This window comes from Streptomyces sp. HPF1205 (genome assembly GCF_020400825.1).
Lineage (GTDB): Bacteria > Actinomycetota > Actinomycetes > Streptomycetales > Streptomycetaceae > Actinacidiphila.
Window position 1 is genome coordinate 112,990 of record NZ_JAINVH010000014.1, and the last position, 53,437, is coordinate 166,426.

Annotated in this window: 67 protein-coding genes (2 of these 67 running past the window's edge); 23 read left to right on the plus strand and 44 right to left on the minus strand. The window is 70.3% G+C overall.

Annotation, left to right across the window (positions count from 1 at the left end; translation table 11 throughout):
- From rpsD to rpsJ, 29 genes are all read right to left on the minus strand, one after another.
- Window positions 1–94: the 5' portion of a 30S ribosomal protein S4 gene (gene rpsD / locus K7G61_RS17950; RefSeq protein ID WP_225847880.1), read on the minus strand. 533 nt of this gene lie to the left of the window's left edge; only the first 94 of its 627 coding nucleotides appear in the window; its start codon is at window positions 92–94; the stop codon falls past the left edge of the window.
- Window positions 95–122: 28 nt separating this feature from the next.
- Window positions 123–527, minus strand: a complete 405-nt coding sequence (gene rpsK / locus K7G61_RS17955; protein ID WP_093786119.1) for a 30S ribosomal protein S11 — start codon at window positions 525–527, stop codon at window positions 123–125.
- A gap of 70 nt (window positions 528–597) precedes the next feature.
- Complete coding sequence (rpsM, locus tag K7G61_RS17960) at window positions 598–978, minus strand: 30S ribosomal protein S13 (protein WP_225847881.1); 381 nt, start codon at window positions 976–978, stop codon at window positions 598–600.
- A 188-nt stretch (window positions 979–1,166) separates the two neighbouring features.
- Window positions 1,167–1,280 (minus strand): 50S ribosomal protein L36, encoded by a 114-nt coding sequence (rpmJ, locus tag K7G61_RS17965; RefSeq protein WP_003956441.1) that lies wholly within the window; start codon window positions 1,278–1,280, stop codon window positions 1,167–1,169.
- A gap of 37 nt (window positions 1,281–1,317) precedes the next feature.
- Window positions 1,318–1,539 carry a translation initiation factor IF-1 gene (gene infA / locus K7G61_RS17970; RefSeq protein WP_003956442.1) on the minus strand — a complete coding sequence of 74 codons (222 nt, stop codon included), beginning with the start codon at window positions 1,537–1,539 and terminating at the stop codon, window positions 1,318–1,320.
- Window positions 1,540–1,687: 148 nt separating this feature from the next.
- Window positions 1,688–2,524, minus strand: a complete 837-nt coding sequence (map, locus tag K7G61_RS17975; RefSeq protein WP_225847882.1) for a type I methionyl aminopeptidase — start codon at window positions 2,522–2,524, stop codon at window positions 1,688–1,690.
- Window positions 2,525–2,725: 201 nt separating this feature from the next.
- On the minus strand, window positions 2,726–3,382 hold the full coding sequence (locus tag K7G61_RS17980; RefSeq protein ID WP_225847883.1) for an adenylate kinase: 657 nt from the start codon (window positions 3,380–3,382) through the stop codon (window positions 2,726–2,728).
- Window positions 3,382–4,698 (minus strand): preprotein translocase subunit SecY, encoded by a 1,317-nt coding sequence (secY, locus tag K7G61_RS17985; RefSeq protein WP_225847884.1) that lies wholly within the window; start codon window positions 4,696–4,698, stop codon window positions 3,382–3,384. Before secY ends, K7G61_RS17980 begins: the two co-directional genes overlap by 1 nt.
- Window positions 4,699–4,900: 202 nt before the next feature.
- The gene (gene rplO, locus K7G61_RS17990; RefSeq protein ID WP_263984520.1) at window positions 4,901–5,353 is read right to left on the minus strand and encodes a 50S ribosomal protein L15; all 453 of its coding nucleotides are present in this window, start codon (window positions 5,351–5,353) and stop codon (window positions 4,901–4,903) included.
- A 2-nt stretch (window positions 5,354–5,355) separates the two neighbouring features.
- Window positions 5,356–5,538: a 50S ribosomal protein L30 gene (gene rpmD, locus K7G61_RS17995; protein WP_018558884.1), complete on the minus strand. Its 183-nt coding sequence runs from the start codon at window positions 5,536–5,538 to the stop codon at window positions 5,356–5,358.
- Complete coding sequence (gene rpsE, locus K7G61_RS18000) at window positions 5,538–6,143, minus strand: 30S ribosomal protein S5 (protein ID WP_225847885.1); 606 nt, start codon at window positions 6,141–6,143, stop codon at window positions 5,538–5,540. The genes rpmD and rpsE overlap by 1 nt, the downstream gene beginning before the upstream one ends.
- Before the next feature lie 37 nt (window positions 6,144–6,180).
- The gene (gene rplR, locus K7G61_RS18005; RefSeq protein ID WP_225847886.1) at window positions 6,181–6,564 is read right to left on the minus strand and encodes a 50S ribosomal protein L18; all 384 of its coding nucleotides are present in this window, start codon (window positions 6,562–6,564) and stop codon (window positions 6,181–6,183) included.
- 2 nt (window positions 6,565–6,566) lie between these two features.
- Window positions 6,567–7,106 (minus strand): 50S ribosomal protein L6, encoded by a 540-nt coding sequence (rplF, locus tag K7G61_RS18010; RefSeq protein WP_225847887.1) that lies wholly within the window; start codon window positions 7,104–7,106, stop codon window positions 6,567–6,569.
- 21 nt (window positions 7,107–7,127) lie between these two features.
- Window positions 7,128–7,526, minus strand: a complete 399-nt coding sequence (rpsH, locus tag K7G61_RS18015) for a 30S ribosomal protein S8 (protein WP_225847888.1) — start codon at window positions 7,524–7,526, stop codon at window positions 7,128–7,130.
- A 112-nt stretch (window positions 7,527–7,638) separates the two neighbouring features.
- A complete protein-coding gene (locus tag K7G61_RS18020) occupies window positions 7,639–7,824 on the minus strand; it encodes a type Z 30S ribosomal protein S14 (RefSeq protein WP_225847889.1) in 186 nt (61 codons plus the stop codon).
- Window positions 7,824–8,384, minus strand: a complete 561-nt coding sequence (gene rplE, locus K7G61_RS18025) for a 50S ribosomal protein L5 (protein ID WP_225847890.1) — start codon at window positions 8,382–8,384, stop codon at window positions 7,824–7,826. Before rplE ends, K7G61_RS18020 begins: the two co-directional genes overlap by 1 nt.
- Complete coding sequence (gene rplX / locus K7G61_RS18030) at window positions 8,384–8,707, minus strand: 50S ribosomal protein L24 (RefSeq protein ID WP_225847891.1); 324 nt, start codon at window positions 8,705–8,707, stop codon at window positions 8,384–8,386. The genes rplE and rplX overlap by 1 nt, the downstream gene beginning before the upstream one ends.
- 3 nt (window positions 8,708–8,710) lie before the next feature.
- A complete protein-coding gene (gene rplN / locus K7G61_RS18035; protein WP_037912379.1) occupies window positions 8,711–9,079 on the minus strand; it encodes a 50S ribosomal protein L14 in 369 nt (122 codons plus the stop codon).
- 176 nt (window positions 9,080–9,255) lie between these two features.
- Window positions 9,256–9,546, minus strand: coding sequence for a 30S ribosomal protein S17 (gene rpsQ / locus K7G61_RS18040; protein WP_225847892.1), 291 nt, complete (start codon window positions 9,544–9,546; stop codon window positions 9,256–9,258).
- Window positions 9,546–9,779 carry a 50S ribosomal protein L29 gene (rpmC, locus tag K7G61_RS18045; protein ID WP_225847893.1) on the minus strand — a complete coding sequence of 78 codons (234 nt, stop codon included), beginning with the start codon at window positions 9,777–9,779 and terminating at the stop codon, window positions 9,546–9,548. The genes rpsQ and rpmC overlap by 1 nt, the downstream gene beginning before the upstream one ends.
- Window positions 9,779–10,198 (minus strand): 50S ribosomal protein L16, encoded by a 420-nt coding sequence (rplP, locus tag K7G61_RS18050; protein ID WP_225847894.1) that lies wholly within the window; start codon window positions 10,196–10,198, stop codon window positions 9,779–9,781. The genes rpmC and rplP overlap by 1 nt, the downstream gene beginning before the upstream one ends.
- 6 nt (window positions 10,199–10,204) lie before the next feature.
- Window positions 10,205–11,032 (minus strand): 30S ribosomal protein S3, encoded by an 828-nt coding sequence (gene rpsC, locus K7G61_RS18055; RefSeq protein WP_225847895.1) that lies wholly within the window; start codon window positions 11,030–11,032, stop codon window positions 10,205–10,207.
- The gene (gene rplV / locus K7G61_RS18060; RefSeq protein ID WP_225847976.1) at window positions 11,032–11,379 is read right to left on the minus strand and encodes a 50S ribosomal protein L22; all 348 of its coding nucleotides are present in this window, start codon (window positions 11,377–11,379) and stop codon (window positions 11,032–11,034) included. The genes rpsC and rplV overlap by 1 nt, the downstream gene beginning before the upstream one ends.
- Before the next feature lie 47 nt (window positions 11,380–11,426).
- Window positions 11,427–11,708 carry a 30S ribosomal protein S19 gene (gene rpsS, locus K7G61_RS18065; protein ID WP_225847896.1) on the minus strand — a complete coding sequence of 94 codons (282 nt, stop codon included), beginning with the start codon at window positions 11,706–11,708 and terminating at the stop codon, window positions 11,427–11,429.
- A 12-nt stretch (window positions 11,709–11,720) separates the two neighbouring features.
- Window positions 11,721–12,557: a 50S ribosomal protein L2 gene (gene rplB, locus K7G61_RS18070; protein WP_225847897.1), complete on the minus strand. Its 837-nt coding sequence runs from the start codon at window positions 12,555–12,557 to the stop codon at window positions 11,721–11,723.
- 51 nt (window positions 12,558–12,608) lie between these two features.
- Window positions 12,609–12,947, minus strand: coding sequence for a 50S ribosomal protein L23 (gene rplW, locus K7G61_RS18075; RefSeq protein ID WP_225847898.1), 339 nt, complete (start codon window positions 12,945–12,947; stop codon window positions 12,609–12,611).
- Window positions 12,947–13,603, minus strand: coding sequence for a 50S ribosomal protein L4 (gene rplD / locus K7G61_RS18080; protein ID WP_225847899.1), 657 nt, complete (start codon window positions 13,601–13,603; stop codon window positions 12,947–12,949). Before rplD ends, rplW begins: the two co-directional genes overlap by 1 nt.
- Before the next feature lie 4 nt (window positions 13,604–13,607).
- Window positions 13,608–14,252 carry a 50S ribosomal protein L3 gene (gene rplC / locus K7G61_RS18085; protein WP_225847900.1) on the minus strand — a complete coding sequence of 215 codons (645 nt, stop codon included), beginning with the start codon at window positions 14,250–14,252 and terminating at the stop codon, window positions 13,608–13,610.
- 13 nt (window positions 14,253–14,265) lie between these two features.
- Window positions 14,266–14,574, minus strand: coding sequence for a 30S ribosomal protein S10 (gene rpsJ / locus K7G61_RS18090; RefSeq protein ID WP_014144312.1), 309 nt, complete (start codon window positions 14,572–14,574; stop codon window positions 14,266–14,268).
- Window positions 14,575–15,084: 510 nt separating this feature from the next.
- Between rpsJ and K7G61_RS18095 the strand changes: the two genes are divergently transcribed.
- Both K7G61_RS18095 and K7G61_RS18100 read left to right on the plus strand, forming a co-directional pair.
- The gene (locus K7G61_RS18095) at window positions 15,085–15,660 is read left to right on the plus strand and encodes a Uma2 family endonuclease (RefSeq protein ID WP_225847901.1); all 576 of its coding nucleotides are present in this window, start codon (window positions 15,085–15,087) and stop codon (window positions 15,658–15,660) included.
- A 115-nt stretch (window positions 15,661–15,775) separates the two neighbouring features.
- Window positions 15,776–17,569: a PIG-L family deacetylase gene (locus tag K7G61_RS18100; RefSeq protein ID WP_225847902.1), complete on the plus strand. Its 1,794-nt coding sequence runs from the start codon at window positions 15,776–15,778 to the stop codon at window positions 17,567–17,569.
- A gap of 131 nt (window positions 17,570–17,700) precedes the next feature.
- Here K7G61_RS18100 and tuf read toward each other — a convergent pair whose 3' ends face one another.
- The 6 genes from tuf to K7G61_RS18130 all read right to left on the minus strand — a co-directional run bounded on the left by tuf (window position 17,701) and on the right by K7G61_RS18130 (window position 23,469).
- Window positions 17,701–18,894 carry an elongation factor Tu gene (gene tuf / locus K7G61_RS18105; RefSeq protein WP_225847903.1) on the minus strand — a complete coding sequence of 398 codons (1,194 nt, stop codon included), beginning with the start codon at window positions 18,892–18,894 and terminating at the stop codon, window positions 17,701–17,703.
- Window positions 18,895–18,976: 82 nt separating this feature from the next.
- Window positions 18,977–21,103, minus strand: coding sequence for an elongation factor G (gene fusA, locus K7G61_RS18110; RefSeq protein ID WP_225847904.1), 2,127 nt, complete (start codon window positions 21,101–21,103; stop codon window positions 18,977–18,979).
- A gap of 39 nt (window positions 21,104–21,142) precedes the next feature.
- Window positions 21,143–21,613, minus strand: a complete 471-nt coding sequence (gene rpsG / locus K7G61_RS18115; protein WP_225847905.1) for a 30S ribosomal protein S7 — start codon at window positions 21,611–21,613, stop codon at window positions 21,143–21,145.
- 3 nt (window positions 21,614–21,616) lie between these two features.
- Window positions 21,617–21,988: a 30S ribosomal protein S12 gene (rpsL, locus tag K7G61_RS18120; RefSeq protein WP_014144289.1), complete on the minus strand. Its 372-nt coding sequence runs from the start codon at window positions 21,986–21,988 to the stop codon at window positions 21,617–21,619.
- A 350-nt stretch (window positions 21,989–22,338) separates the two neighbouring features.
- Window positions 22,339–22,797: a DUF1707 and DUF4190 domain-containing protein gene (locus K7G61_RS18125; RefSeq protein ID WP_225847906.1), complete on the minus strand. Its 459-nt coding sequence runs from the start codon at window positions 22,795–22,797 to the stop codon at window positions 22,339–22,341.
- Window positions 22,798–23,016: 219 nt separating this feature from the next.
- The gene (locus tag K7G61_RS18130) at window positions 23,017–23,469 is read right to left on the minus strand and encodes a helix-turn-helix transcriptional regulator (RefSeq protein WP_225847907.1); all 453 of its coding nucleotides are present in this window, start codon (window positions 23,467–23,469) and stop codon (window positions 23,017–23,019) included.
- A gap of 222 nt (window positions 23,470–23,691) precedes the next feature.
- On the opposite strand from K7G61_RS18130, the gene K7G61_RS18135 reads away from it, so the two are divergent.
- The 7 genes from K7G61_RS18135 (at window position 23,692) to K7G61_RS18165 (ending at window position 27,585) form a co-directional block, all read left to right on the plus strand.
- Entirely contained in the window at window positions 23,692–24,063 is a 372-nt protein-coding gene (locus K7G61_RS18135) for a hypothetical protein (RefSeq protein ID WP_225847908.1), read from the plus strand.
- Window positions 24,060–25,046: a hypothetical protein gene (locus K7G61_RS36995; protein WP_308190660.1), complete on the plus strand. Its 987-nt coding sequence runs from the start codon at window positions 24,060–24,062 to the stop codon at window positions 25,044–25,046. The genes K7G61_RS18135 and K7G61_RS36995 overlap by 4 nt, the downstream gene beginning before the upstream one ends.
- On the plus strand, window positions 25,043–25,246 hold the full coding sequence (locus K7G61_RS18145; RefSeq protein WP_225847909.1) for a hypothetical protein: 204 nt from the start codon (window positions 25,043–25,045) through the stop codon (window positions 25,244–25,246). Before K7G61_RS36995 ends, K7G61_RS18145 begins: the two co-directional genes overlap by 4 nt.
- Before the next feature lie 275 nt (window positions 25,247–25,521).
- Complete coding sequence (locus K7G61_RS18150; protein WP_225847910.1) at window positions 25,522–25,935, plus strand: hypothetical protein; 414 nt, start codon at window positions 25,522–25,524, stop codon at window positions 25,933–25,935.
- 163 nt (window positions 25,936–26,098) lie between these two features.
- The gene (locus K7G61_RS18155; protein ID WP_225847911.1) at window positions 26,099–26,680 is read left to right on the plus strand and encodes a phage tail protein; all 582 of its coding nucleotides are present in this window, start codon (window positions 26,099–26,101) and stop codon (window positions 26,678–26,680) included.
- Between the two features lie 186 nt (window positions 26,681–26,866).
- Window positions 26,867–27,157, plus strand: coding sequence for a hypothetical protein (locus K7G61_RS18160; protein WP_225847912.1), 291 nt, complete (start codon window positions 26,867–26,869; stop codon window positions 27,155–27,157).
- Window positions 27,158–27,252: 95 nt separating this feature from the next.
- On the plus strand, window positions 27,253–27,585 hold the full coding sequence (locus K7G61_RS18165) for a hypothetical protein (RefSeq protein WP_225847913.1): 333 nt from the start codon (window positions 27,253–27,255) through the stop codon (window positions 27,583–27,585).
- Between the two features lie 63 nt (window positions 27,586–27,648).
- Here K7G61_RS18165 and K7G61_RS18170 read toward each other — a convergent pair whose 3' ends face one another.
- Window positions 27,649–28,791: a hypothetical protein gene (locus K7G61_RS18170; RefSeq protein ID WP_225847914.1), complete on the minus strand. Its 1,143-nt coding sequence runs from the start codon at window positions 28,789–28,791 to the stop codon at window positions 27,649–27,651.
- Between the two features lie 212 nt (window positions 28,792–29,003).
- Here K7G61_RS18170 and K7G61_RS18175 point away from each other — a divergent pair, with 212 nt between their 5' ends.
- The gene (locus K7G61_RS18175) at window positions 29,004–29,177 is read left to right on the plus strand and encodes a hypothetical protein (protein WP_225847915.1); all 174 of its coding nucleotides are present in this window, start codon (window positions 29,004–29,006) and stop codon (window positions 29,175–29,177) included.
- A 58-nt stretch (window positions 29,178–29,235) separates the two neighbouring features.
- Here the strand turns inward: K7G61_RS18175 and K7G61_RS18180 are convergent, their stop codons facing one another.
- Window positions 29,236–29,907 carry a hypothetical protein gene (locus K7G61_RS18180; protein ID WP_225847916.1) on the minus strand — a complete coding sequence of 224 codons (672 nt, stop codon included), beginning with the start codon at window positions 29,905–29,907 and terminating at the stop codon, window positions 29,236–29,238.
- A gap of 36 nt (window positions 29,908–29,943) precedes the next feature.
- On the opposite strand from K7G61_RS18180, the gene K7G61_RS18185 reads away from it, so the two are divergent.
- From K7G61_RS18185 to K7G61_RS18240, 12 genes are all read left to right on the plus strand, one after another.
- Entirely contained in the window at window positions 29,944–30,660 is a 717-nt protein-coding gene (locus K7G61_RS18185) for a hypothetical protein (protein ID WP_225847917.1), read from the plus strand.
- A gap of 20 nt (window positions 30,661–30,680) precedes the next feature.
- Window positions 30,681–31,874, plus strand: a complete 1,194-nt coding sequence (locus K7G61_RS18190; RefSeq protein WP_225847918.1) for a phage tail protein — start codon at window positions 30,681–30,683, stop codon at window positions 31,872–31,874.
- Window positions 31,871–33,151 (plus strand): hypothetical protein, encoded by a 1,281-nt coding sequence (locus tag K7G61_RS18195; protein ID WP_225847919.1) that lies wholly within the window; start codon window positions 31,871–31,873, stop codon window positions 33,149–33,151. The genes K7G61_RS18190 and K7G61_RS18195 overlap by 4 nt, the downstream gene beginning before the upstream one ends.
- Window positions 33,152–33,247: 96 nt before the next feature.
- On the plus strand, window positions 33,248–34,168 hold the full coding sequence (locus K7G61_RS18200) for a phage tail domain-containing protein (RefSeq protein ID WP_225847920.1): 921 nt from the start codon (window positions 33,248–33,250) through the stop codon (window positions 34,166–34,168).
- Window positions 34,169–34,256: 88 nt separating this feature from the next.
- Window positions 34,257–35,444, plus strand: coding sequence for a hypothetical protein (locus tag K7G61_RS18205; RefSeq protein ID WP_225847921.1), 1,188 nt, complete (start codon window positions 34,257–34,259; stop codon window positions 35,442–35,444).
- Window positions 35,445–35,534: 90 nt separating this feature from the next.
- Window positions 35,535–36,626, plus strand: coding sequence for a hypothetical protein (locus K7G61_RS18210; RefSeq protein ID WP_225847922.1), 1,092 nt, complete (start codon window positions 35,535–35,537; stop codon window positions 36,624–36,626).
- Complete coding sequence (locus K7G61_RS18215) at window positions 36,623–37,786, plus strand: hypothetical protein (RefSeq protein WP_225847923.1); 1,164 nt, start codon at window positions 36,623–36,625, stop codon at window positions 37,784–37,786. Before K7G61_RS18210 ends, K7G61_RS18215 begins: the two co-directional genes overlap by 4 nt.
- Window positions 37,786–38,487, plus strand: coding sequence for a hypothetical protein (locus K7G61_RS18220; RefSeq protein ID WP_225847924.1), 702 nt, complete (start codon window positions 37,786–37,788; stop codon window positions 38,485–38,487). The genes K7G61_RS18215 and K7G61_RS18220 overlap by 1 nt, the downstream gene beginning before the upstream one ends.
- A 47-nt stretch (window positions 38,488–38,534) precedes the next feature.
- On the plus strand, window positions 38,535–38,912 hold the full coding sequence (locus K7G61_RS18225; RefSeq protein WP_225847925.1) for an ATP-binding protein: 378 nt from the start codon (window positions 38,535–38,537) through the stop codon (window positions 38,910–38,912).
- 73 nt (window positions 38,913–38,985) lie between these two features.
- The gene (locus K7G61_RS18230) at window positions 38,986–39,873 is read left to right on the plus strand and encodes a peptidoglycan-binding protein (protein ID WP_225847926.1); all 888 of its coding nucleotides are present in this window, start codon (window positions 38,986–38,988) and stop codon (window positions 39,871–39,873) included.
- 37 nt (window positions 39,874–39,910) lie between these two features.
- A complete protein-coding gene (locus K7G61_RS37320) occupies window positions 39,911–40,309 on the plus strand; it encodes a hypothetical protein (RefSeq protein ID WP_374204156.1) in 399 nt (132 codons plus the stop codon).
- The gene (locus K7G61_RS18240; RefSeq protein ID WP_225847927.1) at window positions 40,306–40,569 is read left to right on the plus strand and encodes a hypothetical protein; all 264 of its coding nucleotides are present in this window, start codon (window positions 40,306–40,308) and stop codon (window positions 40,567–40,569) included. Before K7G61_RS37320 ends, K7G61_RS18240 begins: the two co-directional genes overlap by 4 nt.
- Before the next feature lie 95 nt (window positions 40,570–40,664).
- Here the strand turns inward: K7G61_RS18240 and K7G61_RS18245 are convergent, their stop codons facing one another.
- The 7 genes from K7G61_RS18245 to hemC all read right to left on the minus strand — a co-directional run bounded on the left by K7G61_RS18245 (window position 40,665) and on the right by hemC (window position 52,654).
- On the minus strand, window positions 40,665–44,564 hold the full coding sequence (locus K7G61_RS18245; protein ID WP_225847928.1) for a DNA-directed RNA polymerase subunit beta': 3,900 nt from the start codon (window positions 44,562–44,564) through the stop codon (window positions 40,665–40,667).
- Between the two features lie 92 nt (window positions 44,565–44,656).
- Entirely contained in the window at window positions 44,657–48,142 is a 3,486-nt protein-coding gene (rpoB, locus tag K7G61_RS18250; protein WP_225847929.1) for a DNA-directed RNA polymerase subunit beta, read from the minus strand.
- 588 nt (window positions 48,143–48,730) lie between these two features.
- The gene (gene rplL, locus K7G61_RS18255) at window positions 48,731–49,123 is read right to left on the minus strand and encodes a 50S ribosomal protein L7/L12 (protein WP_225847930.1); all 393 of its coding nucleotides are present in this window, start codon (window positions 49,121–49,123) and stop codon (window positions 48,731–48,733) included.
- A gap of 123 nt (window positions 49,124–49,246) precedes the next feature.
- Window positions 49,247–49,780: a 50S ribosomal protein L10 gene (rplJ, locus tag K7G61_RS18260; RefSeq protein WP_225847931.1), complete on the minus strand. Its 534-nt coding sequence runs from the start codon at window positions 49,778–49,780 to the stop codon at window positions 49,247–49,249.
- 529 nt (window positions 49,781–50,309) lie between these two features.
- Window positions 50,310–51,035 (minus strand): 50S ribosomal protein L1, encoded by a 726-nt coding sequence (gene rplA / locus K7G61_RS18265; protein WP_225847932.1) that lies wholly within the window; start codon window positions 51,033–51,035, stop codon window positions 50,310–50,312.
- A gap of 72 nt (window positions 51,036–51,107) precedes the next feature.
- On the minus strand, window positions 51,108–51,542 hold the full coding sequence (gene rplK / locus K7G61_RS18270; RefSeq protein WP_069462611.1) for a 50S ribosomal protein L11: 435 nt from the start codon (window positions 51,540–51,542) through the stop codon (window positions 51,108–51,110).
- A 176-nt stretch (window positions 51,543–51,718) separates the two neighbouring features.
- A complete protein-coding gene (gene hemC / locus K7G61_RS18275) occupies window positions 51,719–52,654 on the minus strand; it encodes a hydroxymethylbilane synthase (RefSeq protein WP_225847933.1) in 936 nt (311 codons plus the stop codon).
- A 215-nt stretch (window positions 52,655–52,869) separates the two neighbouring features.
- On the opposite strand from hemC, the gene K7G61_RS18280 reads away from it, so the two are divergent.
- Window positions 52,870–53,437: the 5' portion of an SGNH/GDSL hydrolase family protein gene (locus K7G61_RS18280; protein WP_374204157.1), read on the plus strand. 233 nt of this gene lie beyond the right edge of the window; 568 of the gene's 801 nt are visible here — the first part of the coding sequence; the start codon lies at window positions 52,870–52,872; the stop codon falls past the right edge of the window.

Genomic DNA, 53,437 nt, shown 5'->3' on the forward strand with positions numbered 1-53,437 from the left:
GGCACTTCGCGCTCTCGCACTTCGCTCCCTTGAGGAAGAGCTTCTGCTTCTCCCGACGGCAACGCTTGCAGTCGGCCCCGGTGTAACGCGCCATTTGTCTCGTATCTCCTGTTTCAGCCTGGTCAGACGCGCCGGCGCTTGGGCGGGCGGCAGCCGTTGTGCGGGGTCGGGGTGACGTCCTGGATCGAGCCGACCTCAAGGCCGGTGGCCTGGAGGGAACGGATCGCGGTCTCCCGGCCGGAGCCGGGGCCCTTCACGAAGACGTCCACCTTGCGCATGCCGTGCTCCTGCGCGCGGCGGGCGGCCGACTCGGCGGCCATCTGCGCGGCGAAGGGGGTGGACTTGCGCGAGCCCTTGAAGCCGACGTGGCCGGCGGAGGCCCAGGAGATCACGTTCCCCTGCGGGTCGGTGATCGAGACGATGGTGTTGTTGAACGTGCTCTTGATGTGGGCGTGCCCGTGCGCGACGTTCTTCTTTTCCTTGCGGCGCACCTTCTTGACGGCGCCCTGACGGCCCTTAGGAGGCATTCTTTCGGTCTCTCCCGGTGGAGGTGGTCGGTCCTACAGCGAAGACCGCTGATCGGGGTCTTGCTTCGGACTACTTCTTGCCCGGCTTCTTCTTGCCGGCGATCGCGCGACGCGGGCCCTTGCGGGTGCGGGCGTTGGTGTGAGTGCGCTGGCCGTGGACCGGCAGGCCGCGGCGGTGGCGCAGACCCTGGTAGCAGCCGATCTCGACCTTGCGGCGGATGTCGGCCTGGATCTCGCGGCGGAGGTCACCCTCCGTCTTGAGGTTCGCGTCGACGTACTCGCGCAACTTGACGAGGTCTTCCTCGGTCAGGTCGCGGACGCGGATGTCGGGGTTCACACCGGTCTCGTTCAGCACCTGCTTCGACAGCGAGCGGCCGATGCCGAAGACGTAGGTGAGGGCGATCTCCACGCGCTTCTCGCGCGGGAGGTCAACGCCTGAAAGGCGTGCCATCTGATGGGCTCCTGGGATATTCGGAGGTCTTCCGCAGTACCGGCTCCCGACCGCCGTATGAGGTACGGACCGGGTCCCCGGCCTCCACCGGGGGTGTCATCGCCCTTCGTACAGGGGATGGGTACTGCGTATGTACGTGTACGCGTCGCGCGAAGTACTGCGGTCGGGTGCGAAGCGGTCGGTGTGCGTCAGCCCTGGCGCTGCTTGTGGCGCAGGTTGTCGCAGATGACCATGACCCGGCCGTGCCGCCGGATCACCTTGCACTTGTCGCAGATCTTCTTGACGCTCGGCTTGACCTTCATGGGACTGAGGTACTCCGGGTCGTTGGATCCACTGGGGTTACTTGTACCGGTAGACGATCCGTCCGCGCGTCAGGTCGTACGGAGACAGCTCCACGACGACCCGGTCATCCGGGAGGATCCGGATGTAGTGCATCCGCATCTTGCCACTGATGTGCGCGAGGACTTTGTGACCGTTCTGGAGTTCCACCTTGAACATCGCGTTCGGCAGAGACTCGATAACGGTGCCCTCGATTTCGATGGCGCCTTGCTTTTTGGCCATGTCCTGCTTTCGGGGGTCGGCTACCGGGGTCGGCTCCGGACATGCCGGAAGACACGCGGGGCCGACGTATGAGTCTACGGCAAGCGCCCCGTAAACACGAATCGGGGCCCGGCCGGGCCCCGACCCGCACCGCGGGGGCGGGCGGCCGTCACGCCAGGGGGTCGGGCGCCGCCGTCACCCCGTACTCGGCGAGCTTGGCCCGGCCGCCGTCGGGGGCGGTCAGGACGAGGGGGCCGTGCTCGGTCAGGGCGACCGAGTGCTCCCAGTGGGAGGACCAGGAGCCGTCGTCGGTCTTGACGGTCCACTCGTCGTCCAGGACGTGGGTGGCGGGCGAGCCGAGGGTGACCATGGGCTCGATGGCCAGGCAGACGCCGGGGATCAGCTTGATGCCGCGGCCGCGCTTCTTGGAGACGTAGTTCAGCAGATGGGGGTCCATGTGCATCTGCGAGCCGATGCCGTGGCCGCCGTAGTCCTCGACGATGCCGTATTTGCCGGAGGCCGGCCGCGGCTGGCGGCGGATGTACGTCTCGATGGCGCGCGAGATGTCCTCAAGACGGTTGCCCTTGCGGAACGCGGCGATGCCGGCCCACATGGACTCCTCGGTCACCCGGCTCAGCTCGAACAGCTCGGGCGCGTGCCCGCTGCCCACGAAGCAGGTGATGGCCGCGTCCCCGTGCCAGCCGTCCACGATGGCGCCCGCGTCGATGGAGATCACGTCGCCGTCCTTCAGGACGGTCTCACGGTCGGGGATGCCGTGCACGACGACGTCGTTGACCGAGGTGCAGATGTTGCCGGGAAAGCCGCCGTAACCGAGGAAGTTGGGCTTGGCGCCGTGGTCGGCGAGCACCTTCGCCGCCACCTCGTCCAGGTCCTTGGTGCTGGCGCCGGGCACCGCCGCGCGCCGGGTCGCCTCGTGGATGGCGGCGACCACCAGCCCGGCCGCGCGCATGCGAGCGATCTGCTCCGGGGTCTTGATCTCCACCATCGCGGCCGACGTCCTCCTCGCCGCGGTTCCGGCCGTTGCGGCCGCCCGCGTGTTCGCTGCTCGCTCGCTGTTCGCTCGCTGCTTGTTCGTGTCTGTTCAACCATACGGCCGTGGTCCCCGTCGGGGCACCACGGCCGTGTGCGGTCCTGCTCGTGTGCTGCAGGTGTGCTGCTGGTGTCCTGCTCGTGCGTTGCTCGTGGGCTACTCGTCGCCGCCGCGCAGGGCTTCCATCGCCCGCCGGGTGACCTCGGCCACCGGGCCGAGCGCGGAGATGGTCATCACCAGGCCCTGCTGCTTGTAGTAGTCGATGATCGGCTCGGTCTCGCGGTGGTAGACCTCCAGCCGGTTGCGCACCTTGTCCTCGGCGTCGTCGGTGCGCTGGTACAGCTCGCCGCCGCACTCGTCGCACACCCCGTCGGTCCTGGGCTTCTTGTACTCGACGTGGAAGGTGTGCGCGCTGTTGTTGCGGCAGGTGCGGCGGCCGGCGATGCGCTTGACCACCTCGTCCTCGGGGACCTCCAGGTCCAGCACGCCGTCCAGCGCGATGCCCTTGCGGGTGAGGTAGGCGTCCAGCGCGCGGGCCTGGTGGTCGTTGCGCGGGAAGCCGTCCAGCAGGAAGCCGGCCGCGGCGTCGGGCTGGTCCAGCCGGTCCTCGGCCATGCCGATCGTGACCTCGTCGGGGACCAGGGCCCCGTCGTCCATGTACGCCTTGGCCTTCTTGCCCAGCTCGGTGCCCTGGCTGATGTTGGCGCGGAACAGGTCTCCCGTGGAGATGTGCGGGATGGACAGGTTCTTGGCGAGGAACGCGGCCTGCGTACCCTTGCCGGCGCCGGGGGGCCCGACCAGGACGATGCGCATCAGCGGAGGAACCCTTCGTAATTACGCTGCTGGAGTTGGCTCTCGATCTGCTTCACGGTCTCCAGACCGACACCCACGATGATCAGGATGCTGGTGCCGCCGAGCGGGAAGTTCTGATTGCTCCCGTTGAAGATCGCGATCGCGACCGTCGGGACGAGGGCGATGAGACCCAGATACAGCGCACCGGGCCACGTGATGCGGTTGAGCACGTAGCTGAGGTACTCGGCGGTGGGGCGACCGGCGCGGATGCCCGGAATGAAGCCTCCGTACTTCTTCATGTTATCCGCGACCTCCTCGGGGTTGAACGAGATGGCCACGTAGAAGAACGCGAAGAAGACGATCAGCAGGAAGTACGCCGCCATGTAGATCGGGTGGTCGCCCTTGGTGAAGTTCCTGCTGATCCACTGGGCCCAGCCCGCGGTGGACCCGGAGAACTGGACGACCAGCGCCGGAATGTACAGCAGCGACGACGCGAAGATGACGGGAATCACACCCGCCTGGTTGACCTTCAGCGGAATGTACGTCGAGGTGCCGCCGTAGGAGCGGCGGCCGATCATGCGCTTGGCGTACTGCACGGGGATGCGCCGCTGGGCCTGTTCGACGAAGACCACCAGGCCCACGATGACGAGGCCGACCGCGATGACCGCGAGGAACTCCACCCAGCCGCCGGCGATGTGGCCGGCGACCTTGATCCCCCACAGCGAGCCGGGGAAGCCGGCCGCGATGGCGACGAACATCAGGATCGACATGCCGTTGCCGATGCCGCGGTCGGTGATCAGCTCACCGAGCCACATGATCACCACGGTGCCCGCGGTCATGGTGGTGACCATGGTGATGGTGGTGAAGATCGACTGGTTCGGCACGATGTCGAACCGGTTGGAGCAGCTGGAGAACAGGCTGCCGGAGCGGGCGGTGGCCACCAGGCCCGTGCCCTGCAGGACCGCCAGGGCCACCGTCAGATACCGGGTGTACTGGGTGATCTTGGTCTGCCCGGCCTGGCCCTCCTTCTTCAGGGCCTCCAGGCGTGGGATGACCACGGTGAGGAGCTGCAGGATGATGCTCGCCGTGATGTACGGCATGATCCCCAGCGCGAAGATGGTCAGCTGGAGCAGCGCGCCGCCGCTGAACAGGTTCACCAGGCCGAAGAGGCTGTTGCTGCCCTTCGTGTCCTTGATGCACTGGTTGACCACCGTGTAGTCGATACCGGGCAGCGGAACATGGGCACCGAGCCGGTAGACCACCACGATGCTCAGCGTGAACAGCAGCTTCTTGCGCAGGTCGGGCGTCCTGAACGCCCGGGCGAACGCGGTGAGCACGGTGCCTCCTGCACCCCCCGCCCGGCGGCGGAAGGACGTCTCTGAGGTATCTGACTGATGACAGTGCCCGCCACTTTACCGGCGAGGCGGGCCCGGTGAGAATGACCAGCCGCGCAGGGAAAATCACAGGAACGATTCACAGGAATGACGACCGGGGACGCCCGATGGTGCCTGGGCGCCCCCGGTCGGGTGACGCGTGAGCTCAGACGAGCTCGTTCACGCTGCCGCCGGCAGCGGTGATCTTCTCCTTGGCGGAGCCGGAGACCGCGTCCACGGTCACCTGCAGCGCCACGGAGACCTCGCCGGTGCCGAGCACCTTGACGAGCTGGTTCTTCCGCACGGCACCCTTGGCGACCAGGTCGGCAACGGTGACCTCGCCGCCCTCGGGGTAGAGGGCCGCGAGCTTGTCCAGGTTGACGACCTGGTACTCGGTACGGAAGGGGTTCTTGAAGCCCTTGAGCTTGGGCAGCCGCATGTGCAGCGGCATCTGCCCACCCTCGAAGCGCTCCGGAACCTGGTAGCGGGCCTTGGTGCCCTTGGTGCCGCGACCGGCCGTCTTGCCCTTGGACGCCTCACCGCGACCCACACGGGTCTTGGCGGTCTTGGCGCCCGGGGCCGGACGGAGGTTGTGGATCTTGATCGGGCTGTCAGCCATGATCAGTCGACCTCCTCGACCGTGACGAGGTGGCGGACGGTGTGGACCATGCCGCGGATCTCCGGGCGGTCCTCCTTGACCACCACGTCGTTCAGCCGCTTCAGGCCGAGCGAACGCAGGGTGTCACGGTGGTTCTGCTTGCTGCCGATGTAGGACTTGACCTGGGTGACCTTCAGACGTGCCATCACACACCCACCCCGGCACGCGCGCGCAGCAGCGGCGCGGGCGCGACGTCCTCGAGCGGCAGGCCGCGGCGGGCCGCGATCTCCTCGGGCCGCTGCAGGCCCTGGAGCGCCGCCACCGTGGCGTGCACGATGTTGATCGCGTTGTCCGAGCCGAGGCTCTTGGACAGCACGTCGTGGATGCCAGCGCACTCCAGCACGGCGCGCACCGGACCACCGGCGATCACACCGGTACCCGGGGAGGCGGGCTTGAGCAGGACGACGCCCGCCGCCTTCTCGCCCTGGATGGGGTGCGGGATGGTGCCCTGGATGCGGGGGACCTTGAAGAAGTGCTTCTTGGCCTCCTCCACACCCTTGGCGATGGCGGCCGGCACCTCCTTGGCCTTGCCGTACCCGACACCGACGGTGCCGTCACCGTCGCCCACCACGACAAGCGCGGTGAAGCTGAAGCGACGACCACCCTTCACAACTTTGGCGACGCGGTTGATCGCGACGACCCGCTCGACGTAGGCGGTCTTCTCGGCCTGCTGGCCGCCGTCCCGCCGGTCCTTGCGGTCCCGTCGCTCGCCGCCACCGGCCCCGCTTCCGCGGCGCTGGGGTCCAGCCATGGGAATTACCTCTCTTCGTTTTCCGCTCGGACCGGGCTCAGAACTTCAGACCGGCTTCGCGGGCGGCGTCCGCCAGAGCGGCGATCCGCCCCGCGTACTGGTTGCCGCCGCGGTCGAACACGACAGCCTCGATGCCCTTGGCCTTGGCACGCTCGGCCACCAACTGGCCGACCTGCTTCGCCTTGGCGCTCTTGTCGCCTTCGGTGCCGCGGATGGACGAGTCGAGGGTCGACGCCGACGCGAGCGTGTGGCCCGCGAGGTCGTCGATGACCTGCGCCACGATGCCGCGGTTGGAGCGCGTCACGACCAGGCGCGGACGCTCCGCCGTACCCGAGACCTTCTTGCGGACCCGGATGTGGCGGCGCTTGAGGGCCGCGCCCTTGTACGCCTTGCCCTTGGCGATCTTCACACCGTATGCCATGGCTACTTACCAGCCTTTCCGACCTTGCGGCGGATGACCTCGCCGGCGTACTTCACGCCCTTGGCCTTGTACGGGTCGGGCTTGCGCAGCTTGCGGATGTTCGCCGCCACCTCGCCGACCTTCTGCTTGTCGATGCCCTCGACCGAGAACTTGGTCGGGGACTCGACCTTGAAGGCGATCCCCTCGGGGGCCTCGACGAGGATCGGGTGGCTGTAGCCCAGGGAGAACTCCAGCGCGGAGCCCTTGGCCTGGACGCGGTAGCCGACACCGCTGATCTCCAGCTGCTTGGCGTAGCCCGCGGTCACGCCGGTGATCATGTTCGCCACCAGCGTGCGGGACAGGCCGTGCAGGGCCTTCGATTCACGCTCGTCGTTGGGGCGGGTGACCAGCAGTACGCCGTCCTCGCCCTTTGCGATCTCGATCGGCGCGGCGACGGTGTGGGTGAGCGAGCCCTTGGGGCCCTTCACCGCGACCGTCCGGCCGTCGATGGTGACGTCCACTCCGGCGGGAACCGAGATGGGCAGCTTGCCGATGCGCGACATTGCTCTACCTCTCTTTCCCGGTTACCAGACGTAGGCGAGGACTTCCCCACCCACGCCCTTCTTCTGCGCCTGCTGGCCGGTGAGCAGACCGTGGGACGTGGAGATGATCGCCACGCCCAGGCCGCCGAGCACCTTCGGCAGGTTGGTGGACTTTGCGTAGACCCGAAGGCCCGGCTTGCTGATCCGCTTGATGCCGGCGATCGAGCGCTCGCGGTTGGGGCCGAACTTCAGCTCCAGGACGAGGTTCTTGCCGACCTCGGCTTCCTCGACCTTCCATCCGGTGATGTAGCCCTCCTGCTGGAGGATCTCCGCGATGTGCGACTTGATCTTGCTGTACGGCATCTGCACGTCGTCGTGGTACGCCGAGTTCGCATTGCGCAGACGGGTCAGCATGTCTGCGATGGGGTCGGTCATGGTCATGTTGGCACTGGGCCTCTCTCGCCGGGGTTTCCTGTCTGCTCCGTCCCTCTCCCCCGGACTTGCCGGGGACGGGTGTGGAGCGGGGACCTACGGCGTAGTGGTTCGGTCCTGCTTACCAGGAGCTCTTGGTCACGCCCGGCAGTTCGCCGCGGTGCGCCATCTCACGGAGGCACACACGGCACAGGCCGAACTTGCGGTAGACGGAGTGCGGCCGGCCGCAGCGCTGGCAGCGGTTGTAGGCGCGCACCGAGAACTTGGGCTTGCGGGCGGCCTTAGCGATCAGAGCCTTCTTCGCCATCACGCCTCCTTGAAGGGGAAGCCGAGGTGACGAAGCAGGGCCCGGCCCTCGTCGTCGTTGGTCGCCGTGGTGACCACGGTGATGTCCATACCCCGGACGCGGTCGATCTTGTCCTGGTCGATCTCGTGGAACATGACCTGCTCGGTGAGACCGAAGGTGTAGTTGCCCCGGCCGTCGAACTGCTTGGGCGACAGTCCGCGGAAGTCGCGGATGCGCGGCAGCGCGAGCGACAGCAGCCGGTCCAGGAATTCCCACATCCGGTCACCGCGCAGGGTGACGTGCGCACCGATCGGCTGACCCTCGCGCAGCTTGAACTGAGCGATGGACTTGCGGGCCTTGGTGACCTGCGGCTTCTGGCCGGTGATCGTGGCGAGGTCGCGGATCGCGCCCTCGATCAGCTTGGAGTCGCGGGCGGCGTCGCCCACACCCATGTTGACCACGATCTTGGTCAGACCGGGGATCTGCATGACGTTCTCGTACTTGAACTCGTCACGCAGCTTGCCCGCGATCTCCTCGCGGTAGCGCGCCTTCAGGCGCGGGGTCGTGGTGGTGGCAGTCATCAGATGTCCTCACCGGTCCGCTTGGCAACGCGGATCTTGTTGCCGTTCTCGTCGAAGCGGTAGCCGACGCGGGTCACGACCTTCTTGCCGTCCTTCTCCACGACCAGCTGAACGTTGCTGACGTGGATGGGGGCCTCGGTGGTGATGATGCCGCCGGTCTTGGAACCGCGGTCGGTCTGACCGGCCTTGGTGTGCTTCTTGACCCGGTTCACACCCTCGACCAGGACACGGTCCTCGCGGGGGTAGGCCACGATGACCTTGCCCTGCTTGCCCTTGTCCTTGCCGGTGATGACCTGGACCAGGTCGCCCTTCTTGATCTTCATCGGTTACAGCACCTCCGGCGCGAGCGAGACGATCTTCATGAACCTCTTCTCGCGCAGCTCACGGCCGACCGGGCCGAAGATGCGGGTGCCGCGCGGGTCGCCATCGTTCTTGAGGATGACGGCCGCGTTCTCGTCGAAGCGGATGTACGAGCCGTCGGCACGACGGCGCTCCTTCACGGTGCGCACGACGACAGCCTTGACGACCTCGCCCTTCTTCACGTTGCCACCGGGGATCGCGTCCTTGACGGTGGCGACGATGACGTCACCGATGCCCGCGTAGCGGCGACCGGAGCCGCCGAGAACGCGGATGCAAAGGATCTCCTTGGCACCCGTGTTGTCGGCGACACGAAGTCGCGACTCCTGCTGGATCACGTCTTTCTCCTGTGTGTCTGCCGGTTCCCGGGCCGACGCGCCGCGCGCGCCGGGCCGAGCCTGGCGGAACTGTCCTGCGGGGGATTCCCCGCAGGAATTGCCGACCGGTACCGGCCGGACCGCTGACTTGCGTCACACGGCCCGGCCGGACCGGACCCGCGAGTCGCCCCGCGGAATTACTTCGCCTTCTCCAGGATCTCCACGACGCGCCAGCGCTTCGTGGCGGACAGCGGCCGGGTCTCCATCAGGAGGACGCGGTCGCCGATGCCGGCGGCGTTCTGCTCGTCGTGCGCCTTGAGCTTGCTGGTACGGCGGATGACCTTGCCGTACAGGGCGTGCTTGACGCGGTCCTCGACGGCGACCACGACGGTCTTGTCCATCTTGTCGCTGACAACCAGACCCTCACGGGTCTTGCGGAAGCCGCGCTGCTCGGTCGCGTTGGTCTCAGTCACACTGCTCTCGCTCATCAGGCGTTCTCCACCGATTCCACGGTCTCGATGCCCAGCTCGCGCTCGCGCATCAGGGTGTAGATCCGGGCGATCTCCTTGCGGACGGTCTTCAGCCGGGCGTTGTTCTCCAGCTGTCCGGTGGCCGCCTGGAAGCGGAGGTTGAAAAGCTCCTCCTTGGCCTCGCGCAGCTTGCCGACGAGCTCCTCGTCACCAAGCTGGCGCAGCTCGGTCGCCTTGGTACCGGCCGCCATCACGACTCACCTGCCTCGCGCCGCACGATGCGGCACTTCATCGGAAGCTTGTGGGCGGCTCGGGTGAGCGCCTCACGCGCGACCTTCTCGTTCGGGAAAGACAGCTCGAACATCACCCGTCCCGGCTTGACGTTCGCGATCCACCACTCCGGCGAACCCTTGCCGGAACCCATGCGGGTCTCGGCCGGCTTCTTGGTCAGCGGGCGGTCCGGGTAGATGTTGATCCAGACCTTGCCGCCACGCTTGATGTGACGGGTGATGGAGATACGAGCGGACTCGATCTGCCGGTTGGTCACGTACGCCGGGGTGATGGCCTGCAGGCCGAACTCGCCGAACGCCAGCTCGGTGCCGCCCTTGGCCATGCCGTCGCGCTTGGGGTGGTGCTGCTTGCGGTGCTTGACCCTGCGGGGGATCAGCATTGTTGCTCAGCCTTCCGTTCCGGGGGTCTCCGCCGCCGGGGCCTCAGCGGCGGGCGCCTCGGCCTTGGCGGCCTGGGCGCCTTCCTGCTGCGGACGCCGGCCGCGGCCACCGCGCTCGCCGCCGCGGCGCTGCGGACGCTCGTTGCCGCCGCCGCGGGCCGGACGGTTGCCGGCGCGGGCGGCCGCGTTGTCGGCGCGCACCTCGGCGATGTTCTTCACGTCGCCCTTGTAGATCCAGACCTTCACACCGATCCGGCCGAAGGTGGTCTTGGCCTCGAAGAAGCCGTAGTCCACGTTGGCGCGCAGGGTGTGCAGCGGAACCCGACCCTCGCGGTAGAACTCCGAGCGGGACATCTCGGCGCCGCCGAGGCGGCCACCGCACTGGATCTTGATGCCCTTGGCGCCGGCCTTCAGGGTGCCCTGCATGCTCTTGCGCATGGCACGCCGGAAGGAGACACGCGAGGAGAGCTGCTCGGCGACCGCCTGGGCCACCAGCTGCGCGTCCATCTCCGGGTTCTTGACCTCGAGGATGTTGAGCTGGACCTGCTTGCCGGTCAGCTTCTCCAGGTCGCCGCGGATACGGTCGGCCTCCGCGCCGCGGCGGCCGATGACGATGCCCGGCCGGGCGGTGTGGATGTCGACGCGGACGCGGTCGCGGGTGCGCTCGATCTCCACCTTGGAGATGCCGGCCCGCTCCATGCCCTGCGTCATCATCCGGCGGATGGCGACGTCTTCCTTGACGTAGTCCTTGTACAGCTTGTCGGCGTACCAGCGGGACTTGAAGTCCGTGGTCACACCGAGCCGGAACCCGTACGGGTTAACCTTCTGGCCCATTACCGGGTCCCTTCCTTGCTGGCGACGACCACGGTGATGTGGCTGGTCCGCTTGCGGATCCGGTAGGCGCGGCCCTGGGCGCGCGGACGGAACCGCTTCAGGGTCGGGCCCTCGTCCACGTACGCCTCGCTGATGTACAGCGACTTCGGGTCCGTGTGGTCGTAGTTGTGCGCGGCGTTGGCGATGGCGCTGTCCAGCACCTTGCCGACCGGCACGCTCGCGGCCTGCGGCGTGAATCGCAGGACCGCCTGAGCCTCCGTGGCGTCCATGCCACGGATGAGGTCCACCACGCGGCGGGCCTTCATGGGCGTGACGCGGATGTACCGCGCCTGGGCCCTGGCTTCCATGGTTGTCCCTTCAGTGTCTGTCATGGTCTGGCGTTCCTTGCCGCTGATCAGCGACGACGCGACTTGCGGTCGTCCTTCTCGTGGCCGCGGAAGGTGCGGGTCGGCGCGAACTCGCCGAGCTTGTGGCCGACCATCGACTCAGTGACGAACACCGGGACGTGCTTACGGCCGTCGTGCACCGCGATCGTGTGGCCCAGCATCGCCGGGACGATCATCGAGCGGCGGGACCAGGTCTTGATGACGTTCTTGGTGCCGGCTTCGTTCTGGGCGTCCACCTTCTTGCTCAGGTGGTCGTCGACGAAGGGCCCCTTCTTGAGACTGCGCGGCATCTACACCCGCTCCTAGCGCTTCTTGTTCGTCTTGCGGCGGCGGAGGATCAGCTTGCTGCTCGCCTTCTTGGGAGAGCGGGTGCGACCCTCCTTCTGACCCCAGGGGGAGACCGGGTGGCGGCCACCCGAGGTCTTGCCCTCACCACCACCGTGCGGGTGGTCCACCGGGTTCATGGCGACACCGCGGACGGTCGGGCGGACGCCCTTCCAGCGCATGCGGCCGGCCTTGCCCCAGTTGATGTTGGACTGCTCGGCGTTGCCGACCTCGCCGATGGTGGCGCGGCAGCGCACGTCCACCATCCGGACCTCGCCGGACGGCATGCGAAGGGTGGCCATGTTGCCCTCCTTCGCCAGCAGCTGCACCGAAGATCCCGCGGAGCGGGAGATCTTGGCGCCGCCGCCGGGCCGCAGCTCGATCGCGTGGATCGTGGTGCCGACCGGGATGTTGCGCAGCGGGAGGTTGTTGCCCGGCTTGATGTCGGCGCCCGCGCCGTTCTCGATCCGGTCGCCCTGTCGCAGCCGGGCCGGGGCGAGGATGTAGCGCTTCTCGCCGTCGGCGTAGTGCAGCAGCGCGATGCGCGCGGTGCGGTTGGGGTCGTACTCGATGTGCGCGACCTTCGCGGGCACGCCGTCCTTGTCGTGCCGCCGGAAGTCGATGACACGGTAGGCGCGCTTGTGGCCACCGCCCTGGTGGCGGACGGTCACACGACCGGCGTTGTTACGGCCGCCCTTGCTGTGCAGCGGGCGGACCAGCGACTTCTCCGGCGTGGACCGCGTGATCTCGACAAAGTCGGCGACGCTGGAGCCACGACGGCCCGGGGTCGTCGGCTTGTACTTGCGGATACCCATTGTCTCTCAGTCCTCGGAATTTTCCGGACTATCAGGACGTCCCGGCCGCCGTCAGGCGGTCGGAGCGCCGAAGATGTCGATGCGGTCGCCCTCGGCGAGGGTCACGATGGCGCGCTTGGTGTCGGCGCGCTTGCCGAAGCCGGTACGGGTGCGCTTGCGCTTGCCCGGCCGGTTGATCGTGTTGACCCCGATGACCTTGACCTGGAAGACCGCCTCGACGGCCTGCTTGATCTGGGTCTTGTTGGCGCGCGGGTCGACGATGAACGTGTACTTGTTCTCGTCCAGCAGCGCGTAGCTCTTCTCGGAGACCACCGGCTTGAACAGGATGTCACGGGGGTCCGTGTACGTCTTGCTGGTGACGGCGGTCTGCGTCACGGTCTGCTCGGCCATCAGGCGTCGCTCCCTTCGGTCTCGGCGGCGCCGTTGCCGACACCCACGAACCGGTCGAAGGCGGCCTTGGTGAAGACCACGTCGTCGGAGACGAGCACGTCGTACGTGTTCAGCTGGCCGGCGTCCAGGATGTGCACCTGGGGCAGGTTGCGCGCCGACAGCCAGGCGGCCTCGTCGGAGCGCTCCAGGACCAGCAGCACGTGCTTGCGCTCGCTGATCCTGCCCAGCAGGCTCTTCGCGGCCTTGGTCGACGGGGCCTCGCCCTCGACGACGCCGGTCACGACGTGGACGCGGTTGTGGCGCGCCCGGTCGGTGAGGGCACCGCGCAGCGCGGCGGCCTTCATCTTCTTCGGGGTCCGCTGCGAGTAGTCGCGCGGCACGGGGCCGTGCACGACGCCACCGCCGGCGAACTGCGGCGCGCGGGTCGAGCCCTGGCGGGCCCGGCCGGTGCCCTTCTGGCGGTACGGCTTCTTGCCGCCACCGCGGACCTCGCCGCGCGTCTTGGTCTTGTGCGTGCCCTGGCGGGCCGCGGCCAGCTGCGCGACGACGACCTGGTGGATCAGCGGGATGCTGACCTTGGCGTCGAAGATCTCGGCCGGGAGCTCTACGGTCCCGGCGGTGTCGCCGGACGGCGACAGGATGTCAATGGTGCTCATATCCTCAGGCCCCCTTGGCCGCGGTGCGGACCAGGACGAGGCCGCCGTTCGGACCAGGAACCGCGCCCTTGATCAGGAGCAGGCCCTTCTCCGCGTCAACGGCGTGGACGGTCAGGTTCTGGGTGGTGACCCGCTCGTTGCCCATGCGGCCGGCCATGCGCAGGCCCTTGAACACGCGGCCCGGGGTGGCGCAGCCGCCGATGGAGCCCGGGGAGCGGTGCTTGCGCTGCACACCGTGGCCGGCGCCGAGGCCGCCGAAGTTGTGCCGCTTCATGACACCGGCGAAGCCCTTGCCCTTGCTCTTGCCGGTCACGTCCACCTTGACGCCGGCCTCGAACACCGTGGCGGTGATCTCCTGGCCGAGCGTGTACTCGGTGGCGTCGGCGGTGCGCAGCTCCACCAGGTGGCGGCGCGGGGTGACGTCGGCCTTGGCGAAGTGGCCCTTGAGCGGCTTGTTCACCTTGCGCGGGTCGATCTCGCCGAACGCGAGCTGGACCGCCTCGTAGCCGTCGGTGTCGTTGGTACGCACCTGGGTGACGACGTTGGGACCGGCCTTGACCACGGTCACCGGGACGACACGGTTGTTCTCGTCCCAGACCTGGGTCATGCCGAGCTTCTCGCCCAGGATGCCCTTGATCTGCTTGGTCATCTGTCCGCGCCTCTCAGAGCTTGATCTCGATGTCGACGCCGGCCGGCAGGTCCAGGCGCATCAGCGAGTCAACGGTCTTCGGCGTCGGGTCGAGGATGTCGATCAGGCGCTTGTGCGTGCGCATCTCGAAGTGCTCGCGCGAGTCCTTGTACTTGTGCGGCGACTTGATGACGCAGTACACGTTCTTCTCAGTGGGCAGCGGCACCGGGCCCGCGACCTGCGCACCGGTACGGGTCACCGTCTCGACGATCTTCTTCGCCGAGGAGTCGATGACCTCGTGGTCGTAGGCCTTGAGCCGGATGCGGATCTTCTGTCCCGCCATGGCTACTCCGTAGTCCTTGTCTCTGTATACGCTCTGGCATCCGCTCGTCCGACCCACGCGGTCGGGCGTGTCGCGCCCCTGGCACATGATTCTCCGCATGCGGAATTCCCTGCCCCAGGGAGGTTCGTGGGAGAGACCCCACCGGATGCCTGGCCGGAGCCGCACTGACGCTTCCCGGAAGATTCCCGTACGTCCGCCCCAGCGCTGCCCGGAGGGCAGATAGGACGACGAGTACTGTGGGACTCGCTTCCGGTCCTCCCGACGGGAGGCGCGCAGCATCGGCGCTCGACCGAGCAACTTGGGTAGTTTGCCATACACCGGCAGCCCGGCGCCAATCGAGCGGGTCAGCTTACCCCTGACGAGTGGCCCGCCAAACCTGAGGGCGGCCGGACGGCGTCCTCGCGCCGCCTCGTCCCCGGACCCCGCGCGAAACGGCCCCGCCCGTCAGGGGGAGCCGTGGCATGCTGAGCACGGAAGCAGCCGGGCCCATTCCGCTGAAGGAGCGTCGCGATGAGCACTGCCCTGCCGCAGTGGATGTATCCACCGCGCGACAGCGGGTGGGAGGCGGACGATCTCGACCTGCTCCCGCCCGACGCCCCCCGCCACATCGAGTTGCTCGACGGAGCGCTGATCTTCAACATGTCTCCGCAACGCAGCTGGCACGACCGCGTGATCCGGCGCCTCACCGCAGCGCTCGAAGCCGCCGCACCGTCGGGGTGGACGGTCGAGGCCCAGATGACGGTGAAGCTGAACCGACGGAGTCGACCGGAACCCGACGTGGTCGTCGCTTCGGTCCCGTACGACCCGCGGCGCACCCGGTTCCTGCCTGCCGATGTCGCGCTGCTGGTCGAAGTGGTGTCGGCGGAGTCGGAGGACCGCGACCGGCGATACAAGCCCGGGCTGTACGCCGACGCGGGTGTTCGGAACCTGTGGCGTATCGAGGACGAGGACGGGCTGCCCGTCATCCACACCTACGAGCTGGACGACACCACTCGCGGCTACGTGGCCACGGGCGTGCACCGGGATGCGTTCATGGCCGCCGTTCCGTTCCGCGTCGAGCTCAACCCCGGGGCGCTTGCCCGCTGAACTCGCCCCGCGCTCCGGAACCGGCGCCTGAACCGCCGCCGGAACCCGCAACGCCGAACACGCGTCCACGGGGCGGAACCCCGGCCCGCCCGGAGCGCTCTTCACAGGTATGAGGGTGCTGTCAGCAGGGGGGCCGTCCCGGCGCGGGCTGGTGGCAGCCGCGGTGGCCGTCGCGGCCGGAGCGGGCGGCGCGGTCGCGGGGTGCGGCGTCGGCGCGAAGGCCACGGCGCGGCGGCTCACGCTGCCGGACCCGCGCGCCACCCAGCCGTACCGGGAGACGCCCGCCGGCCAGGTGGTCATGAACATACTGGCGCACCCGGACGACGACCTGTTCTTCATGAACCCGGACACGTACACCAGCCTGCGGGCGGGCGTCCCGGTGGTGTCCGTGTACGTCACGGCCGGAGAGGCGACGGGCGTCAACCACGAGCCGTACGGCCCGAGGAGGCACCACGAACACGACCTCGACGGGTATTCCTCGGCGCGCCACCAGGGGCTGCGCCAGGCGTACGCCGCCATGCTCGGCCTGCCCCACTTCACCCCCTGGCAGCGGGAGGTGATCGCGCTCGGCAGCGGCATCCCCGTCGAGGTGGACACCCTGACCAGCGGCGCGATGACCGCCCGGCTGGTGTTCCTGCAGGTGTCCATGCACGAGTGGGGTCCGACCGCCAGCCTGCCCATGATGTGGAGCCGCTCCGGCGTCGCGCTCCCGTACATCGTCGCCAAGGGCGCGCCCTCCCCCGCCGACAAGCCCGCGGTCTGGACCCGCGCCAAGCTCGTCGACGCCCTCGTCGACCTCATGGACCGGTACGGACCGACCCACATACGCACCCTCGACCCGGATCCCGACATCCAGGTCCACGACAGGAAGCACCCCAAGGGCAGCGACCAGCCCGGCTACTCCGACCACCGCGACCACACCGCCGCCGCGCTGTTCGCCTGGAAGGCGATGGACGAGTGGGTGGCGCGGTCCGCGGCCAAGGACGGCACGGTGCCGCGCTTCACCTCGGCCGCCTACCGCGGCTACTACAACCAGCGCTGGCCGAAGAACCTCCCGCCGGCGACGGTCGCCCTCAAGGCGCGCTTCCTCTACCAGTACGGCGGCAACATGGCCTGGCACTGCGGGAACCCCAGTGGCTGCGGGGACTACGGCCAGGGCGAGAACGAGCCGCTGACCAACCACAAGGGCTGGATACGGTCCACCCACCCGCGCTATCCCGGTACGCGGACGGCGATCGCGGACACCCCGGGCGGACGGACCGCCTTCGAGGTGCTGGGGCTGCGGGCGGTACGGCGCACCGAGACCCGGCCCGGCGTGTGGGGCCCGGCGCAGGATCTCGGGGGCGGGCCGCTGGCTCCCGCGCTGTCGTGCGTGCGCACCCCCGACGGGACCGTCCGGCTGTTCGCCCTGCGCTTCGCCTCGCTCGAGGGGCACGGCGGGCGCAACGCGCGGGACATCGTGGTCTGGTCGCAGGGCCCGGGCTGGCGGTCGCTGGGCAACCCCGAGCCCGACGACGACCGCGGCCGCCGCGTCGGCTCGCCCGTCGCCCTGCTCACCCCCGACGGCCGGGTCCACCTCTTCGTACGCAACGCGGCACGCGGGCTGTCCGAGCGGGTCCTGGCCGACGGCCGCTGGACTCCGTGGCGGAACCTGCGCGGCGGCGAGGTCCAGGAAGGGCTCGCCGCGCTGACCGACGCCTCGGGCCGGATCCATGTCTTCGGCGCCGGCCACGTGGCCGTGCACCACTGGGCCCAGGACGTCCCCGGCGGCCCCGTCGCCTACCGCCCGCTGAAGGGCCTGCCCCTCCCCGGCGACATCCCCGCGGCCCGCAGGTCGGGGACCGGCGTCGAGCTCTCGTACCCCCACCCGGCGAGCGGCCGGCGCTTCCGCCGGGACCTGGTCCTCTGAGGAGCCGGTCTTCCGAGGAGCCGGTCTTCCGCGGGCCCGGCCTTGCGAGGACTCCCCCGGGTACGCCAAGGGGCCCCGCGTCCTGGTGAACGCGGGGCCCCTGCCGGCCGGAGCCGGATGCTAGCGCGAGGTCACTTGACGATCTTGGTGACCTGGCCGGCGCCCACCGTGCGGCCACCCTCGCGGATGGCGAACTTCAGGCCCTCCTCCATGGCGACCGGCTGGATCAGCTGGACCGTCATGGCGGTGTTGTCGCCCGGCATGACCATCTCGGTGCCCTCGGGGAGGGACACCACGCCGGTCACGTCCGTGGTACGGAAGTAGAACTGCGGGCGGTAGTTGTTGAAGAACGGCGTGTGGCGGCCGCCCTCGTCCTTGGACAGGATGTACGCCTGCGCCTCGAACTCGGTGTGCGGGGTGACCGAACCCGGCTTGATGATGACCTGGCCGCGCTCGACGTCCTCGCGCTTGATGCCGCGGAGCAGCAGACCGACGTTCTCACCGGCCTGGCCCTCGTCGAGGAGCTTGCGGAACATCTCGATACCGGTGACGGTGGTCGAGGTCTTCTGCTCCTTGATGCCGATGATGTCGACCGTCTCGTTGACCTTCAGGATACCGCGCTCGATACGGCCGGTGACGACCGTACCGCGACCGGTGATCGTGAAGACGTCCTCGATCGGCATCAGGAACGGCTTGTCGACGTCACGCTCGGGGGTGGGGATGGCCTCGTCCACGGCCTTCATCAGGCCGAGGAGCTTGTCGCCCCACTCCTTGTCGCCCTCAAGGGCCTTGAGCGCGGAGACGCGCACGACCGGCAGGTCGTCGCCCGGGAACTCGTACTCGGAGAGCAGCTCACGGACCTCGAGCTCGACGAGCTCCAGGATCTCCTCGTCGTCCACCATGTCCGCCTTGTTCAGGGCGACCACGATGTACGGCACGCCGACCTGGCGGGCCAGGAGCACGTGCTCCTTGGTCTGCGGCATCGGGCCGTCGGTGGCGGCGACCACCAGGATGGCGCCGTCCATCTGCGCCGCACCGGTGATCATGTTCTTGATGTAGTCCGCGTGACCGGGGCAGTCGACGTGGGCGTAGTGACGCGTCTCGGTCTGGTACTCGACGTGCGCGATGGAGATGGTGATACCGCGCTGGCGCTCCTCGGGAGCCTTGTCGATCTGGTCGAAGGCCGAGGCCTCGTTCAGGTCCGGGTACGCGTCGTGCAGCACCTTCGTGATCGCCGCGGTAAGGGTCGTCTTACCGTGGTCGATGTGACCGATGGTGCCGATGTTGACGTGCGGCTTAGTCCGCTCGAACTTCGCCTTCGCCACTGGGGTCCTCCTGGAAGTGGATCTGTACGCCTTGCTTCATCGGCGCCAGGTGATCTTTGCTGGAATTCAAGCCTACGGCGGGTTACTCGCCCTTGGCCTTCGCGATGATCTCCTCGGCGACGTTCCGCGGAACCTCGGCGTAGGAGTCGAACTGCATGGAGTAGCTGGCCCGGCCCGAGGTCTTCGACCGCAGGTCACCGACGTAGCCGAACATCTCCGACAGCGGGACCAGGCCCTTGACGACCCGGGCACCGCTGCGCTCCTCCATGGCCTGGATCTGGCCACGGCGGGAGTTGAGGTCGCCGATGACGTCGCCCATGTAGTCCTCGGGGGTGGTGACCTCGACGGCCATCATCGGTTCGAGGAGTACGGGGCTGGCCTTGCGCGCGGCCTCCTTGAAGGCCTGCGACCCGGCGATCTTGAACGCGAGTTCGGAGGAGTCGACCTCGTGGTAGGCACCGTCGAGAAGGGTGACGCGGACGCCCACCATCTCGTAGCCGGCCAGGATGCCGAACTTCATGGCCTCCTGGCAGCCCGCGTCCACCGACGGGATGTACTCGCGGGGGATGCGGCCACCGGTGACCTGGTTGACGAACTCGTAGGAGGCGTCGCCGCCCTCGATCGGCTCGAGCGCGATCTGGACCCGCGCGAACTGGCCCGTACCACCGGTCTGCTTCTTGTGGGTGTACTCCACCTTCTCGACCGTCTTGCGGATGGTCTCGCGGTAGGCCACCTGCGGCTTGCCGACGTTGGCCTCGACCTTGAACTCGCGCCGCATCCGGTCGACCAGCACCTCCAGGTGCAGTTCGCCCATGCCGCCGATGATGGTCTGGCCGGTCTCCTCGTCCGAGTGGACCTGGAAGGAGGGGTCCTCCTCCGCGAGCCGCTGGATGGCGACACCCAGCTTCTCCTGGTCACCCTTGGACTTGGGCTCGATCGCGACCTGGATGACCGGCGCCGGGAAGTCCATCGACTCCAGGATCACCGGGTTCTTGTCGTCGCACAGCGTCTCACCGGTGGTGGTCTGCTTCAGGCCCATGACGGCGACGATGTCGCCGGCGCCCACCGAGTCGATCTCCTCACGCTTGTTCGCGTGCATGCGGTAGATCTTGCCGATGCGCTCCTTCTTGCCCTTCACCGAGTTCAGCACGGCCGAACCGGATTCCAGGCGACCGGAGTAGATCCGGACGAAGGTGAGCTTGCCCAGGTGCGGGTCGCTCATGATCTTGAACGCCAGCGCGGACAGCGGCTCGTCGTCCGACGGCTTGCGCTTGATGATCTCCTCCGCGTCGTTGACCGCGTGGCCCTCGATGGCCTCGATGTCGACGGGAGAAGGCAGGTAGCGCACGACGGCGTCGAGCAGCGGCTGCACGCCCTTGTTCTTGAACGCGGTACCGCAGAACACCGGGGTGACGGTCGTGCCGCCGCCCTTGCCGGAGTTGATGGTGATACGGCGGATCGCCGCGTACAGCTGCTCCTCGGTGGGCTCGGTGCCCTCCAGGTACAGCTCCATCATCTCGTCGTCGTTCTCGGCGACGGCCTCCAGCAGCTTGCCGCGCCACTCGTCGGCCGCCTCGGTGTGCGTGGCCGGGATGTCGACGACGTCGTACATCTCGCCCTTGGTCGCCTCGGGCGACCACACCAGGGCCTTCATGCGGACGAGGTCCACCACGCCCTTGAAGTCGGCCTCGGCACCGATCGGGAGCTGCATGACCAGCGGGGTCGCGCCCAGGCGGTCCACGATCATGTCGACGCAGCGGTGGAACTCCGCGCCGGTGCGGTCGAGCTTGTTGACGAAGCAGATGCGGGGCACGCCGTAGCGGTCGGCCTGCCGCCAGACCGTCTCGGACTGCGGCTCCACACCGGCGACACCGTCGAAGACGGTGACGGCGCCGTCGAGGACGCGCAGCGAGCGCTCCACCTCGACGGTGAAGTCGACGTGCCCGGGGGTGTCGATGATGTTGATGGTGTGGTCGACATCATCCAGCGGCCAGTGACAGGTGGTCGCGGCGGACGTGATCGTGATGCCGCGCTCCTGCTCCTGCTCCATCCAGTCCATGGTGGCGGCGCCGTCGTGGACCTCACCGATCTTGTAGGAGACACCGGTGTAGAACAGGATCCGCTCGGTGGTCGTCGTCTTGCCCGCGTCGATGTGGGCCATGATCCCGATATTGCGGACCCTGGCCAGGTCAAGCGAAGTGGTGGCCATGTGGCTCAGTCTTCTCTCGGTTCTCGATGGGGTTGCTGACTACCAGCGGTAGTGCGCGAAGGCCTTGTTGGACTCGGCCATCTTGTGCGTGTCCTCGCGACGCTTCACGGAGGCGCCCAGACCATTGCTGGCGTCGAGGATCTCGTTCATCAGGCGCTCGGTCATCGTCTTCTCGCGACGGGCGCGGGAGTAACCGACCAGCCAGCGCAGCGCCAGGGTGTTCTGGCGGCCCGGGCGGACCTCGACCGGCACCTGGTAGGTCGCGCCACCGACGCGGCGGGACTTGACCTCAAGGGTGGGCTTGATGTTCTCCAGCGCGCGCTTGAGGGTGATGACCGGGTCGGTGCCGGCCTTCTCCCGCAGGCCCTCCAGGGCACCGTAGACGATGCGCTCGGCGGTGGAGCGCTTGCCGTGCAGGAGGATCTTGTTGACCAGCGACGTCACCAGCGGGGAGCCGTAAACCGGGTCGATGATGACCGGACGCTTCGGGGCGGGGCCCTTACGAGGCATTGCTTACTTCTCCTTCTTGGCGCCGTAGCGGCTGCGGGCCTGCTTGCGGTTCTTGACGCCCTGCGTGTCGAGGGATCCACGGATGATCTTGTAACGAACACCCGGCAGGTCCTTCACACGGCCGCCGCGCACGAGCACGATGGAGTGCTCCTGCAGGTTGTGCCCCTCGCCCGGGATGTAAGCGGTGACCTCGATACCGCTGGTCAGACGCACACGCGCGACCTTACGGAGGGCCGAGTTCGGCTTCTTCGGGGTGGTCGTGTACACGCGTGTGCAAACGCCGCGGCGCTGCGGGGAACCCTTCAGCGCGGGCGTCTTGTTCTTCTCGACCTTGTCCTGCCGGCCCTTGCGGACCAGCTGCTGGATCGTAGGCACCGTTTCTCCGGTTTCTGTGTGCCGATCTCGATAAATCTAACCCGGGGACCGACCCACGCGGTCGGGTGTGTCGCGCACCCCGCACGCTTCCGTAGTGACGGAGAAGTGCGGTAGGACGGCATCGCGGCCTCGGTGTTTCCCGCGCGGTCCGATGGCACGCGCAAGAACCCGGGCACACCCCAGGCACAAAGTCAGAGATTACCCAGCCCGTCAGCTCCGGTCAAAACAGATCTCCGACGGCGATAAGGGCACCGGCCCGGAAGGCCCGGCGGCCCGCACGCGCCGGACACCCGGCCGCGGCCCGCCGGACACCCGGGCGCCGCCCGCCGGCCGTGCGCGGTCCACGCCCGCTAGCCGTGCGCGGTCCACGCGACGAGCCCCGCGAGCAGGACGGTCACGGCCAGCATGAGGCCCGTCACAACGTATCCCAGTACCAGCCCGGCCACCGCCAGGCCGTCTCCCTGCTCGCCGGTCCGGCGGATACGGCGGCGGGCGATGTGGCCGAGGACGATGGCGGGCACGGCGGGCAGGCCGAACATGGTGCCCGCGATGCCGCAGACCAGGGAGCCCACGGCGTAGCCGTTGGTACGCGGCGGGGCCGGGGGGTACGGCCAGAAGGCCGGCGGGGCCTGGACCGGCGGCAGGCCGTGCGGGATGTCCCCGGTCAGGACGTCCAGGTCGCCGTAGGTCCGCGCCTGGTACGCGCGGCCGATCCGGTCCTCGTACTCGCTCTGCGTCAACCGCCCCTCGGCGAACGCCTCCTTGAGGAGGCCCACCGCGTGTTCCCGATCCGCGTCACCGGCCAGCATCTCTCCATCATGCCTCCCGCAGGCGCCTCCCGCCGCGTCCACGGGCGACCGCGCGCCGGCCGGGACGCGGGACGGAGGGGCGGATCGGGCGGTGGGCCGGGCACGCGGGCCGGGGCGTGCCCGGCCGGGCCGGTCGGGCCGGCACGGTGACAGGGGCGGTGACAGGGGCGGTGGCCAGGCCGGTCGGGCGGGGCGGGGCAGGCCGGGGCGGCGGGGCGGTCAGTCCGATCCGGCGCCCTCGCCGCGCGGCGCCTCCGCCTCCCCGGGCAGGAACTGGCCGACGACCTTGACGAACATCCTGCGCTGGTCTGCCGGCACGCCGAGCGCCTCCGCCAACTCCTCCAGGGACGGCGGGCGGTCGGCGCTCGCCGCCCGGCCCGCGGACACGGCGGCGCCGGCAGTCGGCAGCGGCAGCTCCTCGGCGGTCAGCCGGCCCGAGCGGATGAGCATCTCGCGCACGGGCACGTCCAGCACGCGCGCCAGCCGGCGGGTGGTCTCCAGATCGGGCATGCTCTGCCGCTGCAGCAGCCGGGTCACGGCGGCACGGTGCACCCCCGCGTCGTCGGCGATCCGGGACTTGCCGCCGCCGCGCGGGCTGTCGATGTCGTAGCCCCGCCGGCGCATCAGCTCTTCGATCCAGGCCGCGAAGGCATCGAGTTCACTAGCGGTCATGCCTGCCTGCTCTCTAGAGGGGGGACTCTCTATCGTAGCGCGCTTGCACGCACGAAATGACCACAGACCGAGCAGGTCCAACCGGCAAGAAATCCGTACTTTCCGGCGGACTTCGCGTGAGCGGCGGCCCCTTGGGCGGCATAGTTGCGCGCTCGCGCGCAATCTGTCACGGTGAGGAGGCTCCGGACCACTCTCCGGACCCGCTCTCCCCAGGGAGGCCCCATGCCCGTCGTCACCGCGCCCACCGCGCCCACCGCACCCACCGCCGTTCCCGCCGCGTCCGCGGCACCCACCGGGTCGGCGCCGTCCGCGCCGCCCGCGCCGTCCGCCGCGCCGCCGCCGGTGCCCCTGTCCGTCCTGCTGTCCGCGTCCCGGCCCGCGTGCGCGGGACTCGACCCGCGTGCCGTGTTCGCCCGGCGCGTCAAGGACGCCGCGCCCGCCCTGCGCGCATGCGCCCGCTGCCGGCTGCACGAGGCGTGCGAGCGGGCGGTCGCGCCCGCCGAGTCCTGGTTCGACGGCGTGTGCGCCGGCCGCCTGTGGCGCAACGGCCGCCCGGTGGCCGCCGCCACTCCCGACCCGCGGGAGCGCCCGTGACCTCTCGGCCCGCCGCCGACGCCGCCGACGCCGCCGTATGGATCGGCACCCTGATCAGCCAGTTCCCCGAGCTCGCCGAGGAACTCGTCCCCGGCCGCGGGTCCCGCGCCGCCGCCGGCCCGGAACCGGGGCTCGGCCGTCTCACCGACGCCGAACGCGAGCGCCGCCTCGCCCGCCGGGAGCGGCGCCGCGCCGAGGAGCGCGGGGAGGCCCTGCTGCTGCAGCAGCGCCACGGCCTGGCCGTCCCCGGGTACAGCGCCGCCCCGGTACGGCTGCACATCTCCGACACCATCCGCGACGTCACCGACGGTGTCGTGGAGTTGGAGGAGGCCGTGCACGCGCGGCTGCGGCTGGGCCGCCCGCGCCGCGCGGACGTGCCCGAGCGGCTGCGCCGCCTCGCCGCGCTGCTGGACGTGATCGCCGGCCACCCGGTCCTGGCCCGCCACGTCCGCGACGAGACCCGGCGCATGGCCCGCCGTGTCGCGCACGCCCTGGGCGACACCGAGGCACTGGTCCGGCTGCCGGGCCGCTGCCCGTGGTGCGACTCGGTGTCACTGCGCTCGGCTCCCGCCCACGGCACGGTGCTGTGCGTCAACCCCGCGTGCCGCTGCGACGACCCCGACTGCGGCTGCCACGACGACCCGGCGTACCGGCACGTGTGGCCGTCCGGCACGGGCGACGCCCCGGGCGCGTCCGGCGCGGGAAGCGCCGCGGACACCGCGGGCCCCGCAGGCCCCGCGGGCCCCGCAGGCACCGCGGACACGGCGAACGGCGGGCCGGCCCGCGCGAGCACCACGAACGACCCGCGCGACCCGCACCGCGCAGGCGCGACGGGCGGCAGCCCCGGTCCCCGCGCCGCAAGGGCCACCGCCGCCGCGAGCGGCACGAGCGCCGCGAGCAGTACGAGCCGTACGAGCGGCACGAGCGCTACGCACCGTACGTACGGCACGAGGGCCGGGACCACGGAAGGCGGTGTCCGATGACCCGGGCGGCGGCGCGGCCGACGCTGATCCCCGGCACGCTGGCGGCCCACGAGGCCGGGGTCGTGCCCGCCACGATCCGCAAGTGGGTGCAGCTCGGCTACCTGCGGCCCGCCGGGAAGTCCGGGCGGATGCTGATGTTCCGGCTGGAGGACGTGTTCGCCGCCGAGCGCGCCGCGCGCCGCCGCCCCGCGGCACCCTGACCGGCGGGCGGCCCCATGCGTGCGCGTACGCACACTGATCGCGCCGCAGCCCCCTCTCCGACGCCCCGACCGCGCCCATCGCGCAGCGGGGCGTCAGGCGTTTCCGGGCCCGGCCGCGCGCCCCTCCGTACCGTCGGCGGAATTCGCCTCCCCCACGAGTTGCGCGCGCGCACGATCTCAATCACACTGGATGCAACGGCGGAGCTGTGCCCGGAACCGGGGACGGCCCGCCGTCCGCCGTTTCCCGCCCCTTCGCCGCCGTCCGAGGTGACCGCATGACCACACCACCCCCGAGCACCTTCCCCGACGTCGAGGCGATGGTCGTCGACGTCCTGAAGGCCGACCCCGGCCTGGCCGGCGCGACCGTGGCGGTCCAGCCGCCGGCCGGTTTCGACGGCACCCAGCCCGTCGTCCTGGTCAACCGCCGCGGCGGCGCCTGGATCAGCGACCGGCACGTCGACCAGCCGCTGATCGAGCTGGAGTGCTACGGCCCGGACAAGACCACCGCGCTCACCCTGGCCAACGCCGGCCGGCACGCGCTGCTGGCCGCCGACGGCCACACGTACGGCACCTCGCGGGTCACCGAGGTGCTGGAGCAGGACGGGCCGCACTGGCTGCCCGACTACGTGTACAGCGGCGCCAACCGCTACGTGACCCTCATCAAGGTCTTCATGACCGCCACCGGCTGACGCGCCCCGCGCGCGCAAGCCCACAGGACCGGGCCCCGCCGACGGCGGGGCCCTCGCCGTGTCCGCACCCGCCTCCCGCGCTCGCGGCCCCGGCACCGCACCACCACCGCCCCACCACCGCACCACCCCAAATCCCGCGTTCCCCTTCTTCCGAGGAGACACCATGGCAGGCAACAACACCTCCGAGATCCGCGTCGCCGGCTCGGGCCGCATCCTGGTCGCCGCCGCCGGCGCGGCCGTTCCGGCGGACTTCAGCACCGACTGGGACCCCGCCGTCTGGAAGGACCTGGGCTACACCTCCACCGACGGCGTGACCTTCAGCAAGAAGGACAAGCTGGACCCGGTGGACACCTGGCAGGCCGTCAGCCCGGTCCGCTTCATCTACTCCGACCGCGAGCTGACCCTGAAGTTCTCGCTGATGCAGTTCAACGAGGACACCTTCCCGTTCTTCATGGGCGGCGGGACGGTGGCCCAGGTGGACGCCACCAAGTACCCCGGCGTCTACGGCTACTCGCTCGCCGACGGCCCGCAGAAGGACGAGCGGGCGCTGGGCCTGGAGTTCACCGACGGCGGTGACGTGACCTACCGGTTCGTCATCCCGCGCGGCCAGGTCACCGCGTCGGACGACATCAAGCTGGCCCGCAAGTCCGCGGCCCTGCTCGGCGTCACCTTCACCGCGCTGTCGTCCGGCACCACCGTGCCGCTGGCGAGCTTCGTGATGAAGGACCCGGCGTACGGCGCCTGATCCGCGGTCCGCGTACGGGGGCGGCGGGCCGGACTCCCGTCCCCCGCCCCCGCGCGCGCCCGGCCCCGCGCCCCTCCCGGACGCGGGGCCGCCCCCCGCCTTCCGTACCCCCCGCCTTCCGTACCCCCGCCCCACCGGCCCCGCCCGCTCCACCGACCGCGAGTCACCCCGAAGAGAGGAACTCCCATGGCCGCCTTCAACGTCAACGCCGCCCGGGCCCAGCGTCTCGAAGCCCTGGGCCGCAGTTGGTCCTTCGACCTGGACGGCGAGAGCTTCGAGCTGCCCACCGAGCTGACCCGGGCGACCGCCAAGGCGCTGCGCAGGCTCGACGACAACGACATCGACGGCCTGCTGCGCCTCCTCCTCGGGGAGCGGCAGTTCGAGCGTTTCAACAGCCACGACGTGACGGTCCAGGACGTCGCGGCGATCCTGGAGGCGTACGGCAAGGAGACCGGGCTCGGCCTGGGGGAAGACTGAGCCTCGACGCGTTCGCCGAAGAACACGCCGAGGCCCTCGAAGCCGACCTCCTGCGCTTCTACGGTCTTGACCTGCTCGACTGGTACCGCGGCGAGTTGTCCTCGCGCCGGCTGTCGGTGCTGGTCAAGCACCTGCCGCGGGAGGGCGCGGTGGCCCGCGAACTGCACGGCGAGGCCGCCGAGTGGTCGGTCGGGGACCATCTGCTGGCCGCGGCGGTCGACCACCTGGCCGCGGCGAACTGGATGTTCGCCTGCGTCAACACCGCCGAGGACGCCGAGCAGCCGGCCCCGCCCGAGCCGGTCCCCCGGCCCGAGCAGGGCGGCGTCCCGGCCGACGTGACGCCCGGCCCGCGGCAGGGCCCGGCGCCGCAACCCGAACCGGAACCCGAGCAGCCCACGGCCACCGAACTCGCGGGGTTCTTCTCCTAGCGGTACGGGTGCCGACGCCGTTCGTGTGCCGACGCCGTACGGACCCCCGGCAGGCGGCAGCGGCTACGCCGGCGGGTCCGGGGGCGGCAGTGTGCCGCCGTCCGGTCCGCGGGCCGGCAGCCGCTGCGGCGGCACCAGACGCGGGATGGTCGGGGAACGGGACCTGCGGCTCTTGGCCTGGAGGGCCGGCCGCTGCCCGGACCCCGGCTGCCCCGGGCGGCCCGGCCGGGCGCCGTCGGGGTCCTTGCCGGCGTCCTGCCCCTCGCCCCCTTCTTCGGCGTCGTGGGCACCGGCGCCCTCGCCGCCGCGTACCGCGGTTCCCTCCTCCGGGTCGCACGCCAGGTCGCCGTCGTCGGCCGTCCCGTGGTCCGGAAGCGGTTCCGGCTCCGCGGGGCGGCCGTACGGCATGGCCATCGGGAAGGGGATGACGTCGCCCGGGCCGCTGAGGGCGCGCGGCGGGCGCCAGCGGCCCAGCAGACCGTCCCGCCGGGCGGCGGCCGCGCGCGCGGCGAAGTCGGCGGCGGCGTCCTGCCATCCGGCGGCGTAGGCCATCAGCTCCCGCCGCTCGGCCTCGGTCCGGGCCATCGCGACGACGCCGCCGGCCCCGTGGCGGGCGATCAGCCGCCCCAACCGGGCCATCAGGCGCGGCAGTTCGTCGGCGTCGCGGTAGCCGGGGTCGTCGTCCCACGGCTCGCCGTCCCGGGAGGTGTCGTCCGACGGGCCGTCACCGCTCCGGCTCCCGTACGGCCGCCGGGAGTCGTCGGACCCGCTGTCGTACGAGAGCCCGGTGCGGTACGGGGCCTCGTCGGGCGGGTCGCCGTACGGCAAGGGGCCGCCGTGGCGGGTGTCGTCGGAGAGGGCGCCGTACAGCCGCCCCTCGCCGTAGGGGAGGTCGTCGTCCGGCAGCAGGTCGTCGTACCGGGCCTCGTCCGGCAGCAGGTCGTCGGAACGGCCGCCGTGGGCGCGGATCGGGCCGGGCCGCCCACCGGCCGGACGGGGCGTGGCCGCCGGGCCGTGGTCCCAGGGGAGGTCGTCGTCCCACGGGAGGTCGTCCTCCAGGCCGTCGTCCTCCGGGCCGTCCCGTTCGAGCTCCGGCACGTCCACGTCGTCGAAGTCGTCCGGCTCCCCCGCCGCCCCCGCCCGGTCCGCGCCTCCGAGTGCCGCCCTGCGGCTGCGCCCGGGCCCAAGTCCGCTGTCCCCGCCCATGCGACATCACCCTCGGCTCCCGGAACCCCCCTGCGAGTGTGAACGCTTCTCTGGTTCGGAACGTTCACCTCCACCTGGCTGCGGCGTCTGAACTGGTACTTCACACGCTGCACACAAGACGTCCCAGTTTACCTCCCCCGCAGTAAGCCCTTCCGTGTCCTGCCGGAAACCCGTTCGATCCGGATCCGCACCTTCGAAAGCGGTGAGACCGCGTGTCCGCACACCCCGCGCCGAAGCACCTCGCACCGAAGCCCCCCGCCACGCCGCCCGACGACCCCCCGGTCGTCACCCTCACCCGCGCCGAACTCCACGCCCGCGAGGCCCGCGCCTACGCCGCCGGCTGGCAGGACGCGATGACGGCCGTCCGCGCGGCACCGCCACGGTAACGGACCCGCCGCCTCTTCAACACCCCTGCTGACGTGGTGGGTTGCCGCCGATCGCGGCTCAGGCCGACGTGCCGGGCGACTGCCGCGCCCAGCGGCGGAAGTCACGTACGACGGGCCGGGCCCGCCAGGTCGACCGGAACCGGACATCGGGCAGGTCCGCTCCGCGGTGCCGGCCGTCGCGTTTCCAGAAGCGGTCGGTGCGCGCGTGCTGCACGACGGTGAAGAACTGCCAGAAGACGCCGGGAGTCGCGTGCCGCCGCAGGAAGAAGAGGACGTCGTTGAACTGCTCCGCGGGTCCGTCGTCCAGCCAGAACAGCACCAGCGTGCACCCGGGCCGTTCGGCGGTCGCCTCGAACACCCCGCGGACGCCGGACAGCGGCGGGACACTCCACCGTTCGAGTCCGGCACCGAAGTGCTGACGCAGCCCGGCGCCCCTGCCCGGCTCCTTCGACAGGTCCACGGCGGAGTCCGGCAGGAACGTCCAGTCCCGCAGCCACTCGTCCCGGCCGGCGGCCTCCAGCCGGGTACGCACGGCCTTCTCGTCCCCGCCCGCGGTCCGGCCGTAGAACACCGCGTCGACGCCCGCGCCGTGCTCCAGCCGTTCGGCGATGCGCAGCGCCTGCTTCGCGAACCTCCCCACCGCGGTGGTCCGCCACTGGGTCGTGAACGGCCACTCCCGGCAGGCCGGCACGGCCACCACGACCCGGCACTCGCCCCCGAAGTCCGCCATGGAGCGGACCTTATCGCACTGCTGCGAGGTGATGGCATGTCAGATCGTTCCCAAAAGCAGATCAATTCCGACCTGGACTCACTGGACACGTCGGTCCGCGACCTGAACACCAAGCTGAAATCCGTGCCGAGTACCGGCGACCTGGCAAAGACGAGCGCGGACGTCGCGGAACTGCAGACATCCGTCAAGAAACTCAAGAACCCGGCCTTCTACAAGCCCAATCGCGCGGCGACGGGGGCGATCACGACCCGGACCGTCACAGCCATCGCGGCGAGCGCGACAGCGACACTCGCGGTCAGCATCACGCTGTTCAAGATAGACGAGAAAGGCATCACCATTCTCGGCGTCACGCGGGAGATGCCCTGGAAAAAGGCCTTCGACAAGCTGCAGAAGCTGGTCGACTCGCCTGGCCAGAAGGAGAAGCGCCGCCAAGAGGCACAGCTCAAGGACAAGGTCGAAGGACTCGGCATCAAGGCCGGCAAGGTCGACGGGAAGATCCGCGACGCCAAGTCCGAGGTGAGGCGGCAGCTCAACCAGAAATACGGCCCGCTCATCGGAAGGGTCGAGCGCATCGAGACCAAGTTGCGGGAAGCGGCTGCCGTCGTCGACGCCGCCCGGAAGGACAGAACCGGTCTGACCCACAACCACAAAGGCGCCAGGGCGAAGGAACCGGCGATCAGCCCGGTCGCGAAGGACGTCGTGAAGCTGCAGAACGCCGTGGACAAATTGGTCGAGTCACTCGCCGGGATCTGACGACCAGGAAGTGAGAACGCATGTCCCTCGTACAGGCATTGCAGAAATCCACCACCGCGCTCAAGAACTTCGTCACCCAGGCCGACGCCGCCGGGACCGCCGCCAAGGGGATCGGGGACAAGGCGCGGGCCGGGTCCGGCGAGATGAAGCAGTTGCAGACCGCCGCCCAGGGCTCGTCCTCGGCGGCGAAATCGCTGAAGACCACCACCGACGACATGGAGAAGTCGGTGGGGCGGGCCGGGAAGACCGGGGAGAAGAGCGGCGGGCTGCTCTCGAAGTTCAAGTCCGGTGCCGACAAGGCGCGTCAGGGCATGGACGGCATGAACAAGTCCATGAAGGGCAATCTGCTGGGCGTCCTGCTGGGCCTGCTCGCGCCGCTGATCGGCATGGTCGTGCAGATGGCTCTGCAGTCCAAGACGATGCAGAACATCATGAAGAAGGCGTTCGGCGTGATCCAGTCGGCGATCAGCGGCGCCATGAAGATCATCGGCCCGGTGATGAAGAAGGCCGGCGCGCTGATCAAGCAGGTCTGGAACGGCATCAAGTCCGCGATCACCACGGTGGTCAAGGCCGTCGGCACGGTCATCAAGACCTACTTCACGATCTACAAGACGATCATCGAGACCGTGCTCAAGGTCGTCAAGGCGGTCGTGAAGGGCGCCTGGAACGGCATCAAGGCCGTGATCGTGCCGGTGGTCGACTGGGTGAAGTCGGCCATCCCGCACGCCTTCCAGGCCGTCAAGGACAAGCTGTCGAGCATCTGGGGCGGGCTGAAGGGCATCGCGAGCCGGGCGTTCGACGGGATCAAGAGCGCGGTGGTCGGGCCCATCGACGGCGTCATCGGGCTGATCAACCGCGCGATCGGCGCCCTGAACTCGATCCACGTGTCGATCCCCGGCTGGGTGCCGGTGGTGGGCGGCAAGACGTTCGGCGTGCACCTGCCGACCATCCCGATGCTCGCCGCCGGCGGCGTGGTGATGCCGCGGGCCGGCGGTGTGCCGGCGATCCTGGCCGAGGCCGGCGAGGCCGAGGCGGTGCTGCCGCTGAGCAAGCTGAACCGGCTGCTGGGCGCCACGGCGTCCGCGGGCCGGACGGCGGTTGGGGCGGCGGCCGCGGGTTCCGCGCTGCACATCGAGAACTACTACGCGGCCCCCGCCGGTGACGCGCAGAGCACCGCCGACGCCCTGATGTACCTCGCCAAGGCCCGCGGATGAGCGCCGGGGCGGACGCCGAGGGCTACGACGACCCGCTCGCCGGGACCGCCAGGCCGCTCGCGGCCCTGGGAGAGCAGGCCCGCGCGATGGCCTCGGCGCTCAAGAAGGCGCTCTCCGGCGCCGACCGCGCCGCCGGCGGCGCCGACGCGATCCGCGGCGCCGCGCAGGCCGACACGGCCGCGGTGCGCGGCATGAAGGACTCGGCGGCCGCCGCCGAGACGTCCATGGGCAAGGCCGCGATGACGGCGGGGACGGCGGCCGGCGGGCTGCGCGGCGCGCTCGCCCGGATCCGCGGGGTCAGCGGCTCGCTCGGGCAGCTCGCGCTCGGGGCGGGCGGCGCGCTGGCGATGCTCGTCGCGATGACGCCGGCCCTCGCGCCCGTGCAGAACCTGCTCGACAAGCTCGGACTGGCGATGATGATCGGCTCGCTCGCCATCACCGCCGTCAACACCCTGATCAAGGCCAATCCGATCGGCTTCGTCACCGGAGTGCTCGCGCCGCTCGCCGCCTACCTGATCGACCTGGCGCTCAACTCCGAGACGGGGCAGCGGATCATGCGCAAGGTCGCCGACACCGTGACGCGGGGCATCCCGGCCGTGCTGACGGTCCTGGGCCCGCTGCTGAAGGTCGTCGCGACCGTCGTCGCCACGTACTTCGCGGTGTACCTGACGGTGGTCGTCGACGTGCTCAAGGTCGTCGCCGCCGTGGTGAACGGCGGCTTCGCCGTCATGCGCGCCCTGCTGACCGGGAACGTCGGCAGCCTGCGCGGGATCGTCTCCCGGGCCTGGCAGGGACTGAGGAACGCGCTCTCGCCGGTGCTCAACTGGCTGACCAGGACCCTGCCGGGCGCGTTCACCCGTGTGAAGGACGCGGTGTCGCGTGCGCTGGGCGCCGCCGGCGGCTTCCTGACGACGGGCGCCCAGACGGTCGCCGGCGTGGCCAAGGCCCCGCTGGAAGGGCTGATCGCGTTCGCCAACTGGGTCATCAGCGGCCTGAACAAGATCGGCTTCTCGTTCTTCGGCAAGCACTTCGGCATCCACCTGTCGCCGATCCCGATGCTGGCCGAGGGCGGGATCGTCCTTCCCGCCGCCGCCCGCGGCGCCGCCCGCGTCCTGCCGCTCACGGCCCTCGACCGGCAGCTCGCCCTCGCGGCCTCCCTGCACCGCGCGGGCGGCACCGGCTGCCCGCACCGGGTCCAGGAGTACCGGGAGAGCGCCGCGCTCGGCGCCCACGGCACCGCCGAGGAGCTGCTGTTCCTCGCCGCCGTGCACGCCTGACCGGCAGCCCGACTGCCTTGCCGCCCGACAGGCTCCTCGCGCGTGCCCGCGCCGCGTCCCCCAACCCGCCCGCTCCCCAAGTGAGGTGACGGCCCGATGGCCGAATCCACGACCCCGTACACCGACGACGTCCCGCCAGGCTCGCTGATCACCCAGGACGGGCAGGTCCAGTGGGCCGGGCTGCTGCTCGGGCCCGGAACCCCGTACGGCATCGACAGCAGCGGTATGACCGGCTGGGAGGACCTGCCGGAGATCCAGTCCGCCGACGCCGACCGGCCCACCGACCACGGCGCGTGGCCGGGCGCCAGGTACGCCAAGTCCCGGCTGGTCGGCGGCCAGGTGTGGCTGCTGCCCGACGCCGACGGCGGCGGACCGGCCGCGCTCGACACCGTCCGCACGCTGCGCCAGGCGCTGGCGCTGCGCGACGAGGAGCGCTGGCTCGCGGTGCGCGTGCACGGCGAGACGCTCGCGGTGCGCGCCCGGGTCAGCCAGCGCGTGGTGCCCACCGACCAGACGTACGCCACGCAGGGCGTGGCCAAGGCTTCCGTGCAGTGGATCGCCGCGGACCCGCGCCGCTACCAGCCGACCGAGCGCACCGCGGGCACCGAGCCGCCGGAGCCGGAGGCCGGCCTGACCTGGCCGCTGGTGTGGCCGCTGGACTGGGGCCAGGCGCTGAGCACCGGCGACCTCGCGCTGGACAACGAGGGCTCCGCGCCCACCCACCCGGTGATCACGTTCCAGGGGCCGTGCACGACCCCGTCGGTGACCGAGCAGACCACCGGCCGCCGGCTGCGGTACGGCATCACGCTCGCGGCGCAGGACCAGCTCGTGGTGGACACCACCGAGGGCACGGTCGTGCTCAACGGCACCGCGTCCCGCCGCTACACCGCGCTGCCGGACAGCGGCCCCGAGGAGCTGTTCACCTTCGACCCCGGGCGGTCGGAACTGTCCTTCCGGGCCGACAGCTTCCAGGCCGGCGCCCGCATGACCGTCACCTGGCGCAGCGCCGAATGGTGACCGGCCCCGCACCCGCGTCCGGCCCCGCATCCGCCTCCGTACCCGCCTCCGTACCCGCCCGTACGACCTCCCCGAACGGAGTGACCCCATGACCGCGACCGTACGATCGGCATGGCTGCTCGGCACCGGCCAGACCCGCGAGGACACCCGGCTGACGGAGCTGGGCGCGACGCTGCCCGCGGACCCGCTGAAGGTGACCAGCGGCATCCTGCCCGGTTCCGCCGACGGCTCGGCGAAGGTCGCGGCCTTCTGGCTGACCGACCAGACGGCCATGACCGCGACCGTGCAGCCGGGCCGCGCGGTGATCCAGGGCATGGCCACCCAGGGCGCCTACGCGGTGACGCTCGCCGAGGCCACCACCTTGACCTTCGCCGACGGGGACCCGCAGCCCCGCGTCGACCTGGTCTGCCTGCGGGTCTACGACACGCCCTACGACGGCTCCGGGCAGACGGCGGCGGCGCTGGAGATCGTACGGGGCACGGCCGCCGCCACGCCCGTCCCGCCGCCGGTGCCGGCCCAGGCGCTGCCGCTCTACACCGTCGCCGTGCCCGCCGGCGCCTCCGCCGGCAACACCGGCATCCTGTGGGCGTCGGCCGTCACGGACCTGCGCGTCACCACCGTCGCGACCGGCGGCGTACTGCCGGTGTACGGAAACGCGGCGGTGCCCGGCTCCTACATCGGCCAGTTGCGCGACAACAACAACGTGGTGGAGCGCTGGAGCAAGAGCGCCTGGGTCGGCTACCCGCAGGCGCTGGGCGGCATCATCCCCTCCGGGAGCGGTGTCGCGGCCACCTACGTCGGCCAGTACCGCGACAGCGGCGGGAAGCTGCAGCGGTGGAACGGCACCGCGTGGGACACCGTGTCCCCGGCGACGCTGGGCTTCGTGTACAGCTACGACGCGGGCAGCACCACTTCCACCACGTACAACAGCACGCTCGCGGACCGCACCGCACCGCTGACCGTCAACTTCACCGCGCCCCCCACCGGGGCGGTGCTGGTCACCCTGGGGGCGACCGTCCACACCACGGGCGACGCCACGACCACCGGTTACATGGCCGCCGCGATCACGCAGGGCGCCACGGTGGTCAGCGCGGCCGGCGACAACTACGCCGCGCAGGGCACCTACAGCTACCCCAACTCCGTGATGGTCACCTACCGCGTCGGCGGCCTGACCCCGGGCGCCGCGAGCACCGCGACGGCCTGGTTCCGCAGCACCAACTCCAAGTTCGACACCTGGTTCGACAACCTCCAGATCCGCATCGAACCCGCCGCGTAGGCGGCTCCCCCGGGCCCGGCACCCCCGCGGTGCCGGGCCCGCGGCATGCCCGGCCCGGCCACCCCGACCCTTCCGCGCAAGGAGACCCGCATGTCCGTCAGTTCCGCCTGGCTCGCCGACAGCGGCCAGACCCGCCAGGACACCCGCCTGTCGCCCACCGGCACCTTCACCCCCGCCACCTCGCCGCTCGCCAGCCGCTCGGGGGTCATCCCCGGCTCCACCGACGGCGCCTCCCGGTTCTCCGGATTCAACGCGACGGGCTCCGGGATGACCCTCACCGTCTCCCCGGGCCGGGCCGTCGTCCAGACCAGCGACGCCCAGGGCGCCTACCCGGTCGCGCTGACCGGCCCGGTGACGCTCACCGTGTCCGACGGCAACCCGCAGCCGCGCATCGACCTGGTCGTGCTGCGCGTGTACGACAACCTCTTCGACGCCTCCGGCCGCAACGAGGCCACCGTCGAGATCGTCCCCGGCAGCCCCGCCGCCACGCCGGTGCCGCCGCCCGCCCCCGCCGGGTCGCTGCCGCTCTACCACATCGCGGTCGCGGCCGGGGTGAGCGCCGGAACCGGCGGCATCGTCTGGAACAGCGCCCTGACCGGGGTGCGCACCGCCACCGTCGCCGTCGGCGGCATCCTGCCCGTCTCCACCGACACGGCGCCGGGCGCCTACCCCGGCCAGTACCGCGACGCCGGCGGCGCCCTCCAGCGCTGGGACGGCGGCGCCTGGCAGCCGTACCCGCCGGTCCCGGCCTGGCAGGACTGGGTACCGGTGTGGACCACCGACAACGGGCCGGTGAGCTTCGGCAACGCGACGCTGAACTGCCGCTACGTGCAGTACGGGCCGATCGTGCACATGGCCTTCGGCGTCGTCTTCGGCAGCACCACCAACTTCGGCACCGGCACCACGACCTCGCAGAACTGGCACTTCACCCTGCCCGTGCCGATCGCCTCGACGACGCAGTGCATCGGCTTCGCCGAACTCAACGACGTCACCAACGTCAACTACCGCGCGCTGTCCCGGATGCGCGTCACGACCACCACGTCCTTCCAGCTGGAGATCGACACCGGCCGGGTGGACGGCAACGCCGCCACGCCCGGCGGCCTGGTCGACTCCTCCAGCCCGTGGACCTGGGCGGCGGGCGACGCCATCTGGGGCACCGCGACGTACGAGGCCGCCGTATGAGCGGCGGCCCGGTCACCACGCCGTACCGGGCGATCTTCTGCGACCTGCGGACGGACGAGACCATCGACGTGCTGCCGCTGTCCCAGGTGTCCTTCGACGACTACATCGGCAAGCCCGGCTCGCTCGACGGCACCGTGCCGCTGCCCAACGCCGAACTGGCCACGCGGGCGCGGCGGGTGGAGGAGGGCCGCACCTCGGTGTACCTCGAACGCGGCGGCGACCTGTGGTGGGGCGGCATCGTGTGGACCCGCACCCTGACCAGCGACACCCAGGGCGTGATGACCCTCGGCATCCAGGCCGCGACCTTCGACTCGTACGCCTCGCGCCGCATCATCCGCCGCTCGCTCGCCTACAACGGCGTCGACCAGCTGCAGATCATGCGCAACCTGTGGGACTACATGCAGCAGCCGCCGCAGGACGACCCGAACTGGGGCGGCGACATCGGCGTCACCTACGGCGACGAGGGCTCCACGATCTTCACGTCCGCGTCGTGGAGCGACGGCGACGAGACGGTCGTGGCCGACGCCATCAGCACCCTCGCCGACACCGACACCGGCTTCGAGCACCACATCGCGATCTTCCGCGACCCCGTCACGGGCCTTCGGGTCCGGCAGCTCCAGCTCGGCCGGATCGACGAGACCGACCAGTCGCCGACCGGGCAGGTCGCCAAGATCCGCACCGGGGAGACGGACCTGGTCCTGGACCGGCCCGGCTCGATCCTGTCCTACACGATGCCCTACGACGCCACCCGCGGCGGCAGCACCGCGCGGGCCCGCGGCGCGGACGTCAGCGACGACCAGTCCACCCACGCCGGGCCGATCATCTGCCCCGAGGTGGTCGCCGACGACCTGCTCGCCGGCGGCTTCCCCCGCGTCGACCTGTCCTCGGACCACAGCACCGTCACCGACACGACGACGCTGACCTCGCTGGCCAGGGCCCAACTGGCCACGTCCCGCGGCTCGGTGATGATCCCCGACGTCACGATCCGGCTCGACGACCTGGTGCCGCCCGCGCTGCTCGGCCGCACCGCGCGCATCCGGATCACCGACGCCTGGTTCACCGAGGGCCTGGACGCGCGCTACCGGATCATCGGCGTCAAGGTCACCCCGCCCGAACGCGGCACACCGGAGACCGCGGAACTGTTCCTGGAGGACGTCTGATGCCCGCACTGCCCGAGGACATCGTCGACCGGCTCCGCGCCCTGGAACGCCGGGTCCAGCAGATCTACACCGCGGCCAACAGCCGCCCACCGCTGAACAAGTTCACCAACGGCACGCTGCAGGTCTTCGCCCCCGGCGGCACCTCCGCGATCCTGGCGGTCGGCCAGTGGACCGGCCAGGAATACGGACTGTCGCTGCGCCGGCAGACCGGCCAGCCGGTGCTGGACGTGTGGAACGGCTCGGGCTCGGCCACGGCGCTGCAGCCGTTCCGCATGCACGACGCCTACGACCACGAACTGATCTCCGACGACGTCGGCACCGGCGGCCTGGCCCGGCCGTGGCTGGCCATGCTGCCGCCGCAGGACACCGCGCCCGCCCGCTGGCCGCAGACCAACTCCGCCTCGTGGACCACCGTGGCCCGCTCGCAGAACCCGCTGTGGCAGCCCAAGATGCGGCTGCTGATCGCCACCACCGCCTCCGCCAGCACCTCCGGCCAGGTCCGCGTCCTGGTCAACGGCGTCCAGTGGGGCGACGCCGTCAACTCCGGCGCCAACCTCGACCGCACCGACTTCACCGTTCCCGCCGACACCTTCGCCACGGCGTTCGGGACCCCGGTGACCGTCGAGATCCAGGCCGTGGTCAACAGCGGCACCGGCTCCGTGTACGCCCAGCCGATGGCGATGTACGGCACGCAGACCTGACCCCCCTCCGTACCGCCCTTCCAGCCCCGTCCGAGGAGACCCAGCGCATGGACATCGACACCACACAGCCGTGGGGCATCGCGATCGACTACGCGGGCCGCGCCACCGTCACCGACTCCGGGCACACGGTGCACATCCGGATCTACGACAACAGCCTCGACCCCGTCAGCGAGGTCGACTCGCTCAGCGGCCAGTACCCGCCGGTCTACGTCACCGCGCAGATCAGCGAGAGCGGCGACCTGGGCTCCCAGCTGCGCGGCCTCGGGCAGGTCGTCGTCGTCCCGGTGGGCACCGACCCGGTCGTGCCGGACCAGACGGCCGCCCAGAACGCCGTCGCCGCGGCCGTCACCGACTTCAACTCCCGCGCGGCCGCGTACGCGGCGCTGTGCGCGCAGTGGCCGGCCCAGCCGCCGGCGACCGCCTGACACCCGGCCCGCCCCGGGCCGGCCCACTCCGGTCGCGCCCCGCCCCGCCTCCAGGACACCCCGGGAGAGCACCATGGCCACACCCCTGTCCGCCGACACCCTGCTGGCCGCGCTGCGGCACGAGGGCGTCACCGTCGTCGAACACCCCGGCTGGCGCACCCACAACCGCGCCGGCCACGGCCCCTGGGGCCCGGTGCACGGCGTCGTCATCCACCACACCGTCACCACCGGAACCGACTCCAGCGTCGCCCTGTGCTGGGACGGCCGCTCCGACCTGCCGGGCCCGCTGTGCCACGGCGTGATCGCCAAGGACGGCAGCGTCCACATGATCGGCAACGGCCGCGCCAACCACGCCGGGCTCGGTGACGGCCGCGTGCTCGACGCGGTCGCCGCCGAACGCCCGCTGCCGCCGCCGCGCGCCAACGACACCGACGGGAACACCGCCTTCTACGGCTTCGAATGCGTCAACATGGGCGACGGCCGGGACCCCTGGCCGGCCGCCCAACTGGACGCCATCGAGCGGGTGTCGGCGGCGATATGCCGCGCCCACGGCTGGCACGCGCCCTCGGTCATCGGCCACAAGGAGTGGACCGACCTCAAGGACGACCCGCGCGGCTTCTCGATGGACGGCATGCGCGCCCGGATCGCCGCCCGACTCGGCCGGGCCCCGGCCGCAGGCTCCGGGAACCCGCCCCGGCCGCCCGCCCCCGCGTACCAGCCGTACCCCGGGGCCGCCTGGTTCCACGCGCAGCCGACCTCGCCGGTCGTGGCCGCGATGGGCCGGCGGCTGGTCGCCGAGGGCTGCTCCGCGTACCGCGTCGGACCCGGCCCGCGCTGGACGCAGGCCGACCGGGACAGCTACGCGCTGTGGCAGCGCAAGCTCGGCTACCGCGGCGACGCGGCCGACGGCTGGCCCGGCCCCGCCTCCTGGGCCGCGCTGCGGGTCCCGCACGTCGCCTGACCGCCCACCGTCACCCTCGATGCGAAAGGTGGACCCCATGTCCGACGCCGCCAAGCGCGCCCTGCGCACGGCCCTGCAGACCCTGGCCGGCCTGATCGTCCTGCTGCCGTCCGCGGCCGCCTCCTCCGGGCTGACCGCGACCCTGCCGTGGGCCGCGGGCGCCGTAGCCGTCGCCGGCGCGCTCAGCCGCCTCATGGCGCTGCCCGGTGTGCAGGCGCTCCTGCCCTCCTGGCTGCGCACCGACGTGCCCGTCAACGGCGACCGCGCGCTGCGGGGCCTGCCCGACCCCGCCTCCGGCGGAACCGGAGCCGGAACCGAAGCCGGAACCGGAACCGGCACGGACGCCGCACAAGGTGCCGCGCCCGCCACCGGTTTCGGCTTCGCCGCCGGCGCGCGACCCGCCCCCGGCACAAGTGAGGAGGGCAGCGGTGCATGAACGATTCGAGTCTGTCCGATCCGGCCGCCGTCGCCCTCGAACTGGAACGCCTGCGGGGCACCGTGGAGGCCGGTTTCGCCCGGGTAGACGGCGCCCTCGCGCTGCTCGTGCAGCGCAGTGACCAGACCGACCGGCAGCTCGCCGACCACGAGGCCCGCCTGGACTCGCTGGAACGCGCGCGATGGCCGCTGGCCAGCATCGGGGCGCTCGCCGCGGTGGCCGCGGTCGTGGTGACCGCCCTGCAGATCCTGGCCCGCTGACCGGACCCGGCCCGGGGCACGAAAGGGGGCGGCGCCCCGGGCCCAGTGCCCGGGGCGCCGCCCCTTTCCTCGCGTTCACACCACCGCCGGCGACCTCAGCCGTTGTACGGGCCGTAGTCGTAGTCCTCCAGTGGAACGGCCTGGCCGGAGCCGGTACCGAAGGGGCTGTAGTCGATGTCGTCGTAGCCGACGGCCGAGTACATCGCGGCCTTGGCCTCCTCGGTGGGCTCCACCCGGATGTTGCGGTAGCGGGACAGGCCCGTACCGGCCGGGATCAGCTTGCCGATGATGACGTTCTCCTTCAGACCCAGCAGCGAGTCCGACTTCGCGTGGATCGCCGCGTCCGTCAGCACCCGGGTCGTCTCCTGGAAGGAGGCGGCCGACAGCCAGGACTCGGTGGCCAGCGAGGCCTTGGTGATGCCCATGAGCTGCGGACGGCCGGACGCCGGGTGACCGCCCTCGGCCACCACACGCCGGTTCTCCTGCTCGAAGCGCCCGCGCTCGACCAGCTCGCCGGGCAGCAGCTCGGCGTCACCGGACTCGATGATCGTCACCCGGCGCAGCATCTGCCGGATGATGATCTCGATGTGCTTGTCGTGGATCGACACGCCCTGCGAGTTGTAGACCTTCTGGACCTCCTGGACCAGGTGGATCTGCACCTGGCGCTGGCCCAGGATGCGCAGCACGTCGTGCGGGTTGGTGGCACCCACGGTCAGCTTCTCGCCGACCTCGACGTGGTCGCCCTCGCCGACCAGGACGCGGACGCGCTTGGAGATCGGGTAGGCGATCTCGTCGGCGCCGTCGTCCGGGGTGACGACGATCTTCTTGGTCTTCTCGGTCTCCTCGATCCGCACCCGGCCGGCCGCCTCGGAGATCGGGGCGACACCCTTGGGCACGCGGGCCTCGAAGAGCTCGACCACACGCGGCAGACCCTGTGTGATGTCCTCACCGGCGACACCGCCGGTGTGGAAGGTACGCATGGTCAGCTGGGTGCCGGGCTCACCGATGGACTGGGCCGCGATGATGCCGACGGCCTCGCCGATGTCCACCAGCTTGCCGGTGGCCAGCGAGCGGCCGTAGCAGTACGCGCAGGTGCCGACCGCCGACTCGCAGGTCAGGATCGAACGGACCTTGACCTCCTCGACGCCGTGCCGCACGAGCTGGTCGATGAGCACGTCGCCCAGGTCGACGTTGGCGGGCGCGATGACCTTGCCGTCCACCACGACGTCCTCGGCGAGCATCCGCGCGTACACGCTGGTCTCGACGTCGTCCGCCTTGCGCAGCGTGCCGTCCTCGCCCCGCTCGGCGATCCGCAGCTTCAGACCGCGCTCGGTGCCGCAGTCCTCCTCGCGGATGATCACGTCCTGCGAGACGTCCACCAGGCGACGGGTCAGGTAACCCGAGTCGGCGGTGCGCAGCGCGGTGTCGGCCAGACCCTTGCGGGCACCGTGGGTGGAGATGAAGTACTCCAGCACGGACAGGCCCTCACGGAAGGACGCCTTGATGGGCCGCGGGATGGTCTCGTTCTTGGCGTTCGAGACCAGGCCGCGCATACCCGCGATCTGACGCATCTGCATCATGTTTCCGCGGGCGCCCGAGTCGACCATCATGAAGATCGGGTTGGTCTTCGGGAAGTTGGCGTTCATGGCCGCCGCGACCTCGTTGGTCGCCTTGGTCCAGATGCCGATCAGCTCGTCCGAACGCTCCTGCTTGGTGATCAGGCCGCGCTCGTACTGCTTCTGCACCTTCTCGTCCATCGCCTCGTACGACGCGATGATGCCCTTCTTGGCCTCGGGCACCACGACGTCCGAGATGGCGACGGTGACGCCGGAGCGGGTCGCCCAGTGGAAGCCGGCCGCCTTCAGGTTGTCCAGCGTCGCCGCCACGATCACCTTCGGGTAGCGCTCGGCGAGGTCGTTGACGATCTCGGAGAGCTGCTTCTTGCCGACCGCGTAGTCCACGAACGGGTAGTCCTCGGGCAGCAGCTCGTTGAACAGCGCCCGGCCCAGGGTGGTCTTCAGCCGGAAGCTGTCGCCGACCTGGTACGGCTCCTCGCCCTCGACGGGCTCCGGCGGGGTCCAGCCGCGCGGCGGGACGGTGCCCACCGGGAAGCGGATGTCCACCTGGGCCTGCATCGACAGCTCGCGGTTGTCGAACGCCATGATCGCCTCGGCCGTGGAGCCGAAGGCCCGGCCCTCGCCCTTGACGTCCCGCTCCTCGGAGTCGGTGGTCAGGAAGAACAGGCCGAGCACCATGTCCTGGGTGGGCATGGTCACCGGGCGGCCGTCGGCCGGCTTGAGGATGTTGTTCGAGGACAGCATCAGGATGCGGGCCTCGGCCTGCGCCTCCGCCGACAGCGGGAGGTGCACGGCCATCTGGTCGCCGTCGAAGTCCGCGTTGAAGGCGGTGCACACCAGCGGGTGGATCTGGATCGCCTTGCCCTCGACCAGCTGCGGCTCGAAGGCCTGGATGCCCAGGCGGTGCAGCGTCGGCGCCCGGTTGAGCAGCACCGGGTGCTCGGCGATGACCTCTTCCAGCACGTCGTACACGACCGTGCGGCCGCGCTCGACCATGCGCTTGGCCGACTTGATGTTCTGCGCGTGGTTCAGGTCCACCAGGCGCTTCATCACGAACGGCTTGAACAGCTCCAGCGCCATCGCCTTGGGCAGGCCGCACTGGTGCAGCTTCAGCTGCGGGCCGACGACGATCACCGAGCGGGCGGAGTAGTCGACGCGCTTGCCGAGCAGGTTCTGCCGGAACCGGCCCTGCTTGCCCTTGAGCATGTCGGACAGCGACTTCAGCGGACGGTTGCCGGGGCCCGTGACCGGGCGGCCACGGCGGCCGTTGTCGAAGAGCGCGTCCACGGCCTCCTGAAGCATGCGCTTCTCGTTGTTCACGATGATCTCGGGCGCGCCGAGGTCCAGGAGCCGCTTGAGGCGGTTGTTGCGGTTGATCACACGGCGGTACAGGTCGTTCAGGTCGGAGGTGGCGAACCGGCCACCGTCGAGCTGGACCATGGGCCGCAGGTCCGGCGGGATCACCGGGACGCAGTCCAGCACCATGCCGCCGGGCTTGTTGGTGGTCTGCAGGAACGCGGACACGACCTTGAGCCGCTTCAGGGCGCGGGTCTTCTTCTGGCCCTTGCCGGTGCGGATGATCTCGCGCAGCCGCTCGGCCTCCTCGTCCAGGTCGAAGGACTCCAGGCGCTTCTGCAGCGCCGCGGCACCCATCGATCCCTGGAAGTACGTGCCGAAGCGGTCGCGCAGCTCGCGGTAGAGCAGCTCGTCGCCCTCCAGGTCCTGGACCTTGAGGTTCTTGAAGCGGGCCCACACCTCGTCGAGCCGGTCCAGCTCGCGCTGGGCGCGGTCGCGCAGCTGCTTCATCTCCCGCTCGGCGCCTTCGCGCACCTTGCGGCGCACGTCGGCCTTGGCGCCCTCGTTCTCCAGCTCGCCGAGGTCCGCCTCCAGCTTCTTCTGGCGGGCCTCGACGTCGGCGTCGCGGCGCTGCTCGATCTGCTGGCGCTCCACGGAGACCTGGGCCTCCAGCGACGGCAGGTCGCGGGTGCGGCGCTCGTCGTCGACCCAGGTGATCATGTACGCCGCGAAGTAGATGACCTTCTCCAGGTCCTTCGGGGCGAGGTCGAGCAGGTAGCCGAGGCGCGACGGGACGCCCTTGAAGTACCAGATGTGGGTGACGGGCGCGGCCAGCTCGATGTGGCCCATCCGCTCACGGCGCACCTTGGCGCGCGTGACCTCCACGCCGCAGCGCTCGCAGATGATGCCCTTGAAGCGGACACGCTTGTACTTGCCGCAGTAGCACTCCCAGTCCCGGGTGGGGCCGAAGATCTTCTCGCAGAAGAGCCCGTCCTTTTCCGGCTTGAGGGTGCGGTAGTTGATGGTCTCGGGCTTCTTGACCTCGCCGTGCGACCAGGTCCGGATGTCGTCCGCGGTGGCGAGGCCGATCCGCAGCTCGTCGAAGAAGTTGACGTCGAGCACTGTGTCGTCAATCCCTCTCAGGGTTGATTCTCAAATGGTCTGTACGGGTCCTGGGAGCCCCGTCCGGTTGGCGGCCGGACGGGGGTAACCCGTCAGACCTCTTCGACGCTGCTCGGCTCGCGCCGGGACAGGTCGATGCCCAGTTCCTCCGCCGCGCGGAACACGTCCTCATCGGTGTCCCGCATCTCGATGGACATGCCGTCCGAGGACAGCACCTCCACGTTGAGGCAGAGCGACTGCATTTCCTTGATGAGCACCTTGAAGGACTCGGGAATGCCGGGCTCGGGGATGTTCTCGCCCTTGACGATGGCCTCGTAGACCTTCACCCGGCCGAGAACGTCGTCGGACTTGATGGTCAGCAGCTCCTGGAGGGCGTACGCGGCGCCGTACGCCTCCAGCGCCCACACCTCCATCTCGCCGAACCGCTGCCCGCCGAACTGCGCCTTACCGCCCAGCGGCTGCTGGGTGATCATCGAGTACGGTCCGGTGGACCGGGCGTGCAGCTTGTCGTCCACGAGGTGGTGGAGCTTGAGGATGTACATGTAGCCGACCGAGATCGGGTCGGGGAACGGCTCGCCGGAGCGGCCGTCGTACAGCCGGGCCTTGCCGGAGGACTTCACCATCCGGTCGCCGTCGCGGTTGGGCACGGTGGCGTCGAACAGACCGGCGATCTCGTCCTCGCGGGCACCGTCGAAGACCGGGGTGGCCACGTTGGTGTCCGGGTCCACCTGGCCGGCGCCGATGGCGTCGAGCCTGCGGGCCCACTCGTCGGCGATGCCGGAGACGTCCCAGCCCTGCTTGGCCAGCCAGCCCAGGTGGATCTCCAGCACCTGCCCCGGGTTCATCCGGGACGGGACGCCGAGCGGGTTGAGGATGATGTCGACCGGCGTGCCGTCCTCCAGGAACGGCATGTCCTCGACGGGCAGGATCTTGGAGATCACGCCCTTGTTGCCGTGCCGGCCGGCCAGCTTGTCGCCGTCGGTGATCTTGCGCTTCTGCGCCACGTACACCCGGACCAGCTGGTTGACGCCGGGCGGCAGCTCGTCGCCCTCCTCGCGGTCGAAGACGCGCACGCCGATGACCTTGCCGGTCTCGCCGTGCGGCACCTTCAGCGAGGTGTCGCGGACCTCACGGGCCTTCTCGCCGAAGATCGCGCGCAGCAGCCGCTCCTCCGGGGTCAGCTCGGTCTCGCCCTTCGGGGTGACCTTGCCGACCAGGATGTCGCCGGCCACCACGTCGGCGCCGATCCGGATGATGCCGCGCTCGTCGAGGTCGGCCAGGACCTCCTCGGAGACGTTCGGGATGTCCCGGGTGATCTCCTCGGGGCCCAGCTTGGTGTCACGGGCGTCGACCTCGTGCTCCTCGATGTGGATCGAGGAGAGCACGTCGTCCTGGACGAGGCGCTGCGACAGGATGATCGCGTCCTCGTAGTTGTGGCCCTCCCACGGCATGAACGCCACCAGCAGGTTCTTGCCGAGCGCCATCTCGCCCTCGTCGGTGGACGGGCCGTCGGCGAGCACCTGGCCGGCCACCACGCGGGCGCCCTCGTCCACCAGCACCTTCTGGTTGAAGGAGGTGCCCTGGTTGGAGCGGTTGAACTTGGCCACCCGGTAGGTGGTGTACGTGCCGTCGTCGTTGGTCACCGTGACGTAGTCGGCGGAGACCTCCTGGACCACGCCGTCCTTCTCGGCCTTGATCACGTCACCGGCGTCGACCGCGCAGCGGTACTCCATGCCGGTGCCGACCAGCGGCGCCTCGGCCTTGATCAGCGGTACGGCCTGGCGCATCATGTTCGACCCCATGAGCGCGCGGTTGGCGTCGTCGTGCTCCAGGAACGGGATCATGGCGGTCGCGACCGACACCATCTGGCGCGGCGAGACGTCCATGTAGTCCACGTCGTCGCCGGGGATGTAGTCGACCTCGCCGCCGCGGCGGCGGACCAGCACGCGGGCCTCGGCGAACCGCAGGTCGTCGGTGAGCGGCGCGTTGGCCTGCGCGATGACGAAGCGGTCCTCCTCGTCGGCGGTCAGGTAGTCCACGTCGTCGGTGACGCGGCCGTCGACGACCTTGCGGTACGGGGTCTCGATGAAGCCGAACGCGTTGACCCGCCCGTAGGAGGCCAGCGAGCCGATCAGACCGATGTTCGGGCCTTCCGGCGTCTCGATCGGGCACATGCGGCCGTAGTGCGACGGGTGCACGTCACGGACCTCGAAGCCAGCCCGCTCACGGGACAGACCACCGGGGCCGAGCGCGTTCAGCCGGCGCTTGTGCGTCAGGCCCGACAGCGGGTTGGTCTGGTCCATGAACTGGGACAGCTGGCTGGTGCCGAAGAACTCCTTGATGGAGGCGACGACCGGCCGGATGTTGATCAGGGTCTGCGGCGTGATCGCCTCGACGTCCTGGGTCGTCATCCGCTCGCGCACGACGCGCTCCATACGGGCCAGACCCGTACGGACCTGGTTCTGGATCAGCTCGCCCACGCTGCGGATGCGGCGGTTGCCGAAGTGGTCGATGTCGTCGGTCTCGACCATGATCGTGCGGCCCGAGTCGCCGACCGTCTCGGACTCGCCGGCGTGCAGCTTCACCAGGTACTTGATGGTCGCGATGATGTCCTCGGGGGTGAGCACGCCGGCGTCCAGCGGCGCGTCGCTGCCGAGCTTCTTGTTGACCTTGTACCGGCCGACCTTGGCCAGGTCGTACCGCTTGGGGTTGAAGTACAGGTTGTCCAGCAGGGTCTGGGCGGCCTCCTTGGTCGGCGGCTCGCCCGGGCGCAGCTTGCGGTAGATGTCCAGCAGCGCGTCGTCCTGGCCCTGGGTGTGGTCCTTCTCCAGGGTGGCGCGCATCGACTCGTACTCGCCGAACTCCTCCAGGATCTGCTCGGTGGTCCAGCCCAGCGCCTTGAGCAGCACGGTGACCGACTGCTTGCGCTTGCGGTCGATGCGGACGCCGACCATGTCGCGCTTGTCGATCTCCATCTCCAGCCAGGCACCCCGGGACGGGATGATCTTGGCGGAGAAGATGTCCTTGTCGGACGTCTTGTCGATCTGGCTGTCGAAGTAGACACCCGGCGAGCGGACGAGCTGCGAGACGACGACACGCTCGGTGCCGTTGATGCAGAACGTGCCCTTGTTCGTCATCAGGGGGAAGTCGCCCATGAAGACGGTCTGGGACTTGATCTCGCCGGTCTCGTTGTTGGTGAACTCGGCCGTGACGAAGAGCGGGGCGCCGTAGGTGAAGTCGCGCTCCTTGCACTCGTCCAGCGAGTTCTTCGGAGGCTCGAAGCGGTGGTCACGGAAGGTGAGCGACATCGACCCGGAGAAGTCCTCGATCGGGGAGATCTCCTCGAAGATCTCCTCCAGACCGGACTTCCTGGGGACGTCCTGCCCACTGTCCAGGGCCGCCTCGACCCGGGCCTTCCACGCGGCGTTGCCGAGCAGCCAGTCAAAGCTCTCGGTCTGGAGCGCGAGGAGGTTCGGAACTTCGAGCGGTTCACGGATCTTCGCGAAAGAGATGCGCAGCGGTGCGGTGCTTGCGCCGTTGTTCGAATTGGCAGTCGAGGCGTTGCGCGAGGCGGCCAAGAGGGGGTCCTTCCGAGGGCTCGGACTCACTACGCGCGTACCGGTCCGCCCCTTAACCGAGCCCTCAGCCGAGGAAAAGTCCTGATGGCGGGCTTCCTCTTGGGTGCTCAGACGTGGGCATGCCGCTGGTGACGGGCCAGGCAGCAGCTAACAGGCAGCGCAAAGGGTCAGTGTAGCCACTTGGCCCACTGATGTCCAGAGCTGTGATTCGGAGTACCGAATCGCCGCCCCCTCACGCTCTCGCGGGCCCGGCCAGCCGCCCTCGGACGTCGAACTGGAACCGGATCCGCACCCGTCACGCTGCATCGTCATGCATTCCCGCATCGGAGCCGATCCATGCATCCGAGATGAATCTCGGCGGGACCGTCCGGGACCGCCGTCCCGGTGCCTCCGGGGCGGGAGCGCGCTGGCGAACCGTCCTGAGAATTGCGCGATGCGTGCCGTACGTCAAGGCCCCGACCTCGTGGAGATCGAAAACGACCGGGAGCGGCCACCCGTTCGGGTGGCCGCTCCACGGCCCGACGGGGCTCGCGGGCCCCGCTGGATGGTGCTGGGTGTTGCTGGGTCGTGCTGGGTGCTGCCTGGGTGTTACTTGACCTCGACCGAGGCGCCGGCGGCCTCCAGGGCCTCCTTGGCCTTGTCGGCGGCCTCCTTGTTAGCCTTCTCCAGGACGGGCTTCGGGGCGCCGTCCACGAGGTCCTTGGCCTCCTTCAGACCCAGCGAGGTCAGCTCGCGCACGACCTTGATGACCTGGATCTTCTTCTCGCCCGCGCCGGTGAGGATGACGTCGAACTCGTCCTTCTCCTCGACCTCGGGAGCGGCACCGCCGGCGGCACCACCCGGGGCGGCGACGGCGACGGCCGCCGCGGCGGCCTTGACGTCGAACTTGTCCTCGAACGCCTTCACGAAGTCGGCGAGCTCGAGGAGGGTCATCTCCTCGAACTGGGCGAGCAGGTCTTCCTGGCTGAGCTTGGTCGCCATTTCGGCGGTCCTTCCACTAAATCGGCTGGTGCCGGATGTACATGTCGGCGGGCGGCCGATGGACACGACGGGCCCGCGGTGACCGCTGCCCGGGCCGGGCCGGCGGTCGATGTGCGAGCCGAGTTACTCGGCACCGCCCTGCTCGTCGGCCTTCTTGGCCCGAAGCGCCTCCGCGGTGCGGACGAACTTCGTGGGAAGCGCCTGGAAGAGCGAGGCAGCCTGGGACTGCTTGCCCTTCAGGGCGCCCGCCAGCTTGGCGAGCAGAACCTCGCGGGACTCGAGGTCCGCGAGCTGCTTGATCTCGTCGGCGGACATCGCCTTGCCGTCAAGGACACCGCCCTTGATGACGAGAGCGGGGTTGTCCTTGGCGAAGTCGCGCAGACCCTTCGCCGCCTCGACCGGGTCACCGGTGACGAAGGCGACGGCCGACGGACCCGCGAACAGGTCGTCGAGCGTGCTGATCCCGGCCTCGTTGGCCGCGATCTTGGTCAGCGTGTTCTTCACCACGGCGTACGTGGCGTTCTCACCGAGCGAACGGCGCAGCGTCTTGAGCTGCGCCACGGTGAGACCGCGGTACTCGGTCAGCACAGCGGCGTTCGAGGAGCGGAACTTGTCCGTCAACTCGGCAACCGCGGCGGCCTTGTCGGGCCTCGCCATGAGTCTCGGCCTCCTTCCGGGTGATTGCGGACCGTCCGGCTGACGAAGGAGGCGTGCTCGGCACAACAAAAACGCCCCGGCGCAGGCGCACGGAGCGTTACTCGACGAAGGCGCGAGCCTCCGGAGATCATCCACGTTCACCTGCGCGGGTCGTCCGCGATGTGCGGATCCTTCGGCCGCCCGCCCCGGAAAGGGCACGGCGACAACCTGCGGTCTCTGGCTTCTCAGGAAGCGTACGGGACCGGCCCCCGCCCGGGCAAATCGCCTCCGGCGGCGAGCGCGGGCGCCGGCCCGCCGGGGGGCCGAGCGGCCGGGACACGGGCGGCGAGCCGCCGGGACGGCCGGGACACGGGCGCCGAGCCGCCGGGACGGCCGCAGGGGCCGGAGGGACGGGACACGGGCGCCGAGCCGCCGGGACGGCCGCAGGGGCCGGAGGGACGGGACACGGGCGCCGGAAAGGCCGAGGCCCCGCCCCGGAGGATCGGGACGGGGCCGCCGGCTTTCGCGCGGACGCGCGGCGTGCGCCGGATCAGACGCTCGCCGGGTCCTCCTCGACCATGAGGTTGCGGGTGCGGTTGGGGTCGACCGGGATGCCGGGGCCCATCGTGGTGGACACGGCGGCCTTCTTCACGTACCGGCCCTTGGCCGCGGACGGCTTCAGACGCAGGATCTCGTCCAGCGCCGCCGCGTAGTTCTCCACGAGCTGGGCGTCGTCGAAGGACACCTTGCCGATGATGAAGTGCAGGTTCGAGTGCTTGTCGACGCGGAACTCGATCTTGCCGCCCTTGATGTCCGTGACCGCCTTGGCCACGTCCGGCGTGACGGTGCCGGTCTTCGGGTTCGGCATCAGGCCGCGCGGGCCGAGCACGCGGCCGAGGCGGCCGACCTTGCCCATGAGGTCCGGGGTGGCGACGACGGCGTCGAAGTCCAGCCGCCCCTTCGCCACCTCGTCGATCAGTTCGTCGGAGCCGACGATGTCGGCTCCCGCGGCCTCCGCGGCCGCGGCACGGTCACCGGTCGCGAAGACCAGGACCCGGGCGGTCTTGCCGGTGCCGTGCGGGAGGTTCACGGTGCCACGGACCATCTGGTCGGCCTTGCGCGGGTCGACACCCAGGCGGAAGGCGACCTCGACGGTCGAGTCGAACTTGGTGGTCGCGGTCTCCTTGGCGAGGCGGACGGCCTCCAGGGGCGCGTACAGACGCTCCCGGTCGACCTTGGTGTCCGCAGCGCGGAGAGACTTGCTGCGCTTGCTCACTTGCTGCTCCTGAACGTGTGGGAGTCGTGGTGCGGGCCGAGCAGGCCCTTCCACAGAACGACGTGGTGGGCGTCAGCCCTCGACCGTGATGCCCATGGAACGGGCGGTGCCGGCGATGATCTTCTCGGCGGCGTCCAGGTCATTGGCGTTGAGGTCGGGGAGCTTGGTGGTGGCGATCTCCCGCACCTGGTCGCGGGTCAGCTTGGCGACCTTCGTCTTGTGCGGCTCGCCGGAGCCCTTGTCCACGCCCGCGGCCTTGAGGATGAGCTTCGCGGCCGGCGGGGTCTTGGTGATGAAGGTGAAGGTGCGGTCCTCGTAGACCGTGATCTCCACCGGGATCACCATGCCGCGCTGCGACTCGGTGGCCGCGTTGTAGGCCTTGCAGAACTCCATGATGTTCACGCCGTGCTGGCCCAGCGCGGGGCCGACCGGCGGTGCCGGGTTGGCCGCACCGGCGTTGATCTGGAGCTTGATCAGCCCCGTGACCTTCTTCTTCTTGGGAGGCATTTGCTCTCTCCGGGTCTTGTTGAGAGTTTCCATGCCTGCGTACAGGCATACCGCACCACTTTAGCGGGTACGGAGGGAAACTCCGAAACGCGGCCCCCGGCCCCCGGCCCCCGGCCCCCGGCCCCCGGCCCCCGGCCCCCGGCCCCCGGCCCCCGGCCCCCGGGCCGGGGGCGGGCTCAGTGCGCGATGCCGTCGATCAACTCGCGGGCGCCCTGCCGCAGCAGCGCGACCGCCACCGACGTACCCAGCGTCGCCGGGTCCAGCCGGCCGGCCCACTCGTGGGCGTTGAGCACCGTCTTGCCGTCCGGGGTGAACACCGACGCGCGCAGGCTGAGCTCACCGCCGCGCGTGGCGCTGGCGTACCCGGCGATCGGCGAGTTGCAGTGGCCCTGCAGGACGTGCAGGAACATCCGCTCGGCGGTCGCCTCGCGGTGGGTGTCCGGGTCGCCGAGGCCGCTGACCGCCTCGATCAGGTCGGCGTCGTCCTCACGGCACTGCAGCGCGAGTATGCCCGCGCCGATCGGCGGCATGATCGTGTCGGGCGACAGCACCTCGGTGATCACGTCGGTCCGGCCGATCCGCTCCAGTCCGGCGGCGGCCAGCAGCAACGCGTCCGCTTCCCCCGCGGCGAGCTTGGCCAGCCTGCTGTTGGCGTTGCCGCGGAACGGCACGCACTCCAGGTGCGGGTGCGAGGCCGCCAGTTGGGCCTTGCGCCGCACCGAGGAGGTTCCGATGCGGGTCCCGGCGGGCAGTTCGTCCAGCCGCAGCCCGCCCGGGTGGACCAGGGCGTCGCGGATGTCGTCGCGCTTGAGGAAGGCGGCGAAGATCGTGCCGGCCGGCAGCGGCCGGTCCGCGGGCACGTCCTTCACGCAGTGCACCGCGAGGTCCGCCGCTCCGGCCAGCAGCGCGGCGTCCACCTCCTTGGTGAACGCGCCCTTGCCCTCGACCTTGGCCAGGTCGCCCATCCACTTGTCGCCGGTGGTCTTGACCGGCACGACCTCCGTACGCACCCCGGGATGCAGCGCGCCCAGCTCGGCGCGCACCCGCTCGACCTGCGCGAGTGCCATCGGTGAGTCGCGGGACACGATTCGGATCAACTCAGGCACGGCCATGGGCTCCACGATAGCCGTACGCCCGGCCCGCCCCTCACCCGCGTCCCCCGCGCGCGCCCGCGTTGCCGCCCACACACCGCCCACGCGCCGCCCACCGCCCGCGCCCGTCACGTGAATTGAGGGTCTACGCGCAGAGAATTTTTGGCATGAACACTTCCCATGGACGGCACTCGCTTGCTACCAAGTGGTAGCCAGCTTTCCGCCCAGGAGGTTCCGTGAGACTGACCAAGTCGTTAACGGCTCTCGCCACGCTGATCCTCGCGATGATGTTCAGCCTGGTACTCACCGGTCCGGCACACGCTGCCGGGCCTTCGTATGTGGCACTGGGGGACTCGTACTCGGCCGGCAACGGCGCGGGGAACTACGACAGCGCGAGCGGCAACTGCCACCGCAGCTTCAGCGCGTACCCCTACCTGTGGAAGAACGCCCACTCCCCCTCGTCGTTCGCGGACACCGCCTGCTCGGGCGCGGTGACCACGGACGTCACCAACAGCCAGCTCGGCCCGCTGAACTCCGGCACCGGACTGGTCTCCCTCACGATCGGCGGCAATGACGCGGGCTTCTCCGACGTCATGACCACGTGCGTCACGGGCTCGGACAGCGACTGCGTCAACCGCGTCAACCAGGCCGAGTCGTACGTGCAGAACACCCTCCCGGGCCGCCTGGACGCCACGTACAACGCGATCAGGAGCAAGGCGCCCAACGCCAAGGTCGTCGTGCTCGGCTACCCGCACATGTACTACATGCCCGACGACTGGTACTGCCTCGGAATGAGCACCACCA

Bases quoted from the DNA above. Each gene is read 5' to 3' on its own strand.
- rplO (WP_263984520.1), bottom strand. From the start codon at position 5,353: ATGGCTGACAGCCCGATCAAGATCCACAACCTCCGTCCGGCCCCGGGC.
- K7G61_RS18225 (WP_225847925.1), top strand. From the start codon at position 38,535: ATGGACATCGACACCACACAGCCGTGGGGCATCGCGATCGACTACGCG.
- K7G61_RS18020 (WP_225847889.1), bottom strand. From the start codon at position 7,824: ATGGCGAAGAAGGCTCTGATCGCTAAGGCCGCCCGCAAGCCCAAGTTC.
- K7G61_RS18125 (WP_225847906.1), bottom strand. From the start codon at position 22,797: ATGCTGGCCGGTGACGCGGATCGGGAACACGCGGTGGGCCTCCTCAAG.
- K7G61_RS18205 (WP_225847921.1), top strand. From the start codon at position 34,257: ATGACCGCGACCGTACGATCGGCATGGCTGCTCGGCACCGGCCAGACC.
- rpsS (WP_225847896.1), bottom strand. From the start codon at position 11,708: ATGCCGCGCAGTCTCAAGAAGGGGCCCTTCGTCGACGACCACCTGAGC.
- K7G61_RS18220 (WP_225847924.1), top strand. From the start codon at position 37,786: ATGCCCGCACTGCCCGAGGACATCGTCGACCGGCTCCGCGCCCTGGAA.
- rpsH (WP_225847888.1), bottom strand. From the start codon at position 7,526: ATGACCATGACCGACCCCATCGCAGACATGCTGACCCGTCTGCGCAAT.
- rpsE (WP_225847885.1), bottom strand. From the start codon at position 6,143: ATGGCTGGACCCCAGCGCCGCGGAAGCGGGGCCGGTGGCGGCGAGCGA.
- K7G61_RS18215 (WP_225847923.1), top strand. From the start codon at position 36,623: ATGAGCGGCGGCCCGGTCACCACGCCGTACCGGGCGATCTTCTGCGAC.
- K7G61_RS37320 (WP_374204156.1), top strand. From the start codon at position 39,911: ATGTCCGACGCCGCCAAGCGCGCCCTGCGCACGGCCCTGCAGACCCTG.
- K7G61_RS18190 (WP_225847918.1), top strand. From the start codon at position 30,681: ATGTCCCTCGTACAGGCATTGCAGAAATCCACCACCGCGCTCAAGAAC.
- rplB (WP_225847897.1), bottom strand. From the start codon at position 12,557: ATGGGTATCCGCAAGTACAAGCCGACGACCCCGGGCCGTCGTGGCTCC.
- rpsG (WP_225847905.1), bottom strand. From the start codon at position 21,613: ATGCCTCGTAAGGGCCCCGCCCCGAAGCGTCCGGTCATCATCGACCCG.
- K7G61_RS18160 (WP_225847912.1), top strand. From the start codon at position 26,867: ATGGCCGCCTTCAACGTCAACGCCGCCCGGGCCCAGCGTCTCGAAGCC.
- rplK (WP_069462611.1), bottom strand. From the start codon at position 51,542: ATGCCTCCCAAGAAGAAGAAGGTCACGGGGCTGATCAAGCTCCAGATC.
- rpmC (WP_225847893.1), bottom strand. From the start codon at position 9,779: ATGGCGGCCGGTACCAAGGCGACCGAGCTGCGCCAGCTTGGTGACGAG.
- rplV (WP_225847976.1), bottom strand. From the start codon at position 11,379: ATGGAAGCCAGGGCCCAGGCGCGGTACATCCGCGTCACGCCCATGAAG.
- rpsC (WP_225847895.1), bottom strand. From the start codon at position 11,032: ATGGGCCAGAAGGTTAACCCGTACGGGTTCCGGCTCGGTGTGACCACG.
- rpsJ (WP_014144312.1), bottom strand. From the start codon at position 14,574: ATGGCGGGACAGAAGATCCGCATCCGGCTCAAGGCCTACGACCACGAG.
- map (WP_225847882.1), bottom strand. From the start codon at position 2,524: ATGGTGGAGATCAAGACCCCGGAGCAGATCGCTCGCATGCGCGCGGCC.
- rpsK (WP_093786119.1), bottom strand. From the start codon at position 527: ATGCCTCCTAAGGGCCGTCAGGGCGCCGTCAAGAAGGTGCGCCGCAAG.
- fusA (WP_225847904.1), bottom strand. From the start codon at position 21,103: ATGGCCACCACTTCGCTTGACCTGGCCAGGGTCCGCAATATCGGGATC.
- rplE (WP_225847890.1), bottom strand. From the start codon at position 8,384: ATGACTGCCACCACCACGACCCCGCGCCTGAAGGCGCGCTACCGCGAG.
- rpsM (WP_225847881.1), bottom strand. From the start codon at position 978: ATGGCACGCCTTTCAGGCGTTGACCTCCCGCGCGAGAAGCGCGTGGAG.
- rplX (WP_225847891.1), bottom strand. From the start codon at position 8,707: ATGAAGATCAAGAAGGGCGACCTGGTCCAGGTCATCACCGGCAAGGAC.
- K7G61_RS18145 (WP_225847909.1), top strand. From the start codon at position 25,043: ATGACCCGGGCGGCGGCGCGGCCGACGCTGATCCCCGGCACGCTGGCG.
- K7G61_RS18240 (WP_225847927.1), top strand. From the start codon at position 40,306: ATGAACGATTCGAGTCTGTCCGATCCGGCCGCCGTCGCCCTCGAACTG.
- K7G61_RS18155 (WP_225847911.1), top strand. From the start codon at position 26,099: ATGGCAGGCAACAACACCTCCGAGATCCGCGTCGCCGGCTCGGGCCGC.
- K7G61_RS18170 (WP_225847914.1), bottom strand. From the start codon at position 28,791: ATGGGCGGGGACAGCGGACTTGGGCCCGGGCGCAGCCGCAGGGCGGCA.
- K7G61_RS18135 (WP_225847908.1), top strand. From the start codon at position 23,692: ATGCCCGTCGTCACCGCGCCCACCGCGCCCACCGCACCCACCGCCGTT.
- K7G61_RS18200 (WP_225847920.1), top strand. From the start codon at position 33,248: ATGGCCGAATCCACGACCCCGTACACCGACGACGTCCCGCCAGGCTCG.
- rplJ (WP_225847931.1), bottom strand. From the start codon at position 49,780: ATGGCGAGGCCCGACAAGGCCGCCGCGGTTGCCGAGTTGACGGACAAG.
- rplR (WP_225847886.1), bottom strand. From the start codon at position 6,564: ATGGCATACGGTGTGAAGATCGCCAAGGGCAAGGCGTACAAGGGCGCG.
- K7G61_RS18185 (WP_225847917.1), top strand. From the start codon at position 29,944: ATGTCAGATCGTTCCCAAAAGCAGATCAATTCCGACCTGGACTCACTG.
- infA (WP_003956442.1), bottom strand. From the start codon at position 1,539: ATGGCCAAAAAGCAAGGCGCCATCGAAATCGAGGGCACCGTTATCGAG.
- rpmD (WP_018558884.1), bottom strand. From the start codon at position 5,538: ATGGCACGTCTGAAGGTCACCCAGGTCAAGTCCTACATCGGCAGCAAG.
- K7G61_RS18130 (WP_225847907.1), bottom strand. From the start codon at position 23,469: ATGACCGCTAGTGAACTCGATGCCTTCGCGGCCTGGATCGAAGAGCTG.
- rplD (WP_225847899.1), bottom strand. From the start codon at position 13,603: ATGAGCACCATTGACATCCTGTCGCCGTCCGGCGACACCGCCGGGACC.
- K7G61_RS18230 (WP_225847926.1), top strand. From the start codon at position 38,986: ATGGCCACACCCCTGTCCGCCGACACCCTGCTGGCCGCGCTGCGGCAC.
- K7G61_RS18180 (WP_225847916.1), bottom strand. From the start codon at position 29,907: ATGGCGGACTTCGGGGGCGAGTGCCGGGTCGTGGTGGCCGTGCCGGCC.
- K7G61_RS18195 (WP_225847919.1), top strand. From the start codon at position 31,871: ATGAGCGCCGGGGCGGACGCCGAGGGCTACGACGACCCGCTCGCCGGG.
- K7G61_RS18150 (WP_225847910.1), top strand. From the start codon at position 25,522: ATGACCACACCACCCCCGAGCACCTTCCCCGACGTCGAGGCGATGGTC.
- hemC (WP_225847933.1), bottom strand. From the start codon at position 52,654: ATGGCCGTGCCTGAGTTGATCCGAATCGTGTCCCGCGACTCACCGATG.
- rplC (WP_225847900.1), bottom strand. From the start codon at position 14,252: ATGACCAAGCAGATCAAGGGCATCCTGGGCGAGAAGCTCGGCATGACC.
- K7G61_RS17980 (WP_225847883.1), bottom strand. From the start codon at position 3,382: ATGCGCATCGTCCTGGTCGGGCCCCCCGGCGCCGGCAAGGGTACGCAG.
- rplP (WP_225847894.1), bottom strand. From the start codon at position 10,198: ATGCTGATCCCCCGCAGGGTCAAGCACCGCAAGCAGCACCACCCCAAG.
- rpsQ (WP_225847892.1), bottom strand. From the start codon at position 9,546: ATGAGCGAGAGCAGTGTGACTGAGACCAACGCGACCGAGCAGCGCGGC.
- rplW (WP_225847898.1), bottom strand. From the start codon at position 12,947: ATGGCCGAGCAGACCGTGACGCAGACCGCCGTCACCAGCAAGACGTAC.
- K7G61_RS18095 (WP_225847901.1), top strand. From the start codon at position 15,085: ATGAGCACTGCCCTGCCGCAGTGGATGTATCCACCGCGCGACAGCGGG.
- rpmJ (WP_003956441.1), bottom strand. From the start codon at position 1,280: ATGAAGGTCAAGCCGAGCGTCAAGAAGATCTGCGACAAGTGCAAGGTG.
- K7G61_RS18210 (WP_225847922.1), top strand. From the start codon at position 35,535: ATGTCCGTCAGTTCCGCCTGGCTCGCCGACAGCGGCCAGACCCGCCAG.
- rplL (WP_225847930.1), bottom strand. From the start codon at position 49,123: ATGGCGACCAAGCTCAGCCAGGAAGACCTGCTCGCCCAGTTCGAGGAG.
- rplF (WP_225847887.1), bottom strand. From the start codon at position 7,106: ATGTCGCGCATCGGCAAGCTGCCCATCTCGGTTCCCGCCGGAGTGGAC.